Origin of the sequence: Dendronalium phyllosphericum CENA369 (assembly GCF_016056275.1) — a bacterium.
In the GTDB taxonomy this organism is placed as follows: domain Bacteria; phylum Cyanobacteriota; class Cyanobacteriia; order Cyanobacteriales; family Nostocaceae; genus Dendronalium; species Dendronalium phyllosphericum.
In genome coordinates this window covers 52,346-96,069 of record NZ_JAECZA010000007.1, presented here as the reverse complement: position 1 = coordinate 96,069, position 43,724 = coordinate 52,346, and the positions used below count along the sequence as shown (strand labels likewise).

The 43,724-nt window shown below is 43.7% G+C and carries 33 protein-coding genes and 1 pseudogene; 25 read left to right on the top strand and 9 right to left on the bottom strand.

The window, feature by feature from the left end; genetic code table 11:
- From I8752_RS03515 to I8752_RS03495, 4 genes are all read right to left on the bottom strand, one after another.
- Positions 1–201, bottom strand: a 201-nt coding sequence (locus tag I8752_RS03515; protein WP_214430943.1) for a helix-turn-helix domain-containing protein, incomplete at its 3' end; no start/stop codon positions are given.
- A 129-nt stretch (positions 202–330) separates the two neighbouring features.
- Positions 331–978, bottom strand: coding sequence for a response regulator transcription factor (locus tag I8752_RS03510; protein WP_214430942.1), 648 nt, complete (start codon positions 976–978; stop codon positions 331–333).
- Between the two features lie 238 nt (positions 979–1,216).
- Positions 1,217–2,413: a sensor histidine kinase gene (locus tag I8752_RS03505; protein ID WP_214430941.1), complete on the bottom strand. Its 1,197-nt coding sequence runs from the start codon at positions 2,411–2,413 to the stop codon at positions 1,217–1,219.
- A 784-nt stretch (positions 2,414–3,197) separates the two neighbouring features.
- The gene (locus tag I8752_RS03495) at positions 3,198–3,350 is read right to left on the bottom strand and encodes a DDE-type integrase/transposase/recombinase (RefSeq protein ID WP_214430939.1); all 153 of its coding nucleotides are present in this window, start codon (positions 3,348–3,350) and stop codon (positions 3,198–3,200) included.
- Between the two features lie 106 nt (positions 3,351–3,456).
- On the opposite strand from I8752_RS03495, the gene I8752_RS03490 reads away from it, so the two are divergent.
- From I8752_RS03490 to I8752_RS03475, 4 genes are read left to right on the top strand one after another with little or no spacing between them, the layout of a single operon-like run.
- Complete coding sequence (locus tag I8752_RS03490; RefSeq protein WP_214430938.1) at positions 3,457–4,638, top strand: sensor histidine kinase; 1,182 nt, start codon at positions 3,457–3,459, stop codon at positions 4,636–4,638.
- Positions 4,632–5,321: a LuxR C-terminal-related transcriptional regulator gene (locus tag I8752_RS03485; protein WP_214430937.1), complete on the top strand. Its 690-nt coding sequence runs from the start codon at positions 4,632–4,634 to the stop codon at positions 5,319–5,321. The genes I8752_RS03490 and I8752_RS03485 overlap by 7 nt, the downstream gene beginning before the upstream one ends.
- 46 nt (positions 5,322–5,367) lie before the next feature.
- Positions 5,368–7,494: a substrate-binding domain-containing protein gene (locus I8752_RS03480; protein ID WP_214430936.1), complete on the top strand. Its 2,127-nt coding sequence runs from the start codon at positions 5,368–5,370 to the stop codon at positions 7,492–7,494.
- Positions 7,495–7,508: 14 nt separating this feature from the next.
- Positions 7,509–8,045: an FHA domain-containing protein gene (locus I8752_RS03475; protein WP_214430935.1), complete on the top strand. Its 537-nt coding sequence runs from the start codon at positions 7,509–7,511 to the stop codon at positions 8,043–8,045.
- Positions 8,046–8,481: 436 nt separating this feature from the next.
- Here I8752_RS03475 and I8752_RS03470 read toward each other — a convergent pair whose 3' ends face one another.
- On the bottom strand, positions 8,482–8,676 hold the full coding sequence (locus I8752_RS03470) for a hypothetical protein (RefSeq protein ID WP_214430934.1): 195 nt from the start codon (positions 8,674–8,676) through the stop codon (positions 8,482–8,484).
- Positions 8,677–9,097: 421 nt separating this feature from the next.
- Positions 9,098–10,081, bottom strand: a complete 984-nt coding sequence (locus tag I8752_RS03465) for a Rossmann-like fold-containing protein (protein WP_214430933.1) — start codon at positions 10,079–10,081, stop codon at positions 9,098–9,100.
- A gap of 335 nt (positions 10,082–10,416) precedes the next feature.
- Here I8752_RS03465 and I8752_RS03460 point away from each other — a divergent pair, with 335 nt between their 5' ends.
- The 4 genes from I8752_RS03460 to I8752_RS03445 all read left to right on the top strand — a co-directional run bounded on the left by I8752_RS03460 (position 10,417) and on the right by I8752_RS03445 (position 15,428).
- Positions 10,417–10,839, top strand: a complete 423-nt coding sequence (locus I8752_RS03460) for a GPW/gp25 family protein (protein WP_214430932.1) — start codon at positions 10,417–10,419, stop codon at positions 10,837–10,839.
- Positions 10,829–13,039: a putative baseplate assembly protein gene (locus tag I8752_RS03455; protein WP_214430931.1), complete on the top strand. Its 2,211-nt coding sequence runs from the start codon at positions 10,829–10,831 to the stop codon at positions 13,037–13,039. The genes I8752_RS03460 and I8752_RS03455 overlap by 11 nt, the downstream gene beginning before the upstream one ends.
- Before the next feature lie 3 nt (positions 13,040–13,042).
- Entirely contained in the window at positions 13,043–14,152 is a 1,110-nt protein-coding gene (locus I8752_RS03450; protein WP_214430930.1) for a phage tail protein, read from the top strand.
- Between the two features lie 76 nt (positions 14,153–14,228).
- A complete protein-coding gene (locus I8752_RS03445) occupies positions 14,229–15,428 on the top strand; it encodes a DUF4159 domain-containing protein (RefSeq protein ID WP_214430929.1) in 1,200 nt (399 codons plus the stop codon).
- A 276-nt stretch (positions 15,429–15,704) separates the two neighbouring features.
- Here I8752_RS03445 and tnpC read toward each other — a convergent pair.
- Positions 15,705–17,137, bottom strand: a pseudogene (gene tnpC / locus I8752_RS03440) (IS66 family transposase).
- Positions 17,138–17,363: 226 nt separating this feature from the next.
- Positions 17,364–17,615: a gas vesicle protein GvpG gene (locus I8752_RS03435; protein ID WP_099068605.1), complete on the bottom strand. Its 252-nt coding sequence runs from the start codon at positions 17,613–17,615 to the stop codon at positions 17,364–17,366.
- A 212-nt stretch (positions 17,616–17,827) separates the two neighbouring features.
- Between I8752_RS03435 and gvpN the strand changes: the two genes are divergently transcribed.
- From gvpN to I8752_RS03355, 16 genes are all read left to right on the top strand, one after another.
- Positions 17,828–19,000 (top strand): gas vesicle protein GvpN, encoded by a 1,173-nt coding sequence (gvpN, locus tag I8752_RS03430; protein ID WP_214430928.1) that lies wholly within the window; start codon positions 17,828–17,830, stop codon positions 18,998–19,000.
- Positions 18,997–19,344, top strand: a complete 348-nt coding sequence (locus tag I8752_RS03425) for a gas vesicle protein (protein WP_214430927.1) — start codon at positions 18,997–18,999, stop codon at positions 19,342–19,344. Before gvpN ends, I8752_RS03425 begins: the two co-directional genes overlap by 4 nt.
- On the top strand, positions 19,331–19,765 hold the full coding sequence (locus I8752_RS03420) for a gas vesicle protein K (RefSeq protein ID WP_214430926.1): 435 nt from the start codon (positions 19,331–19,333) through the stop codon (positions 19,763–19,765). The genes I8752_RS03425 and I8752_RS03420 overlap by 14 nt, the downstream gene beginning before the upstream one ends.
- A 137-nt stretch (positions 19,766–19,902) precedes the next feature.
- Complete coding sequence (gvpF, locus tag I8752_RS03415; protein WP_214430925.1) at positions 19,903–20,673, top strand: gas vesicle protein GvpF; 771 nt, start codon at positions 19,903–19,905, stop codon at positions 20,671–20,673.
- 314 nt (positions 20,674–20,987) lie between these two features.
- A complete protein-coding gene (locus tag I8752_RS03410; protein WP_214430924.1) occupies positions 20,988–22,811 on the top strand; it encodes an AAA family ATPase in 1,824 nt (607 codons plus the stop codon).
- Positions 22,812–23,004: 193 nt separating this feature from the next.
- Positions 23,005–23,694: a GvpL/GvpF family gas vesicle protein gene (locus I8752_RS03405; protein WP_214430923.1), complete on the top strand. Its 690-nt coding sequence runs from the start codon at positions 23,005–23,007 to the stop codon at positions 23,692–23,694.
- A 238-nt stretch (positions 23,695–23,932) separates the two neighbouring features.
- Positions 23,933–24,154, top strand: coding sequence for a gas vesicle structural protein GvpA (gvpA, locus tag I8752_RS03400; protein WP_086756007.1), 222 nt, complete (start codon positions 23,933–23,935; stop codon positions 24,152–24,154).
- 231 nt (positions 24,155–24,385) lie between these two features.
- Positions 24,386–25,126, top strand: coding sequence for a gas vesicle protein GvpC (locus I8752_RS03395; protein WP_214430922.1), 741 nt, complete (start codon positions 24,386–24,388; stop codon positions 25,124–25,126).
- 428 nt (positions 25,127–25,554) lie between these two features.
- Entirely contained in the window at positions 25,555–26,964 is a 1,410-nt protein-coding gene (locus I8752_RS03390; protein ID WP_214430921.1) for a response regulator, read from the top strand.
- A gap of 221 nt (positions 26,965–27,185) precedes the next feature.
- Entirely contained in the window at positions 27,186–27,548 is a 363-nt protein-coding gene (locus tag I8752_RS03385; RefSeq protein ID WP_214430920.1) for a response regulator transcription factor, read from the top strand.
- Positions 27,549–27,561: 13 nt separating this feature from the next.
- Entirely contained in the window at positions 27,562–28,095 is a 534-nt protein-coding gene (locus I8752_RS03380; protein ID WP_214430919.1) for a chemotaxis protein CheW, read from the top strand.
- Between the two features lie 265 nt (positions 28,096–28,360).
- On the top strand, positions 28,361–33,598 hold the full coding sequence (locus I8752_RS03375; RefSeq protein ID WP_214430918.1) for a GAF domain-containing protein: 5,238 nt from the start codon (positions 28,361–28,363) through the stop codon (positions 33,596–33,598).
- A gap of 163 nt (positions 33,599–33,761) precedes the next feature.
- Positions 33,762–36,899 carry a hybrid sensor histidine kinase/response regulator gene (locus I8752_RS03370; RefSeq protein ID WP_214430917.1) on the top strand — a complete coding sequence of 1,046 codons (3,138 nt, stop codon included), beginning with the start codon at positions 33,762–33,764 and terminating at the stop codon, positions 36,897–36,899.
- 283 nt (positions 36,900–37,182) lie between these two features.
- Positions 37,183–38,208, top strand: coding sequence for a chemotaxis protein CheW (locus tag I8752_RS03365; protein WP_214430916.1), 1,026 nt, complete (start codon positions 37,183–37,185; stop codon positions 38,206–38,208).
- A 29-nt stretch (positions 38,209–38,237) separates the two neighbouring features.
- Positions 38,238–39,470 (top strand): GAF domain-containing protein, encoded by a 1,233-nt coding sequence (locus I8752_RS03360; protein ID WP_214430915.1) that lies wholly within the window; start codon positions 38,238–38,240, stop codon positions 39,468–39,470.
- Between the two features lie 244 nt (positions 39,471–39,714).
- Positions 39,715–41,931, top strand: a complete 2,217-nt coding sequence (locus tag I8752_RS03355) for a chemotaxis protein CheW (RefSeq protein ID WP_214430914.1) — start codon at positions 39,715–39,717, stop codon at positions 41,929–41,931.
- 505 nt (positions 41,932–42,436) lie between these two features.
- Here the strand turns inward: I8752_RS03355 and I8752_RS37150 are convergent.
- Positions 42,437–42,799 carry a four-helix bundle copper-binding protein gene (locus tag I8752_RS37150; RefSeq protein WP_225895417.1) on the bottom strand — a complete coding sequence of 121 codons (363 nt, stop codon included), beginning with the start codon at positions 42,797–42,799 and terminating at the stop codon, positions 42,437–42,439.
- 642 nt (positions 42,800–43,441) lie between these two features.
- Between I8752_RS37150 and I8752_RS03345 the strand changes: the two genes are divergently transcribed.
- Positions 43,442–43,724 (top strand): DUF3011 domain-containing protein (locus I8752_RS03345; protein ID WP_214430912.1); only part of this gene is annotated, 283 nt, incomplete at its 3' end.

The window sequence follows — 43,724 nt, the reverse complement described above, 5'->3', positions numbered from 1 at the left end:
CTTGTTGTACCGTTTAACCAATGCGTATATCCATGTTCTGCTGTAGCCTGTTATTTCTTCTACTTCTTCCGTCTTTTTTCCTTGTGCTAGTAACCATATAATCTGGTATTGGTGACTTTCTACTGGGTCTTTCCCCTGACGGTAAAGCTGTTCTAACTCAGCAATATCTAAATGCCTGGCTATACTAATTCGTTTCGGCATAGTTCATCGTTTTTATTCCTACTTTTATCATAAGTAATTATCCGAACATGATATGAGTTTTTTATTCGCCAATGACCCCGAACACAATTAGCAAATTCTTCAACATTTTCGATAAGACTACAAAAAAATTTAAGAAGTACAAACAGAGTTAGCATAAATCGCCATTTGCGATCTATTACGCAAATTGAGGCGGTTTAAAAGGTGAGTTACGTGGGTTTTCACCGTCCCTTCAGTAATGTAAAGTTGTTTAGCGATTTCACGGTTAGTTAAGCCTTGGCCAATTAAGCTCAACACATCTTGTTCGCGTGGAGTTAATTCAGTTAATTCTTTTTGGACTGGCTTTGATGTAACAGTCTCTGGGTCTGGGACATTAGCCATGAGCTTTTCCATTAGTCCTGGAGCTAGTTGAGTATATCCCGAATGCACAAACCGAATCGCCTGTGCCAACTCTTGCGAAGGCATATCTTTGAGTAAATAGCCCTTCGCTCCCGCACGGATGGACTGGGCGACATACCTATCATCATCAAATGTACTTAAGACTAAGACTTTGGTCTGTGGATATTGCTGACAGATAATCCGTGTGGCTTCTCTGCCATCCATCACAGGCATACGCACATCCATCAACACTACATCCGGTTGTAAAGCAGCTACCTGCTCAATGGCTGTTTCACCATTATCAGCAGTTCCTACCACTTGCAAATCTGGTTCCAGCGTTAGCATAGCTTTCAGACCTTGGCAGATTAAACTTTGATCGTCCACCAGTAACAAGCGAATCATGTCAGGTGCGATTTTACTTAGGTCAACATTATTTAATCTACCAATATGAGGAATAGAATTTCGGATTATTTTTTTAGATATATTTACTTATCTTAAACACTCCTCATATCATGTCTGCTCAATCGCTTGTTCAAAAAATTCCCTGCGCTATTAGCGTCTTCCTGTCCCCTGAAGTTCTGTTCGTCGTTAGCGAAGCCATCGGCAAAAACCCCCGCTCAAACTTCTGTTTGCGTCAGTCTCAACTGTCTGGCCGCAATGGCAATTTAACTATTATCCTACAACCACAATCAGGCTCGGTTTCCAGATGAAAGTCACCTTCTAAGGCAGCGACTCGTTCTCGCATCCCTTGAATGCCAAATCCAGTAATTTTTTCGTTGAAATTGAATCCCTTACCGTTATCCTCAACTCGCAGGTTTATACTGTCGTTGGTTGCAACGATCTCAATTTTGACTTCTGTAGCTTCTGCATATTTGAAAATATTAGTCAAGGCTTCCTGAACAATTCGATATAAAGTCCTGACTACAGCCAGTGGTACAATTACTTCTAACTTGATTTTAGTAGTGGGAAACAAACCAGTACTTTGACGAAAATCTTCCACCAAAGATGCGATCGCATCTTCTAAAGGTTGCTCGTCTGGCACATCTTCTCGCAACGCCCTCACAGATTGGCGCACCTCCTTCATTGCTATTTCTGCTAGCCGTTGAGCTTGAGTCAGAAATGACTCGGCCGAAGCTGGGTTAACAGACCAAAGTCTGATTGCTGTTTGGATCTGCACGTTGAGAGCTGTCAGCGCGTGACCTAAAGAATCGTGAATTTCGCGGGCGATGCGGTTACGTTCTTGGACAGCCGCCAAGTCTTCTATTTGCAAAGCATACTGTTGCAGTTGCTCGTGGGCAACACTGAGTTGTTTGCGCGTCTTTTGCTCGATGAGCAATATATTTACTAATTGCAAAACTAAGAATAATCCCAATGCAAACATCAACATTTCTGCCAATTGATGCATCCAAAATCGCTGTTGTTGTTCCGGTGGCACTGCCAGGATAACGCTTTGAAGATACTGTTCTTGATGTACCAAAAACAGAATAAAGCACAAACCTGCCACAATTAAGCGCCCGCACGATCCAAACAAAAAGCAACTGCGAATCATCACAATTAGATACAGCGTTGGCAATATATGGAGATATCCCAATGCTGTGCCGCTAAAAATCAAAGTAATTGCGATCGCAGTATATAACACTTTGACCCAGAGACGACCGCTTGGTAATCTCAAACCCATTAAACCAAGCAAGACCAAGATCAGCACATGTTGAATTGGTATACCTCGGTTTTCTAGACCTTCAATTACAGCGAGTGAAGCACAGCAGATGAGCATCACCCATTCGGTGTAAAGCAAAAAGCGAAAAGGATTAGGGCGGATGGAAAGTAACAGGTTCATAGAAGTACCTGGATGCAAAGCTTTCTTTCATTAAATACTCTTAACTTAATCTCACTAAAATAAGCTGGGGGAGATGGGGAGGCTTGGAGAGTAAAGCGCAATTACTAGTAACTCTTACTACTATACTTCTAAATAAGTAGCTTGATTTTATTGTCTCCCCCAGTACCCCCGCTCACCTAGCTTGCCTCAACAAATAACTAAACTTAGCGTCATTCTACTCTTAACTTTATCTTTAGCACCATAGCAATTCAGATGTTTATAACTTTCGTTGTAATAGATGTTTTGACCCACAACGAAAGATATAGAGATATTTACTTAGCACAAAACTAAAGTCATAAATAATTTATCTAATTAGTTGTGGTGGAATGCGAGACGTTTTTCAGATGTTTATCTTTGGCTGAATCTCTACGATAAATGCAGTTCGCACAAGATTAATTTGCAATTCTCAAGGAGAACTATGTCGAAGATGATTGGAAACGACGGCAATAATATCGCTTTTGGTACAGCCTACAACGACTTTATTGATGGCAAGGAAGAAAATGACTTTATCTTTGGATTTGGGGGTAGGAATGGAGTTTTTTCGAGGACATCCTTTAAACGTACGTATGTACTTACTCCACCGCTAAGTCATAGGCTCAGATGGTGTTTTGCGTGAATAAGCGTTGTCTATTAAGCTTTTAGACAATTTTTGCGTCAGCCGATCTCAAAGAATGCATATTCTGATTTTAGTTATCCCAATGAGTAATACAGAAGTGTAAATTCGGCTTTAGCTTTAAGTCGTTAATTATGCTTGCTCGTAAACAAAGAGTCGATGAGTTTTTTCAATGATGTTCTTTTGCCGCAACTGGGTTGTCTGTTCTAGTGTTTCATCGCCTTTCAATGTCTTGATAGCTTTTAAGTAAGCTGCATTTTTATCCACTGTAATGACGTGCGGCAATTAGGTGTGAAATGCTTTCAAGACTCTGCGGAAAAACCATTCTGCTGCCTTACCATCTCATTCACTTTTTGTCACAGAGAAGTACAGCATATAATCTGGAGGAAGTATGGATAGTCTCATAGATAACCCAGGCATAGGTCTCAAACTCTTAAAAAACTTGAGTCCTCAGTCAGAAAAAGGGACTCCCCAGTATTACACCCAAAAACTAAAGCATTTCTTACAGCTACAGATCGATCAACTAGCAGCTCAACCGCAGATTCAATGGACGAGAGTGGTTTATCAAGATCCGCAGATGTCCAGTCAACAAGTTCTTGAAGCCTCTCAAATGCCTTTTGCTTTTGCGAAAGAGACCCTAGCTTACTTACAGAGAGAAGGTTGGTTAACTAGTGTTTCATCCGCTCTCGCACTAAAGCCGATTGATTCAGAAACAATAGAAAAAGGCTTTTATTATTGTCATTTTGGTGAATCAAGTCAATCTAATCAATACTTATTATTATTTGCTAACGGGCCTTTATCACATACTCATCGGCAATTCATCAAGCGAACGGCTGCCAGTATCGGTGAATATTTAGACGAACATCAACAAAACTGGCAACACCGCCAGAAGATTCAAATTTTAGAACATCTTATTCAACGAGTGGGGCATCAATTACGTCATCCTTTGGGTTTAATTAATCTCTACGCTCATAATCTCAGTCGTCTTTTGCCTACGAGTAAAGAGCAAGAACAAGCTTCAGTTATTTGCCAGACTGCTCGTGGCTTAAATCAAACTCTCACTGAGATTATGCAGTCTGCAAGCAGTAAAAAGTTGCAGATTGTACCGCAGGATCTCCGTAGTCTCGTTTATAAAACGCTAGAAGATTTTCAAGGCTGGATTTCAGAGAAAGATATTCAGGTTTGTTGCACAGATCGCTCGCTGACTTTGAAAGTCGATCCACTTCAAATCAAACAAGCGATCGCTAATTTATTGAGTAATGCTATTCATTTTAGTCCCCAAGGGGCAACAATTTTCATTGATTGGCAAGAGCAGCAGGGCGATGTTTTGCTCACCTTGAGAGATGAAGGCCCCGGTCTTTCCTCAGAGGATTTACAGAAGCTATTTGAGCCTTTCTATACTCGTCGTTCAGAGGGAACAGGTTTAGGATTAGCCATTGCTCAAAAAATTGTACTCGACCACGGAGGAAAACTATGGGCAAGAAATGCACCCCAAAAAGGTGCAGAATTTTCCATCAGCCTACCTCGATTGATTTCATCCATTGACTTATCAAAGGAGAATGCCGCATGTTAAGCCAAGTCGAACAAAGCAAAACCCTATCGACACTTTTAGTCGATGACGATCGCCAATTTCGGACTGGAATCAGAACTTTCCTCAGCCTTTCTCAGATTCAGGATAGAGCCATTAACGTGATTGGAGAAGCGGATCATCCCGCTCTGGCTTTATCCCTTACCAAGGAACATACTCCCGACTTAATTCTAATTGACATGGAATTAATTGAGGGAGATGGTCTCTCCCTTTTACAGCAGCTGCGAGACAGCAATGCATCGAGTAAAACCCTTGTTCTATCGGGTCATCAAGAAGACTACTGGATTTATCAAGCTATGCAATTGGGGGCGAATGGCTATGTATTTAAAGGTCAGGTTGCACAGCAGTTGCTAGATGCGATCGCCACTGTTATGCAGAACCAAATCTATTTACCACCTGAAGTTGCCACTGGCTTCTTTAGAAAATTCCAAAAAACCCAAGCCTCATTACCCTCACAGCTCGGTCAGCCCTGCAACCTGTCCGAGAGAGAAAACGATGTTTTATATTGGCTCGTTCAAGGAGCCTCAAACGATGAAATTGCCAAGCAACTCTACATTTCAGTGGCTACTGTTAAGGTTCATCTTACTAATATTTTTTTAAAGCTACAAGTAACAAGTCGGACACAAGCCATTGTGGTAGCCATCAAGATGAATCTGATTCAATCGTAATTGCGTTCAATCATTTTGGTTTAGCCCTAAATACTGAGAATATTTTATGCCTATTGTTAATTCTAATACGCTAGCTAAATTCTACCAATGTACCGAAAATGCGCCTCTGGGCTGTCGAAAGCCGATAGAAACTACTGAGAAGATACCGGGTGCTAAGTTTTGTCTGGAATGCGGATTCCCCACGACATTGCCAGTTCCAACTCAACTCCGGGGCAGCTTAGGCATTTATCGCATTTCTGAAATACTTAGGTCTCAGGGAATGGGACGGCTTTACAAAGCAACTCAGACTAGCAATGGTCAATCCGTTGTAGTGAAGGAGTATTTACTGCCTAAGCAATATTTTAATGCTGTAGAAGCACAACAGCGCAGAACAGCCTTAGATCGAGTCACCAAGGGCAATTTAACTACCCCAAAGGCTCGGGAGTTTCGCTTGGTCAGTCCATCAGATATCATTGCCGATTCATCTAGCGATCGCGTCTATCTGATTTTTTCCGGCGAAATCGCCGCACTTCCTACCTTGAAGCAGGCTTTAACAGAGACAGGAGCCTTTTGGGCATCGCGAGTGCGACAAGTCCTAAATCAAACGCTACAATCGCTACATTTCCTCCATAGTCAGCCATCGAGTTTTGCCTCCCAAGCAACAGGAATTGCCCACGGCAACTTGGGGCTTGACAGCTTGGTTATCAGCGATAACGGCTATGTCTATATCTGCGATCTGGCATCCTGGGAGCAGCTTTTTGTCCCCGCCCCGCCCCAAGTGTTGTTACCGCAACAAGACTTAATCGATCTGGGAGCGATCGCGTTTGCTCTCTGGACGGCTGAAGGGATTCACTCTGGCTCTGACACACCCCTAAATCCCCGCGAGGCTCAACACTGGCCCCAAGACGATCCGCCCCTGAAAGATTTTTTGCTTCGTTTGCTAGGGTTAGAAACTCCGTTCAACTCTGCGGCAGAGGCACGTCAAGCTTTGATTAAACTGCCTCAACCGGAAACGGTTGCTGGTTTTCAAGGAAATCTTAACCCATCGCCAGCGAAATCGAAATCTCGCAAGTATTGGCTTTTGAGTTTACTTGCTTTGCCTCTATTGGGAGGGCTATTGTGGTTGCTATTGCCCCGATTGATGTCAAATTCTTATGCAGAGATGACTAGCTTTAAGCAGCTTTTGCCATCGTTTGCAGATGTTAATGGTATTGTGCCAGGACAGTATCCCTATACAGGAGAAGCGCTGGGAACTTGGACAATAGTCTTGGACAAGAAGCCCGCAAGCGATCGCAAAATTAGAGAGTTCCTAACCCAGCCCAAGTTAGATACGGCAGCTATTTTTAGCTACCGAACTTATGCCCCTCAACAGTTTCCACTCGATGAAGTTCTCGCAGCAAACGCCAAGGCAAATTTTGCGATCGTCAGTTTATCAACCCAACTGCCTGAAGGGTTAATTCAAGAAACCATTGCCTACGATGGTCTTTTAGTCTATGTACCTGCCTATAAAAGTCAAAATCTACCAAGTGCGTTGCAAGGCAAGATTAGTCTTGTCCAATTGCAGCAAATTTTTACAGGGCGACTTACCAACTGGAAACAGCTAGGTGCAAATTTTCCTGACCTGCCGATTAAACCCTATCGACCGAAGGAACCTGAAGCATTACACCTGTTCCAACAAAAAGTTTTAGGCAACGATCCGAGTCTGATTGCCCAATTTAATCAGATTGAGCAACGTTCAACCTTTGATACCTTGCGCTCCATCGCAGTTGGAGAAAAGCAGGCGCAAAAAACTGAAGCTGGCTCAATTAGTTTCGGACTGTTGACCCAAACCTGGGATCAATGCAAGATTTACCCCCTAGCTATTGCCCAAGAAAATGCAGACCCAGTACAACCCCTGCTGAGAGAAACCACCAACGGCACAATGCAACCTATTTCTCCGTCAGACAATCTCTGTCTAGAGAAAAAGCCCTTGCCTAATATATCGGCTTTTCATACGGCAACCTATCCACTCAGCACGTCGTTAATTATTGCCTATCCTAGAGATAATAATTTGCCTGGGCATGTATCGGGGCCGCTCTTCGCTAATTTTCTTAAAACTCAAGATGGGCAGTATCTCCTTCAGCAAGCAGGTCTTGTGCCACTGCAAGCTGCACCTAAAAACTACACTTTATCGTCATCTATTCGCAATCGTTAGGAAGCGCAATTACTATGGCCCAAACTCATCGTTGTCCGGAACCAAGCTGCTCTTTCTTTAATCAGGTACTACCGCACAACGCTAAGATTTGCCCAATGTGCGGTACTTCCTTAGCACAGGCAGTACAAGCCCCTGCTATGGTAGCCTCGGCAGCCCACCATGCTCAAATTTCGGCTCCTTCGCCTCAGTTATCATCAAAAATCAATAACCAAGAACGTCCTCAGTTGAAGTTGCTTCATCCCAACAAACAAAGTTTTGTATTGCTTAGGGAGTCTGGCACCATCGGTCGTCAAAGTCTAGCTAACGGTATGCGACCTGACATAGATTTAACAGGACTGCCCCATGCAGGTATCATCTCTCGCACCCATGCTCATCTGTACTGGGATCTTGCTCAACAAGCTTACATGATTGTTGATGATAGCCGCAATGGTAGCTACCTTAATGATAAATTATTACCTCGTGGAGCGCCCCATCCATTGAATCATGGAGATAAATTACAGCTAGGTCAAGAGCAGTTGATTTGCTTACAAGTTGAGTTAAGCGATAATTAAATTTAAATTGCAATGTATGAAACTCATCTTTGTTTAGTTAGCAAGTGAATCTAGAGTTAGAATATTAGTTTTGCAACTTTCTTCTGAGATAAAACATAAACCAGGGCGCTTAAAATATTATTAGATAGCAAAAAAGAAAGCGATCGCTTTCTTTTTTGCTACAATTTCATAATCTAAAAAGCCGTTAGCAAAACCAGTGGTAAAACTAACAGCATTGAGAGATTTAACTGTACTTTATGTCACAGAGTTTCACGTTTGGTTGGATAAACCTTGTCATTCTCCGAAAAGTTAGAAAACCATATTAGAACTATCTGGTATTTCATCCATCACTTTAATGAGTTGCTACAGATTTCTGGCTATCTATCCTTACTTATTTAGGACTAATAGACAGTTTTCATTGCTCTAGTTTTCTTTCAATGAAGTGACATACTCTCAATTAATATTTGGTGTTTTTATCTTGGCGCTCGGTTGTTGTTTGCTGGTTGTTTGTTGTACTTTGATTAAATGGTTTATCAACTGCTTCTCTGATTTTAGATTCAGCAATATCGGTTATTTTGTATCTCATTTGATCTGATAGCCTATCAAGAAATCCGCCGAAAACTCTAGCAAAAAAGTATCCAATTGACTCCATGATTTTCACCTCATAGTTGAAACGATATTAGAGAGTAGCCTCAATTAAGTTGATACTAGTTCAGTAGACTATGAAATGTGAATAGACTTATGTCTATTTTAGAAATAGTTGAAAAGAGTTTTTTGTCAACAATATCTAGATAGACCTCTTGCACGAATATTTAATGAATTGAATTGGTGGCTGTATAAACTAGATTTTTCAACTTCAATCATACATTTAGCCTACGTGGTGCGCGAAGCACAGTGCAAGCGCGATAGGCAGGCTTTGTTTGTGTAGCCCCAGACTTGCAATCTGAGGGGATAATCGTATTCATGCAACAGGTCTATTAACCTAACATACGGATTTTTAACCGTAGATTAGACTTGTTATCAGTTATTCGATTTTTTTCTACAAAACTCGCTTTTTTCCTTTCACTCTTACTTTATTGTTCCATTTCTTCCTTTCTTTTTTCCTCCGATCCGGTAGATTCAGTTCCAGAACCTGTATCTATTTCTGAATATTCTTTTGGACTTTTTTCTCCTTTGTTATCACTTCTCTGGAATACATATTCATTAGATACGAGATTATCATGACTTTCTGCCTTACCAGTTATTGTATGTGAGAATCCTTGCGATCCATATCTCTCCTTTATACCTTTACGCTTCTCCTGTAACTTGTAGCCTAAATCCTGAGTGTCCCTGACAAATTTGCCTCCATATCGGCTGTTCCTTGTATGCGCTGCTGTTTGTACTTTTCCTTGCTCATTTCCTTGCTCATTTCCTTGCTCATAGGTTTTACTGGAGGGTATCGATAAATGGATTTTTCCTTCATCTGTTAATACGTCAAGCGCTGATTTTGCAAAACTGTGTGAAAGTTTCTTTGCTGATTTTCCTTTTCTCTTCCCACGAGGATGATGGAAGTAGGCTTTATCAAACTTCTCAGTACCAAGTTTACTTTCCTCACCATGATACTGTTTCAGCTTGGTCGCATCAATGCCATGGCTGATTTTTGCTCCCATCTTCCGTAATTCTTGTATATTTGCCGCTGCTTCGCTACCTTCTTTAAAAAGTTCGTGGTTTTCTGGTTCATAGCTTGTCGCATGAATTCCTTGTGCCGTATCTGGATGCTTTTTCGCCATAGCTAAACTGGCACTGAAGTTTCCTTCTCCTACAAACAACCTCTGTTTGACACGTTGGCCAGAGCTTTCTGCTGCTACGCCACTTGGGGCATCTGGTATCTCTTCTTGCGCTGGTTGTTGCGCAGGACGATGAGGTATATTGCCCAAGTTAAACTGTGGCGAACTTCCTGACCCATGCTGCCTATCCGTATTCCGTTGTCCTGGATTCTGCCTCGCAGCCTCTTCGCCGCTATCGGAACCGGGAGAGGGCCTTTGTTTTCTTTTTCTCGATTCTTCTTCACGATCCATTTTATGTATCCTTATACTGATTAATTACTAAGGTTGTATGATACAAAAAAGCTTTTCTATTACTAGTACACAGTGATGACTGAGAATATCTTGTTGCCTACTGCTCACATAACAGTCCATAAGAGCGTAGCTCTTGAGCAAACAATTTCATTGCGACTTTAAGTTAGTTTCTTTTAATTCATATTATTGTTTAGCTTGAGCATTTAGATTTTAGTTTTAGGGTACATTTATAGGGTAATTTCAGCCCTTTTCTAAGCATATAGACCTTCGGCTGATAAAATTTGTGCGATCGCCAGATATCCTAAACTTATACCTGAATTTTAGGGACAATAAGCATGGTAAACCTAACAGACGAGCAGCCAAAGTATTTAGGTACAGGCTTATCTTTCCCATTGCAAAGCAATGTGCAGGGAGGACTAAAGCTAAGTGCTGAAGCTCAGAAAGTCAAAGAGGCAATCTGGTTAATTTTGCGTACTGATTTAGGCGAACGTGTCTACCGTCCTGATTTTGGTTGTCGCCTATCAGAACTAGCTTTTGCCCCCTTAAATAACGATACTTTACTCAGAATTCGCATTTACGTACTGGAAGCATTACAAAAATGGGAGCCTCGAATTGACGTTGATGAAGTTCGTGCAGATCCCGACACTGCTGGACGCGTTAATATCAGCATTGACTATCGTCTCAAATCTTATCCCGACCCCTACAGTTTTGTTTATCCGTTCTATTTAGTTTCAGAGGTGGAGAATAGTGAACTTTGACTTTTTACCTCGGCTTCCCAGTTCTCGACTGGACGATCGCAACTTTGACGATTTAGTAGAAGAATGCCTATTACGTATTCCCCGCTATTGTCCGGAGTGGACTGACCATAATATTAGCGATCCTGGGATTACCCTGGTCGAGCTATTTGCTTGGCTGACTGACCAGATGCTGATGCGATTCAATCAGATTCCCCGCAAAAACTATGTAGCTTTTCTAGAACTATTGGGAATCCGTTTACAGCCGCCGACTCCGGCTCAAGTCAGGCTGACTTTCTACCTCAGCACTCATTTTTTGGAAAACTATACCATCCCACGCGGAACAGAGGTGGCAACAGAGCGCACTGAAACTCAAGAAGCTATCATTTTTACTACCGATCGAGACCTGATAATCGCTCAACCGACTATAAAACATATATTGTCCGCACCAGATGCAGGTAATACTCCTCAATCGCTCCACGATCGCACCGAACAATGGCATCGTCAACATGACGGTCTTACAGTAACTCACGAATTTGAACTATTTCCGCAAAAGCCGCAGTCTGGCAATAGCTTTTATCTCGTAATTGAACCTGATACCAGCTTAGAAGGAAATGTGTTGGCGATCGCCTTCACAGGAGCGCAAGGTACGCCTACAGGCATCAATCCAAAGCATCCTCCCCGTAGTTGGGAAGCCTGGGACGGCGAATCATGGGTAAAGGTACTCTTGCGGGAAGCAGACGACACCACCAATGGCTTTAGCTTTGATGAGAATGCGGGAGATGACGATAGCTTCGAGCAGAGTGGTGATGTAATTCTACATCTGCCCGAACGCTGGCCTACAGCCAGTTTTGCTGCCTATCGAGGTCGTTGGCTTCGCTGCACCCTCAGCGAATTTAGCAATCGCCAGCCAGGATATGCAAATTCTCCTCGGATTAAAACAATTGCCATGCGTTCCATTGGCGGATCGGTGCAGGCTAATCAGTGCGTTCTGGTAGAGGAGGAAATATTAGGTATCAGCAACGGCAAGCCAGGGCAGAGCTTTGAAATTGAGACTGCACCCATTCTAGAGCGTCGGGGAGGGGAGCAACTGCTTATTCTTCCCCTAGGGAAGCCTCCCGAAATTTGGCAGGAGGTGGAAGACTTTGCTGACTCAACCCCCCAAGATCGGCATTATGTCGTTGATGCCTTGGCAGGTACTATTCAGTTTGGCCCGTTGATCCGCGAACCTCAAACGCTGAAAAAGCAAACCCAAACTCGTGCTTATCAACAGCAAGTACTACCAGCAGAGCGATCGCCCAGTCGAGACCTGCACGAGCAAATGATTGAGCAACAGTATGGGGCAATTCCTCCCCGTGGTGCTGAGATTATGTTTACCTATCGTACTGGGGGCGGTAAACAAGGAAACGTGCAGGCGAACAAGCTAAGTTTTATGAAGACGGCAATTCCTTATATAGACCGCGTGACCAATCATCATGCTGCCGTCAATGGTGCTGATGCCGAGTCTTTAGAACGAGCCGTCTTGAGAGCGCCGCAGATGCTGCGATCGCACGACCGAGCCATCACGGCTGCTGATTTTGAAGCCTTAACTCTCAAAGGCAGCGGCGGGGCTTTAGCCCGTGCCTTGACCTTACCGATGTCCGCAAATCAAACCGCTGGGAGCGTCAGCGTGTGCGTTGTACCTCAAGCCAATACCGATTTGATTGACTTAGGACGCGGGATTGCTCCAGAAAACTTTAATTTAAATTCGGCTCTGCGCGATCGGGTCTTGCACTATTTAGACGAAAGACGTTTGCTAGGGATTCAGGTACAGCTAGAGCAGCCTAACTATGTGGGCATATCGGTTCAAGCCGAAGTCACCTTAGAGCCTGCCTATAAGAACCCAAGCGCTCAGGCCGAGATTATCCAAAAACTCAAAATCGCGCTCTATCGCTACCTCAATCCTTTAACTGGCGGCCCAGAGATGACGGGCTGGCCCTTTGGTCGCCCCCTTTATCCGTCAGACATAATGGCTCTCCTTCAGCAAATAGCAGGAATTCAATATTTGGGCGCTATTTTACTGTTTCCTATTCAAAAAAATGGAGAATCTTGGGAGCGGCAAACAACGCCTGTAAACTATATAGATCCCGGCTCCTTGGGTTTATTCTGCTCCTGGGCAGATCCGCAGGCGCGCACAGGACATGTTGTGAATGTTCTGACAGACCAATCTGCGGTGAGGATTTAGGGTATGATGCCAGCACTGACCTCCAAATCAATTAGTCTTCAGATTTCTCCGATGCAGATTTCTGCAACCACCTCCCAAGGGGGTAGTCGGATGCTGGGAACTGAAGCCACAGAAGGCTCACAACTCCAATCTGAAATTGTGGTTCATCCAGGAGAACTCTGTCGGGTTGCCCTTGAGATTAAAAACTGGGAGTCTCAACCTCAACACCTCACCTTAAAGCTAGATGGGACGTTTCCTTTGGAATGGTGTCAGGTGCAAACGGATGTTAAAACCGCGCCTCAATTCGGGACGGCCCCAGAGCAGAACTCAGTGGCGCAAACGTCAAACACTGCAATGGGGGCTGCCATCGACTTGGTAACGCTAGAAGTAGCTGCTAAGAAAAGCAGACATGCTGACTTATGGTTTCTGATTCCTGACGATTTTTTTGAGGGGCAAGATGCCCTTGAGGGGAGTAAGGAAAAGCAACTCAACTTTCGAGGTTGTCTGAGCCTGAGTCAAGGGTCAAGTCTAAATCCGATACAAGAATCCAACTTTGAGCTAAATGTTCGACCGCAGAGTACTTATACTACTTTTTTGCCGATAGTTTATCAAGAAGTTGACTACATTCATCGCTTCATCAAAATTTTCGAGCAAGCGTTCGATCCGGTAGTGAATAGCTTCACTTCAATGTGGGCGCATCTAGACCCTTTGACTGCACCTCAAGCGCTCCTGCCGTTTTTAGCTCACTGGGTAGACTGGCCAATTGATGCACAGCTAGATTTAATCCATCAAAGGCGGCTGATTCGACGCGCCGTAGAAATTTATCGCTGTCGCGGAACCCGTAAGGGACTTCGATTCTATCTACATTTATATACGGGTTTACCGCTCGACGAACAAATTGACCGAGAAGAAGATAAATCAATCAGCATCACCGAACCCTTTGGTCAAGGATGTGTATTTGGATTAGCCCATGTGGGAGAAGATGCGATTATTGGCGGTGGTAAGCCCTATCACTTTGATGTACGCTTGCGCGCCCAGCCGAACAGCCCAATCGACGAGCAGCTTGTCCGGCGAATAATCGAGCAAGAGAAACCTGCATTCTGCTCTTACAGCCTGCGGATAGAAACAGACTAGATAAAAACAGCTCGTTGTTAAGCATTCACCTAAAACTTATTCAACCTAATTATTGTATTGAATTGCAAATATCTTTATGACTCATCCTTTTCCCAACCCAGCGATCGCTCCTATGCAACGCCAACAAGTTAGAGATGGTTTGCTCTTAACTGCCGAGCGTTGGCAACGCGCCCATGACTATCAGCGCAAACGCCAAAATCTTCACTATCAGTCAATCAATCAGCCAGGGATTGTTTGCGGGTTAGGAGTACGGGTAATTCCAGCCCCAGAAGAAGTTGCCGCTCAATATCGAGACAATCGCTGGGTGCAAATTCAGCCAGGAATTGCCATCGATTTAGAAGGAAATCCGATTGTCGTGCCCCATCAAATCAATTTTCGGATCGCAACCGAGTTAAAGGAGTCGGAACCTGTCACTGTTTATTTGGTTGCTCAGTATCGAGATCCCGATCGGTTGGGGGTAAGTCCCGATCGCGAAGTCGTACAGGAAACCTTCAGAATTGACGAGAGAAGCCGTCCCCCTGAGCGGTCAGAAGTGGAGCTTTGTCGCATCCTGTTGCGATCGTCCCAGCAGGAATTGCTCCGCACACCTGCCGATGTCTTTTTTCCGGGATACGGCGATTTAGACTTGCGTTATCGCCGTCAAGCGCAGGCAAGACCCCAAGGCTTAGTTCAAATTGCTGAAATCAACACCGATGATGAAGACTGTAGCCGAAATTTTTTCAATCTCACCTACTTACTGCGCGCAGTTGAAGATATTTATCCATCCTTAAAAGGTGCAGAAACCGTTGAGCGAGCCACTTTGGATGGAGATCTCCATCCTTACGAACTGCTATATCTAACTGGGCATCAGGGTTTATCGCTAAATAACCTTCAATTCTCGAAGCTTTCAAGCTACCTGAAATCAGGAGGCACTTTGCTGGTCGATGCCCCCGCCCAGAGTACAGAACTGATTCAATCAGTCCAGACAATAGCTCAACATTTACAAACACCACTGAAGTCTTTACAAGAAGCTCGGCGCGACCATCCCTTGCGGATAAAGCCGTTTCTATTTTCTGCGTTGCCAATAATGGATGGAACTAGAATTCAACTGTTATCTGGCGGCGGAATTATTCTAGCGATCGGCAATCTGGGCGGATTATGGGGTTTGGACGAACAATTGCAGCGATCGCGAACTGACATCAGAACTGCTCAAGAGTTAGGCATAAATATCCTACATTTTGCTTGGAAACGCAAACAGACGATAAATTTACAGTCTGAAGGGGGCACTGTTGCATAAACTCAGTCAGATTAAGGGTTTCAAGTGGAATGTCATTCTTGTTAAGCTGAGGGAGTAAACAATAATTACTAGTAACTATCCCTTTTCTGTCACTTTCCGGGTATTCTGAATAAAAGAAGAAAAAAGAAAACCCTGAAAGGTAAGTGGGGCAATGGATGTAGAGTTCCAAATCCTGAAACACTTAGCAAGAGATGCTCACCCAACAGTTGCCCTCATAGATGAATATTGTGCAGAGTACAAAGTACCTGTTCAAAGAAGTAAGGTAAGGATTCAGGTCTAATATTGCGGAAGCAAAGAAGGGCGAGACAGACAATTATTAGAGTCAGCTAGTAATGCTTGTACAAAAAAATCAATTACAGACCTGCCTTGACGACGACAGGTTTGCACCACCGTCAACAAATTAGCAGTGTGTTGAAACCTCTGCATCGAACGGGAGCCACCACTAACTTTACGTTTTGTCACAGCCAAACGAAGCGATCGTTCGGCCTGATTGTTATCAGGAGGAATCTCAGGGTAGTCAAGAAAATACCACCACTGATGTGCTTTATCGCGTAAAGAGCGCAAAAGGTTTCCTGCTGTAGCCCCTGCCAAGTTAATCCACTGATTGAGCGTTAGTTGTAATTTAGGTTTGAATTGATTGACCCAATCGTTGTAACTAGTGGAGTCAAGAGTTTCAACCCATTGGGCGTAATTTTTAAAGGCTTCATCAATTAAATCAATAAAAGCTTCACCGATAGCTTGGTTGTGAAGACCTGGAATTTGAATTAATTGTTTGAAGTGACGACGTAGATGAGCCAAACATTTCTGCTGGGCAAAAACTGGATAGCCATTGTAAACACGCTCAATCGTCGCTGATAATTACGCCTTGATATTGAGTTCCTAAAATTGCTGATAATTCTGCTCGCTTTGCGAGTATCAGCCGCTGTAAATAAACAGAACTCAGAATTAGCCACTACCCACAACCATTCTTTGACTCCTTTAACTGACCAAGGCGTTTCGTCCACATGAATATTAGGTTGTGTCTGTTTTACCCAACTACTTAATTCGCTAACACTCGGTTCAATTGCTTGTTGTATTCGTTCATTGGTTGCTACTAAAGTTCCTAACCCAATATCAATCTGCCCAAGTTCCCAAAGCATTTCTTGTTGTTTCTCATAGGGCATATGTGCATAATTATTTGCCCATCCTAAAAACGCCTGTAATCTCATCCCTAAATCTTGTCCGGGGATGATGTCTTGTGGCCATTGCGCTGTTTGTAAATTTCCACAGCACTCACACACATCGGTTTGGCGTTGATACTCCACTATTTCGATGGGATTTTCCACTAATTGCGCTACTGAGTGTTTTTCTACTTTTACTGCCACAGATGCAAACCCTTTATTACCACAACAGACACAATTCAATGGTCGTAAGATTTCATAACGATCTACTCTGCCAAAACCTTTACGAGTTTTCCCCTGATGTCCTGGTTGCCCGCCTGGTTTTCTCTTGGGATTATTTGATTCCTCTTGAGGTGGTGCTTTTTTGTTTTCGCTCTTTTTGTAGATGTCCCCAGATGGCGGTTTTGATGAAGTTTTACTGTCAATTTTTAAGCTTTGTTTGAGCCGTGCTACTTCCTCTTGCAACGCCTTGATAATTTCTACCAACTGTTCCTTTGACAATTGGTTTAGTTCTTCTTCTGGAATGGCTTTTACTGTCTTTTGGCTTATGACAGTGATGCTCTCGCACTCCTGTCTCCTTTGTCAACTAGGTTCCACCTGAATCCTTACGCTGGATAGCGAATAAAAAGTCTGGACTTATAAAAAGAAAACGCTTAGTCCACTGGCTACCGCATGATGTGGTATAGCCTTGAGCATTGAGCATACCTTGTCCAGGCTGCTCGCAGGCAATATATTTTGGCGGCTCTATCTGTAGCCGACTTTTAGAGAATTGGTATTACTCTTGTGTCCGATCGCGTTCCTGCTTTTCTGCTTCCAGAATCGCTAATAAAAGGGCTTCTTCCTGAATTTCAAACTCTTCTTCCGGAATTTCTCCCATATCAAAAGCAAGTTGCAGTGCAAGAAGCTGCTTGCTGAGATTTTCTTTATCATCAATTTCAGTACTCGCTTGTTCTAAAATTTTTTCCCCAAGCCACGTTACACCCATTAATGGGCCGGTAATCGGTAATAGTAAAAAGCGCAGAACCATATCAGTTTACACTCATGTGGATTTATTAAAATTGTCCTCGCAAGACCGTAATCATGCTGATGACATAAATATTAAACATTACTTATCTTGTGTTGATGCCAAAATGCGTGGGATTTGAGTCCAGTTAAGGCTTATTGACATCCGTATTTTATATATCCGATGTACAAAAAATTACTTTTTTATAAAATTCATATTGAGGAGGTACTTAGAGCTTGACAACAGTATTAAATGCATCTCCCCAGCGATTTGTCAATACCCCTGCTATTCAACGCATCGCTCAACGTGCTTTGCGCTATTTACAGTCAGGTTTTTCGGTACATTTACGTGGCGCGGCCGGAGTCGGAAAAACTACTCTGGCAATGCATCTAGCTGATTTGCTCAACCAGCCTATCATCCTCTTATTTGGAGATGATGAGTTTAAAACCTCAGACTTGATTGGTAATCAGTTAGGTTACACCCGTAAAAAGGTTGTTGATAACTTCATCCACAGCGTTGTCAAAGTTGAGGATGAACTCCGACAACACTGGGTTGATGCGCGATTAACTCTAGCTTGTAAAGAAGGATTTACGCTGGTTTACGACGAATTCAATCGATCGCACCCGGAGGTAAATAACGTTTTACTTTCGGTACTTGAGGAGAGGTTGTTAGTATTGCCAACAAATCAACAGCGAGCAGAGTATATCCGGGTTCATCCTCAGTTTCGGGCAATCTTAACATCAAATCCTCAAGAGTATTGTGGAGTCCATGCAACTCAGGATGCTTTGATGGATCGTGTTATTACCATCGATATGCCTCCACCTGATGAACTAACTCAGCAGGAGATTGTAATTCAGAAAACAGGCATAGATTCTGAGAAAGCAGACAAAATCGTGCGCTTAGTGCGGATGTTTTGGAGTCGCTCTGGCTCTGGACAAGGCGGTGGCTTACGTTCCTGCCTAATGATCGCTAGAATCTGCCACGAACACGAAATTTCCGTAAACTTTGAAGAGCCTAACTTCCAAGATATTTGTGCCGATATCCTGCTTACTCGCACAAATCAACCTCGTATGGAAGCAACTCGGCTACTGGAAGAGGTTTTGCGTGAATTGTATCATAGTACAAATACTCAATCTCAGTCGGCAGAGATAATACCAGACAGCCAAAATCAGATTGTATTGGAACAACGAGTACCTTACGAGTATGAAGTCTATAACTACTTGTGCAAGTCTCCAGGAAGGCGTTTCTCTGATTTGGCAGCAGAATTAGGGATCGATCGCAGTCAAATTGTAGCTGCACTCAAGTCTCTTAGAGAACAGGGAGTATTAGTACAAATGCAGGGCAATGCCGAGCCGCCAAACGTATCACAAACAGTTGCTTTTGATTCTGGGCATTTAATAAACAAATGAGTACTAATACTAACCGGGGAGTTATTACAGCAACTCAGGGTTCTACCTTGGCAGATATTCTCGAACGGGTTTTAGATAAAGGCATTGTGATCGCAGGAGATATTTCTGTTTCCGTTGGCTCTACAGAACTGCTCAACATTCGGATTCGTTTGTTGATTTCTTCTGTTGATAAAGCCAAAGAGATTGGAATTAACTGGTGGGAGAGCGACCCCTATCTAAATAGTCAAGCTCGTTCCTTATTAACAACTAATCAACAACTTCAAGAGCGTGTTGCCAGTCTAGAAACAGAACTGCGATCGCTCAAAGCACTCAATCCTATTAATCCTCAGAATGCAGGCGATTAGCAAATCAAAAAATTCGGATTCAGGTTTAGCACCGTTGTTACTGACGGTTGTTGAACTGATACGCCAACTCATGGAAGCTCAGGTGATTCGGCGAATGGATGCTGGCAACCTCAGCGACTCTGAGTTAGATCGGGCTGCCGAAAGCCTGCGACAGCTAGAACAACAGGTTGTTAAGCTTTGCGAAGTCTTTGATATTGACCCAGCCGAGCTAAATATTAACTTGGGTGAAATGGGAACTTTACTTCCCCAATCTGGAGGGTATTACCCTGGCGAAACCTCTAGTCAACCCTCTATTCTAGAACTCCTCGATCGCCTATTAAATACGGGTGTAGTAGTTGAAGGTGACTTGGACTTAGGACTGGCTCAGTTGAACTTAGTTCATGCCAAGTTAAGATTAGTACTCACCTCTAAACCCCTGTAATACCGATTTTGGATTTTAGATTTTGGATTTTGGATTAAAAGCCTTTACTAGTAAGGTGTTCCAAGAATTTAAAACAATACTTGCTATCCCATTTTGGTGTAACTTTTTATCCACATTGTTATTGGTAATACATTTCTATGAGTTATGGCTTTTACATTTATGGAATTTTGACCTTGCCTGCTCCAGAAAACTTAAATTTGGAAGGGTTAGATCGGCAACCCGTACAAATTAAAATTTTGGATGGTTTTGCAGTAATCTACTCCGAAGCACAGCAAGAGCGTTATTTGGCAAGCCGTCGTAACTTGCTAAGTCATGAGAAAGTCCTTGAGGAAATCATGCAAGCAGGCGATGTCTACGACGGGCTACGCCAACGCAATTTACTTCCTGTACAATTTGGACTTTTGGTTTCTAGCTGGGAAACGTTTTCACAACAATTAATTCGTCCTCATCAAGAAGAATTGACGCAATTACTTGCCAAGTTATCCGGCCGCCGAGAAGTTAGTGTCAAAGTTTTTTGGGATACCGAGGCAGAAATTCAGGGATTGTTAGCAGAAAATCCAGATATCAAAACCGAAAGGGATAAATTAGTGGGTCAACCTCTGAATATAGAGCAGGTAATCCAAATAGGACAAGCCATCGAACAAGGAATGAGCGATCGCAAACAAGGCATCATAAATTTATTTCAAGGCACGCTCAACTCCATTGCGATCGATGTGGTGGAAAATAATCCCCAAATGGACACAATGATTTACAACGCAGCTTACCTAATTCCTTGGGAAGCAGAATCACAATTTAGCGAACAGGTTGAAGCACTCGATCGCCAATTTGAAGAACGTTTGCGAATTCGCTACAACAATTTCACCGCTCCCTTTAACTTTGCTCGTCTGCGATTATTCAGTTCCAACTAAACAGCAATAAAAATTGAAAATCAAAAATTATTGAAACTTTTAATTTTTTTTGCAAATTAAATTGGAAATTAAATTTTTCTCTGCCTTTTATTTAAGAGGATGTTTGAAAATTCCTCTTATAGGTAGCAAAACGTTTTAGATCCCCCTAAATCCATGCCAGTTGATCATGGGGTAAGCCCCCAAGACCGTACTGGCTCCCCTTATAAAGGGGGACTTTGATTCTAGCTCCCCCCTTTTTAAGGGGGGTTAGGGGGGATCTAAGAGTGCCTAAAATCGCAACGAAACTCTTTTCAAACAACCTCTAAGTAAAATCAATGGACGACATATTTAAAGGATTTGAACAGCTACTAGAAATTGCCAAAGCTTTAGAAGAAAAAGCAGAGAAAGGAGAGTTAAAAACTTCTATTCAAATTCGCTCTCATAATCTCAGTAGTATTCCCCGACAAGGCAATATTCCGAGAACAAATAATTCCAGTCGAGTCCGATCCAATTCCACCGATGCAGCTACACCAATGGATGATGCTGATGTCACCCCCCCATCAGCTAAGACGAACTCAAAAGCTTCTTGGCAAGGTATCGGTGGTTTGGCTGATGTTCTCAAAGAAATCAGAGAGTTAGTTGAAATTCCCCTAAAACGTCCAGATTTATTGGCGAAATTAGGGTTAGAGCCTCCGCGTGGCGTTTTGCTAGTTGGCCCCCCCGGTACGGGAAAAACTTTAACAGCCCGCGTTTTAGCAGAAGAGTTAGAGTTAAACTACATTGCCATCAATGGGCCAGAGGTGATGAGCAAGTATTACGGGGAAGCAGAAGCTCGTTTGCGAAGCATTTTTGAGAAAGCAACTCGTTCTGCTCCCTGTCTGATATTTATTGATGAAATTGACAGTCTCGCCCCAGATCGCAGCCAAGTAGAAGGCGAAGTTGAAAAAAGACTAGTGGCGCAGTTGCTGGGGTTAATGGATGGGTTTGCTAAAACCGAGGGCGTACTCGTACTAGCGGCAACAAATCGTCCCGATCATCTCGATCCGGCCCTGCGTCGTCCGGGACGCTTCGATCGCGAAGTTCATTTTCGCGTTCCCGATCGCAACGGACGATTGGAAATTCTCACGATTTTAACAAATGCCATGCCTTTGGAGACTGCGGTTGATTTAGGAGCGATCGCCGATTTGGCCGTCGGTTTTGTCGGTGCGGATATCAAAGCACTTTGTCAAAAAGCAGCCTACATTGCCCTTCGTCGTCAAGTCCCTTCGCTCAACAGTTCCATTCCTGAAAACATGACTATCATGCAACAGGATTTTCTCGAAGCAATTAAGGAGATAAAACCCTCAGTTCTCAGGTCTGTAGCAGTTGAAGCACCAAGTGTCAGTTGGGATGACATTGGTGGTTTGGATGATGTGAAACAAAAACTTCAAGAATCTGTAGAGGGCGCACTCCTTTACCCTGAACTATACGAACAAACCAGAGCCAAGCCTCCCCGTGGGATTCTGTTGTGGGGACCGCCGGGAACGGGAAAAACATTACTTGCAAAAGCGATCGCTTCCCAAGGTAGAGCTAACTTTATTGCTGTGAATGGCCCGGAATTACTCAGTCGATGGGTAGGAGCCGCAGAACAAGCAGTCAGAGAACTCTTTGGCAAAGCTCGACAAGCAGCACCTTGCGTTGTGTTTGTAGATGAAATTGATACTTTAGCACCAGCACGGGGACGATTTAGTGGTGATTCTGGAGTTAGCGATCGCGTTGTCGGTCAACTGCTCACCGAACTGGATGGGTTGCATGAATGCCCGAAAGTATTGTTAGTAGGAGCAACCAATCGTCCAGAAACCCTCGATCCTGCCTTACTTAGAGCCGGAAGATTAGACTTACAAATCAAAATCGATCTACCAGATAGAGCCAGCCGATTAGCGATTTTACGAGTTCACAATCTAGATCGTCCCCTAGTTGATGTCGATTTAGAAACCTGGGCAACAGTTACCGAAGGTTGGAATGGGGCAGACTTGGCTTTATTAAGCAATCAAGCAGCTTTAAGCGCAATTCGTCGATACCGCGCCCAGGGATTAAGCGACTCCAGCCTGATTCAGATTACAAATGATGATTTTCAAGTTACATATCAGATGCTTGCTAATCAGCATCAATCTGAATAAAAAGGGAATGGGGAAAGAAACCTTTTTGATGTTTGGTTGTGAGATTTTTTCGTGATTAGCTGACTTGAAAAAACGCAGAAGTTCAAAGCGAAAGCTACTTATACCGTTTTTTTTCTTTGTGAAGCTGCGCCAAATTCTTCTCCATACCTCTTTTCTTTGTGTCCTTTGCGGTTCGTTTAAATATCCCAAATTTATGTCAATATACGCCTATGCTCTTTTAGTACCGATCGCATCACCGCTTGTTCTACCTGTAGGGATGGAAAGGAATACCGAACTCGTTTACTCTTCTGGTTTAGCCGCGATCGTAGAGCCGGAAATCTCACTGGAAGCATTACAAGCAAGCGATGAGCATTTACTTCAAGCTGTATTAAACCACGATCGCGTGATTCGAGAACTTTTTCAACAGACTCCCCTTCTTCCCTTACGCTTTGGGAGCGGTTTTACCTCGCAAGAAAAACTGCTGAATCATCTAGAAGAGCAGCAAGAGCAATATCTAGAAACCCTAACTCAGCTAAGAGACAAAGTTGAGTACACTTTAAAAGCTACACCCCGCGATCTGCTTGATGAGTCTGACACTATTGATACTAGAGGAAAAGCCTATTTGTTAGCGAAAAAACAACGCTACCAAACACAGCAAGCATTTCAAGCACAACAATGCGAACAGTGGGAACTCTTGCACCAGTTAATTCTCAAAACATATACAAATGTTATCTGTGAAACTCAAAAGCCAGATGTGCGGCAAATCCACTTTTTGGCACAGCGCAACGATTCAACGCTCAGTACGCAGCAGTTTTCCCTCTGGCAGATACAATGCTCGCACTGGCAATTGGTACTGAGTGAACCTCTACCACCCTATCATTTTCTGAAAAATACTCTCATATAAATTTATAAAAAATGATATTTAAAGTTTTCAAAGAAACCATAAAGATGAGATATTTTTTTATTTAATTATTTCTAGAAAAATATTGTTAACTTTTTAGTATTTTTTTATTTTCTTTTATTTATCTTATATTTTTGGGAACAATAAATCCAGGAAGAACAAAACACATTGTGTAAGTTTTACCTACTGCTCGATCGGAGCAATATGAAACCAATAATTAGAGTTATGTGAGGAAAACAAAATGGCTGTTGAAAAAGTTAACTCATCTTCTAGTCTAGCTGAAGTTATTGACCGCATTTTGGATAAAGGAATTGTAGTTGATGCTTGGGTACGTGTTTCTTTAGTTGGTATTGAATTACTAGCAGTCGAAGCTCGCATTGTAATTGCTTCAGTTGAAACTTACTTAAGATATGCGGAAGCAGTTGGTTTAACATCTCAGGCTGCTGTTCCATCTGCTGCTTAAAACATCACATTAGAAAAAGGGAGTCTTCATCAATACCTTCACCAAGTTTTGAGAACGCCCACAAAATAATGGTTTCGGGGTATGAGTTTAAACCCAGTTCAAAAGCTTGAAACCTTTACTGTCTGAGGAAATTAGTTTTTTTCTCTAGCTCTAATCCTCTAATTTTGGCGAAGGTATTGTTCATGACTCCTATTTAATTTTTCTAGTTAACAAAATAGGAGATTTCAGCTGATGGCTCTCAAGAATTTATGGGAACAAGGGCGACAAGAGCGATTGCAAATAACTGCTGAACGCCGTCAACAAGTTAACCAATGGAAACAGTTAACTCAACAAGAATTGCAGTTGCAAGCAGATTTGCTTCATCAAGAATTGAGCAGTTTTGTTAGCAGTCTTCACAACAACAGAAAGTTACAACAGCAGCAATTTCAGCAAGAGATTGTAGAGCGGCAACTAGAAACATTGCAGATGAAAACAGATGTCTGGCAACACCAGCAAGAATACCGCCAAGAGCGGGCAGCAAAGGCTCAGGCATTATTCCAAGATTTGCAAAATTTTCGGGCAATCTTACATAACAGTGTTTGGGGAGATTACAGTCACGGACAAGCAGTTTCTCCAACTCCTACTAAAAAAGAGAAATTAGTTGCAACAGTTTCCCCAACTCTTGCTAAAAACGAGAAATTAGTTGCAACAGTTCCAAAATGGTCAATTTCCCGTTCTTCAATTAAAGCCACTGGTTTTCGTCCTGCCGTCAATACCATGACTAAGAAAGCGCCTGCTTTGAATGGAGATGCTGTTAAATCTAAAGTACTGCAATACATTCAGCAAGCCCAAGGAGCTACTCTGATAGAAATTGAAGAGGTGATAGGCTTAAGTCGGGTGGAAACGATAAATATCTTGCGCTCCTCGATCAAGCAAGGGGTACTAGAACAACGCGATCGCCAATACTTTATTCGGCAACAAGCAATTTCTTGACAAACTTGATTCAAGCTGACTTTTTGTATTTGCAGACTAGCAGTTGGATCGTCGCTTGTGTTTTGTGCCTGAAGCAGACATAGTACGCAATCGATTAGCATTAAAGCTGGTCTATGCTTTGTCATATTCAATATTTCCATCTTTTTAAGGTCTGTATTGACAAGCAATCGTCCCAGTATATGTAACGTTGCAAAAGTAATATAGATAACTTATTTCTAATTAAAAAAAGAGCTTAATTTTTGTTCTGGCTGACGGCTTTGAACTTGAAAAATGTCTGGATTGGAAAGGGATATAACAAGCTGGGGTAGATAGATCGAGGTTTTGAACTGTGCTATTGGCGATCGCACGATGAGGTTAGCAAGCAGGATTGTTTGAGGAATTTCAATGTAAATGAAAAACTCAAGATATATAAAGAGGTGCGATCCGTTGTGAATCAATTGATCTACCAACTTCAAACTAAATTATTCACAGGCAGGCTAAATCTTGAAGCCAGGGATGGGCCGACTTGGACGCTATATTTTCGTTTAGGACGATTAATTTGGCAGGCTGGCGGTTCTAATACCGATGAGCGATGGCGACGACACTTGTCGCAGTACTGTTCTAATTTGGATGTGACACAGTTGGAGTGGCTTGTCTCTCCCCAGGAAAATTATCGCGAGTATTGCATTCTTGCTAAGTTGCGAGAACAAAAATTAATCGAACAACAACAACTTGTTAACCTGATTACAAGCTTAATAGCTGAAGTCCTGTTTGATATAACGCAGTACATTGAAACCAAAGGAAATAACAATAATTCAGCAGGGCATTTGTCACATAATATCGTTGTAGGTGAAGTTCCTGGGTTTCTCTTAGCTGTAATCTCAACTGAGGAAGTCTTGAAACAGGCTACACAAGCTTGGCAAGAATGGCGAGATGCAGGACTGGCAAATTACTCGCCAAATTTATTTCCTGTCATTCAACAAATTGAGCTACTCCAAGGACAAGTATCTTCTAAACAGATTATTTCTCTAGTTGATGGAACAAAAACTTTACGAGGTCTAGGGCAAAAAATTGGTCGAGATGTCTTAGCTTTGACTCGGTTCTTGATGCCATTCGTAAAAGCAGGGGCGATCGCTTTTTCACCCACTCCAAGCCTCAGAAAGGTTGGGATTAGTCAAGAAAATAGCAACCCGTCAAGTACAGTTAATAATCTCAATTCTTCACTGAAGACAGAAGAGAACACTGTTATACAAGTTGCACCCCCAGCGGCTAGCAAACAAATTGTCAGTCCGTCCAGTGCAGTTAATCATCCCAAATCTTCACTGAAGACAGAAGAGAACACTGTTATACAAGTTGCACCCCCAGGGACTAACAAACAAATTGTCAGTCCGTCCAGTGCAGTTAATAATTCCAATTATTCACTGAAAACAGAAGAGAACACTGTTTTACAAGTTGCACCCCCAGCAGCTAGCAAAGCAATTATAGATGCCTCCAAACCTTTAGTAGCCTGTGTGGATGATAGTCCGACGATCTGTCGTAGTTTGGAAGAAATTATGACCCATCAAGGTTACCGCTTTGTTGGCATTCAAGACTCCTTGACGGCAGTTTTAAAGCTAATTAAAAGCAAGCCAGACTTTATTTTTTTGGATCTATTGATGCCAAAAGTGAATGGCTATGAAATTTGTTCTCAAATCCGTAAAACTCCAAGTCTCAAAGATGTACCGGTTGTCATCTTAACGGGGAAAGATGGAATAGTAGATCGGATGCGAGCAAAATTAGTCGGGGCAACTGACTTTATGGGTAAACCCGTAGAGGCAGAAAAAGTACTCAATATGCTGCACAAGTATTTAAGCGTTTAGGTTGAAGCGATAGTCATACCAGTGGCTCCCCTACATCCTTATTCAAAACAAATTTTGGATGGAAAATTGCTTTTTAAATCTGGCTTAGTGTTAATTCATTTTTCAAATTCTGAATTATAGCCGTCGCCAGTAGTGTTAGGACATCAACAAACGATTGAACCTAGACACAAAAAGACTTTTCACCCAGTCCCCAGTCCCCAGCTATAAATAGTTAGGAAAAAATGAAAAAAGTTCTTTTAGTTGAAGATAGCCTCACAGAATCCGAAAAGATGACACGTTATCTGGAGCAAGGAGGATACTCAGTTTATGAAGTTCGTAGTGGTGAAGAGGCGCAACTGAGGTTGAAACAACAAAAACCTGACTTGATCCTACTGGATTTGATTTTGCCAGGCCAAAGTGGATTTGAGTTCTGCCGCAAGTTGAAAGCCGATCCGACAACAAAAGCAATCCCGGTAGTGATTTGCTCAACTAAAAACACAGATGTTGATAAAACTTGGGGCACTATGAGTGGTGCTGATGCCTATTTAATCAAACCTGTAAATGAAAATACCTTGCTCCAGACTGTTAGTAAATTTATTCGCTAAGGAAACAGGGGCAATGGTACAGGTCAATGATGGCTTTTCTTCCCTACCCATTAATAACCAATTTCGACTTGAAAACTCTCCCCAAGGAAACAAACACAGATTTTTAAGATTTCCTTTGAATGCAAAGGTACATGGGTTACTCCCATTAGCTGATTTGCGGGGAGTAATTCAGGTTGCACTCACCGAGATTTTACCAGTACCGCAGGTAGCAGAATTCTTGTTAGGCATAATGAATTGGCGAGGAGAAGCTATCTGGATTCTTGATTTAGCAGGTTTACTGGGAGCAACACACTGGTGTCGGCGAGAAAATGTACGCAACTCTGGCATGGCGATGCTTGTTCAAGTCCAGAATCAAACTGTCGGGCTATTGGTAGAGCAAGTCAATACTATTGAAGTTTACGATCCCCAAGAGCGGTTAGCGATTTCGGCATCGATGTTACCCGCCCGACTAGGCTCGTTCTTACAGGGTTATTTTGTGGATTCTCAAGGTAGCCCTTTGATGTTACTTGACACCCATGTTGTGATTCAAGCCCTTCGGCCTCTTTAAAGTTCAGAGCTTCCTACCGAAGAAAGGCAGAAGGCAGAAGGCAGAAGGCAGAAGGCAGATAATACAGTTTTGCCCTCTGCCAAAATTTACGAAAAAAGTAAAAAGATTTTTTACTCTTCCAGAAGCCTTACGGTTAAGAGACGCGCAAGTGCAAGAAAAAACTTGTCCTTATCAAATCCTCTAAATTCATTTATGTAAATTACCTTCTGCCCTCTGCCCTCTGCCTCCTTAACTTACTTTGACAACCTTCATAGCAAGAAAGATTATGGTAATGCATACACCCAGCCAACCACACTCAAATTCCAGCAACGGTTATAAGGACACTGATAACGGGCATACCGTTAATGTACCAGCAAAACAGCAAATCATCTCCACTTTAGAAGAATTGCGAACTGAACTGGATCAAGCTGATTGGGCGGAAACAGGGCCATTGCGAGACAGAATCCGCAAATTAAAAGAATTGGTAAGTGTGTTGCCATATCAAGACGGAGGAGATGGATTCGAGGTAGAGCAAGTACAGGCGATCGCCAGCAAAATCCGCCAATTTTCCGATCTAGATACTTTGCTTGCTACTGCTGTCATGGAGGTACAAAACGCCCTGCAAGCCGATCGCGTGGTGGTGTATGAATTTACGAATCCGACGCTGGGGATAGTGGCTGCGGAGGCGATGAGGGATGGCTTTACCCCAATGCTGAAGGAAAAACTACCCGCCGTCACCTTTGGGTTAGGTTCTGCCAAGCTTTATCAACAAGAAAAATTAGCAGCGATCGCGGATACTCATACTGCAAGCTTGTCTCCTTATCAAAAGCAGCTTATGGAGCGGTTTCAGGTCAGAGCTAGTTTGAGCTTGCCAATCTTAACAAAAGATGGGGTTTGGGGTTTGTTGGTAGTGCAGCAATGCACTGCTCCTCGCCAGTGGCAGAATGCGGAAATTCGGTCGCTAAAATTGCTCGCGCAGGAATTAGAAGCGCAACTGCAAGTTGCCGTGATTCAGGCTACGTTGCAACAAGAAGTGGAAAAAGACCAAATCCTGACTGGTGTAGCGAGTAAAATTCTCCAGTCCAAAGATGTGGATACCATCTTTCGCGTTGCCACCCAAGAAGTACGACAGTCACTAAAATGCGATCGCGTGGCAATTTATCGTTTCCAGCCAGATTGGAGTGGGGAATTTGTAGCTGAATCTGCTGGATCTGAGTGGGTTTCTCTGTTAGAAGAACAGCGAAATAATCCAGCAATTGTCAAGAACGTTAACTATTGCAGTGTGAGGAACTTTGCAGAAGAAGGGGGATTAGTTGGGACAACAGGGCGATCGCATAGTGCAGATAGCTACATTCAGCATACCCAAGGCAAAAATTTCCATCGCGGACAGATTTATCGAGTCACTAATGATATCTACAGTGGTGGTTTTTCTGACTGCTATATCAAAGTTTTAGAAACCTATCAAGCCAAAGCATACATTATTGTTGCCATCTTCCAAGGAGAAAAGTTGTGGGGCTTGCTGGCTGCCTATCAAAATTCTCAGCCTCGTCAGTGGAAAGATAGTGAAGTTCGACTAATGGTGCAGGTGGCATCCCTGTCTAGTATTGCTATTCAACAGTTGCAATATCAGCAACAACTTTATCAACGCTCTGAGGAGTCAGCCAAACTTGTTGAACGAGAACGTACTGTTTTCGGCATCATTGAAAAGATTGGGCAAGCAATGGATCTTCGCACCCTTTTCCGCACTACAACCCAAGAATTGCGGCGATTTTTAAAATGCGATCGCGCAGTGGTTTATCAATTTTATCCAGATTGGAGTGGAGAAGTTATTGCTGAATCTGTGGCTGCGGGTTGGTCGTCCCTGTTGGATATTCAGGAACAAGAAAACATTTTAAAAACAGGCATGGTATCTTCAGAGCGTTGCCATGTTAAGGATTATGGCTCCCCGATTAAACCTGATGGCGATACCTATCTGAAGGAAACGCAGGGTGGAATGTACGCCAAAGAAAAGCGCTTCCGCAAAGTCAACGATATTTATGCTGCTGGTTTTTCACCTTGCTATTTAGAAGCATTAGAGAAGTTCCAAGCCAAAGCGTACATCATTGTTCCCATTTTCCGCGCTGGTAGTCTTTGGGGTTTATTAGCAGCCTATCAAAATTCTGATGTCCGCAAATGGACTGATGAAGAGACTGGTGCTTTGTTGCAAATTGGCGAATCGTTGAGCATTGCTCTCCAGCAAGCTGAATATATCGAACAGCTACGGTTAAAAAATATCGAAATGACCCAAGTAGCTGAAGTAGAAAACGCCATCGCCCGAATGACGGATAGAATGCTTCATTCCCAACACCTAGAAACAATTTACCGCACTACCTTGGCAGAATTGCGGCAGTTGTTCAAATGCGATCGCCTAGCAATATATCGCTTCAACTCTGACTGGAGTGGTAAATTTATGGCTGAATCTGTAGGAACTGACTGGGTACCTCTGGTTGGTCCCGATATCAAGACCGTATGGGAAGACGAACACCTACAGCAAACCCAAGGCGGACGCTATCGCAACAATGAAACTTTTGTCGTCAATGATATCTATACTGTTGGTCATGCCCAGTGCCACATCGACTTGTTAGAGCAGTTCCAGGCTAAAGCCTACACCATCGCCCCTATTTTTGCTGGCAACAAACTTTGGGGTTTGCTAGGAGCTTACCAAAATAGCGGCCCGCGCCAGTGGAATTCCGAGGAGGTGCGATTGCTGACCAAATTGGGCATTCAGTTGGGTTTAAGCGTGCAGCAAGCCGAGTACATTGAAGAATTGAAAACGAAAAATACAGAGTTGGCGCAAGCAGCAGAAGAAGAACAGGTGCTAACAGGGATGGTGGAAAAAATTCGCCAAGCTCAAGAGGCAGATACAATTTTCCTGAATGTACTGCCAAGTTTACGCAAACAACTACAGTGCGATCGCCTAGCAGTATTTCGCTTTCATCCCGACTGGAGTGTGGAGTTTGTTGCCGAATCCGTAAAAGATCAATGGCTGTCTTTAGGCGGTTCCGACATCAAAACGATTTGGATGGACGAACACTTACAAGAAACTCAGGGCGGACGCTATCGCAATCATGAAACCTTTGTTGTCAATGATATCTACACTGTCGGTCACGTTCAGTGTTACCTAGAGATATTAGAAAAAATCCAGGCTAAGGCTTACACGATCGCTCCGATCTTTATTGGAAACAAACTCTGGGGCTTTATAGGAGCATATCAAAATATTGGCCCTCGCGAGTGGAAATCCAAGGATGTGCAACTGTTGCGAAAAGTAGCAGTGCAAATGGGTATAGGCTTGCAACAGGTTCAGTATATAGAACAGCTCAAGAAGAAGAATGCAGAGTTAGCCAGAGCCGCAGAAGGGCAACGAGCCTTAACACGGCTCTCAGAAAAAATCCGCCAAGTTCAAGAGCTAGATACGATTTTCCGCAATGCCTTACCAGAATTGCGATCGCACTTGGAATGCGATCGGCTAGCGGTGTATCGCTTCAATCCAGATTGGGGTGGGGAGTTTATTGCCGAATCTGTAAGTCGTGAATGGGTGGCTTTGGTTGGCCCCGATATCAGGACTGTATGGGAAGACGAACACCTACAACAAACCCAAGGTGGACGCTATCGCAACAACGAGACGTTTGTCATCAATGACATTTACACTTCTGGTCATGCCCAATGCCACATAAAAATTCTCGAGCAATTCCAGATGAGAGCTTATATTATCACCCCGATTATTGCCGGAAACAAGCTCTGGGGTTTGTTAGGAGCATATCAGAATAGCGGGCCGCGGCAATGGCAAGATAATGAAGTCAACTTGGTAACGAAAATCGGTACGCAGTTTGGGGTTGCCGTCCAGCAATCGCAATACTTACAACAAACCTTAACCAAGAATGAGGAATTAATCAAACTAGCAGAACGGGAAGTCGCAAACGCCCGATTTTCTTATCGCCTGCCAAGTCGGTTAACAGAGATGGCCCAAAGTCATAGTAATGTTTTGGAATTTGTCCAGTTTGCCACCCACGAACTTCGTCAACTGCTGAAAGTAGATCGAGTTGGAGTTTACCGTTTTGAGCCTGATTGGTCTGGAGAATTTGTAGTTGAGTCTGTCAGTGGGGATTGGCCTAAACTGGTGGGGACTAGCCTTGCCAGAGTTAGAGATACCTATCTCCAGTACAACCAAGGCGGGCGTTATGTCCGCAAAGAAAGTTTGCGGGTTGACAATATATATAGTGTTGGTCATGACGAATGTCACATCCAATTGTTAGAGATGTGGGGAACTAAAGCCTACATGATTTCTCCGATTTTTCAAGAAAATCGGCTCTGGGGGTTGATGGGAGTTTATCAAAATAGCGCACCGCGCCAGTGGGAGCAATCCGAGGAGGATGTTCTCAACCAAGCCAGCGTCCAGATTGGTCTTGCCCTCAATCTTGCAGATTACCTAACACAGGTGCGTACCCAAGAGCAGCAACTAGCAGAAGCAGCAGAGCGCGAACGCACCGCTCGCGAAAAACTTCAACAAGGAGCAATAAGGGTTCTCATGGCTTTGGAACCATCGTTCAGAGGCGATCTTACCGTTCGCGCTCCCCTATCTGAAGATGAAATTGGGACGATCGCTGATGGTTACAACACTACGATCCAAAGTTTGCGAGATTTAGTGCGACAAGTGCAGATTGCTGCCAGCAAGGTGAGTGAAAATTCCAGCAATAACACTACCTCAGTAGTACAACTATCTAACCAAGCTCAACAGCAAGCAGAACGGCTCGAACGCGCTTTGGAACAATTACAAATGATGGTAACTTCCACCCAGGTAGTTGCTGTTGATGCCCAAAGAGTAGGACAGGCGGTTCAACAAGCTAATAAAACCGTCCAAGCTGGCGATTCGCTGATGGAAAGAACCGTAGATGGCATTTTGGAGATTCGCGAAACCGTCTCCGAAACAGCGAAGAAAATTAAGCGCCTCGGTGAAGCTTCTCAGAAAATCTCGAAAGTAGTGAGTTTGATTGAAAACTTTGCCACTCAAACTAATTTGCTGGCGCTCAATGCGGCGATTGAGGCTACCCGTGCCGGAGAGTACGGTAAAGGCTTTGCGGTGGTTGCAGATGAAGTTCGTTCCCTGGCTTATCAGTCAGCGAGTGCCACCACAGAAATTGAGCGACTCGTGCAAGAAATTCAAAGTGGAACCAACGAAGTTACCGAAGCAATGGAAGTCGGGATTACCCAAGTTGTCCAAGGCTCGAACTTGATCGATGAGACTCGTCATTCCCTGAGTGCGATCGTGGCAGCTACCAACGAAATTGGTGGACTGGTGCAAGGAATTACTCAAGCAGTTTCCACTCAAAGTCAGCAATCTCAGATGTTGACAGAAGCGATGATGGATGTTTCGGCGATCGCCCGCAAGACTTCGCAAAGTGCCATGAACATTTCCGAGTCTTTTGAGGAACTACTGACGACTTCACAACAACTGGAAACCAGCGTTAGCCAGTTCAAAGTTGACTAAGTAGGGCGTGGTGAATACTTATTCTCAGGATAAGGCAGGAGGCAGAAGGCAGAAGGCAGGAGGCAGAGAGCACAAGTGAAGACTTATCTTCCTTGTCTCCCTCATCCCCCTCATCCCCTGCTCCCTGCCCTAACAGATAAATCTCCTTGACACCAAGCGTATTATGAACCCCGATCGCAGTAATCAAGAGCAGCTAGAGCAGGCTTTTCTGGCTGAAGCAGCAGATTTGTTGCAAACCATTGAGCAGAATCTTATCGGTCTACTTGATGAAAAAACAATAGAAAAAGTTCATGCCTTGATGCGAAGCGCCCATACTCTCAAAGGGAGTGCAGCTAGTGTTGGGCAGGAAACGATTAAGACAATTGCCCATCATTTGGAAGATGTCTTCCAGGCGTTATATGCTCCAGAATTGGAAATCGATCCCCAATTGGGTGCTTTGCTTCTAGATGCTTATGAGTGCCTGCGAACTCCATTGAGTGCAACCTTGATGGGATTATCCTGCAATGAGGCAGAAATACTCGATAAAACTGCCTCAATCTTCGCCCAACTCCAAAATAAACTAGGCGACTTTTTTGGTCGTGAGGCTTTGCTTCCCAGTTCGGAAGAACTTGGCTTTGATGTGGTAGAGTCAATCTTTTCCGGGAGCGTACTCCAGGATTTGCAACAGCTCTCAGCTGACATCCAAAGCCAAAATCCGCAACAAATTCAAACAACACTCAACTCCCAAGCAGAATTTTTTGCCGAACTAGCAGCATCTTATGGCTTATCGGGATTGGGAGAAATTGCCCAAGCGACCCTAAACGCTCTCAAAGCGCATCCAGACAAAGTACTGCAAATCGCTCAGGAGGCTTTAGAAAATTTCCAAGCGGCTCAAGCAGCAGTACTCGCAGGCGATCGCACTCAAGGGGGAGAGGTATCTCTACAATTGCGAGAATGGGCAGGAATAAATACTTCTGTCCCACGGGTACAAGAACAGCCAGTTTTAATTGCTATCCAACCTCCAGAAACGGCTACAACTGAGAAAGTGGAACCCCCTGTGCCTAGTGCGATCGAATCAGAATCAATTTGGTCGTTTTTCCCGAAGCGAACTGATAACTCCGTGAAAGCACCAGAGGTACTGGAACCAATTTCTCAGAATTCCGTAATAGCCCCCTCTGCCATAGATCGGATTTTACAGTCAATTTGGATCGGAGATCCACAGACATCCTGCCGCTACTCAAACTCAGAACGGCCAGCGTCTCCACCACCAGCGCCAAGCCTCCAAGCTCAGTCATCGCCATCACTTCCCAGTATCCGAGTCGCGATCGAACAGCTCGATCGCCTCAGCCATACAATTGGGGAATTGCTAATCAACGAAAACCAACAAAACCTGCAATCTAACCACATCCACAAAGCAGCGCAAGACACTCTACTACAGTTTTTGTACTGTCAACAACAACTTAGTAAAGTTTCTACTTGGTCGGATCGACAATTGCTGCTTCCCGAACGCGCAAAGCCGCGACACCCACGCTCAGGTGTCCCTACTTCTGCCGAGGCACAATCTAATTTTGATGCCTTAGAAATGGATACCTATAGCGAGTTGCACATTCTCCTGCAAAATCTTACAGAAGACATGGTGCAATTAGGAGAACGGATTGAGGGTTTTAATGCTTTAGTTCAGCAATCTCGCTTCAGTCTCGGCAAGCGCAAGCAATTGCTCTCAGGAGCGCAGTCAGATTTGCTGCAAGCCAGAATGGTTCCACTGGGAACAGTGTTAAATCGCTTTCCCCGTCTGCTGCAACAAATGGTAGCAACTTATCATAAGCCTGTTGAACTCAAGCTTGATGGTACGAAGGTGCTGGTAGATAAAGCCATTTCTGAGCAGTTGTACGATCCCTTGCTGCACATGATTCGCAATGCCTTCGACCACGGTATTGAATCAGTAGAAACCCGTAGACAACAGGGTAAACCAGAAACCGGAACAATTACAATTCAAGCTTATCATCAAGGCAACCGCACTACTATTGAGGTACGCGATGATGGTCGAGGCTTGAACTGGGAATCCATTCGTCAGCGAGGTGTGGAAAAACACCTGCTGACTGCGGAACAAGCCGCCTACGCCTCCGAAGACCAACTGGCAGAGTTATTATTTGAACCAGGCTTTTCTACCGCCAACAAAATTGGTGAGTTATCTGGCCGCGGTATCGGCTTAGATGTCGTTCGTACGCAATTGCAAGCTTTACAAGGTTCGATTGTAGTGCGATCGCTTTCAGGCCAGGGAACCACTTTCATCCTGCAATTGCCCCTGAGCTTGACAACAGCACGCTTGCTCGTTTGCCAATCTCAAGGTATTACTTATGCTTTGCTGTCTGAAGGAATTAGCCAAGTTTTATTACCGCAGCCAGAGCAGATTCAAGCCCAGCAATCTTTACACGGGCAAGGCATCCAAGAATTCTGGCAGTGGGAACAAGGGGAAAGTCAGCAACTAGTTCCCATCCGCCCGCTGGCCAATTTGGTGGATTACAAATATCCTTTATTCACCCAAGACCACAATTTAACCCTAAGTCCTTTTCCAGTTAAACAACGGAACGCCGTCGAACCTCTACTGTTGTTGCACGCAGAGGATCGCTACTTGTGTTTGCGAGTCGAGCAGATTTTAGTCGAGCAGGAATTAGTAATTAAATCCCTCGGCAGTGTCTTGACTTTACCTAGTTACATCCAAGGCTACAGTGTCTTGGGAAATGGTAGCCTCACCTTGGTCGTTGACCCGTTGGAGTTAGTTCGTCAAACCTGGCATACAGATACAATGCCAACTTCCCCGACATCTAGTCTGGCGCTATTACCCGCGCCTGAGCCTGTTCTGGCTCTCAAGGGGCAACAATCCGAGCTAACGATAACGCAACCGCAGCAACAGCCAATGGAAGTGAATACAGCCGTTGCTCAACCCAGCCAATTGACGGTATTAGTGGTAGAAGATTCGGTTGTCCAAAGGCAGAGTTTGGTGCAGACGCTCCAAAAAGCCAGCTATCAAGTGTTGCAAGCAGGCGATGGTCGAGAAGCGATCGCGCAAATCCTGCAACACGGTGATGTCGATCTAGTGATTTGTGACATTGAGATGCCGCAGATGAATGGATTTGAGTTTTTAGAACACCATCGCCAAGACGAGCGTTTGTCGGGGATTCCTGTAGTGATGCTGACTACCCGTAGCGGCCAGAAGCATCGCCAATTAGCTTTAGCTCTAGGTGCAAAAGCTTACCTGACCAAACCCTATTCCGAACAAAACTTCCTAACCACAATCGCCGAACTAGTTAATACCCCTTAGCCGAATGCCACTAAGTTAAGCGCAAACCTTTGATATGGTTGGCTTGGAGGGTGTGGGGTGTAGGGTGTAGGGAATTAAGAAGATGTTGAATTCTTGGGCGCAATCCAAATTCAATTTTCTTAAACACTACACCCTACACCCTGCCAAAAGCGAAATTTCATCTTTTCTTAGTGCCATTCCCCCTTAGCCCAATTCTCTAAAATAAGGCAACATATTCAAACCCCTAAACCCATGCCATATCTAACTTTATTAATTACGAATTACGAATTACGAATTAGTATTTATGCTCAACACTCCCTTTCCGTTTAAGCGATTATCTGGCACTGTGAGCGATCGCGACTCATTACGAGTCGTTGTTTTTGCGATCGCAGATTATTTATTTGCCCTGCCAGTTGGTGCAGTTCTCAAAGTAATTGCTTGTCCCCCGATTAGCAGTACGGTTGAAAGTGGTATTGGCATGGTTGATTTGGGAACGCAAACGATCGCGATTGTGGACTTGCGCCAGAAGTTCATTCCGCAATTACCAGCCCAACAGGCGCACGAAGTTCCCTCTGGGGTTAACACTTTAGGGCGCTTCTTACTTCTGACGCAAACGCGGACTGGAGAAATTTGTGGCATTCCTGCGGACAAACCTCCTGCCTTAATCGATATTCCTTTGTCAGCAGTACGTCCAGTGCCGTGGTCTTATCGGCAAGTAGCAGAGTTAAACTTTATTAGCCACATGGCTGTCTTGTCTTTAGCACCAAACTCAGAACCGCTGAAAGTACTTTTTCTAGGTATGAGCCAGATATTGGCTGATAAGTTGGGCTTGTCTGGAACAACCCCAACCTTAACTCCTGGGCTGGCATCAGGCGAACAACGGCAAAGATTCCTGCGTTTTTCCTTGGGCGATCGAGGCAGTGGATTGCTACCATTCGACTCAGTACTAGACATGATTCATGTCGCTAGCCAAGAAATTTCCCCAGCCCCGGCCTTACCAAGTTGGATTTTAGGTTTCTATAATTGGCAAGGACAAATGCTGAGATTGGTTGACTTAGAACATTTGCTTGGTTATGCCCCGCTGTTGAAGCGGCAGTCACACCAAGAAAAGCCAATGGTTCTGGTTCTCGAACTGCAAAATCAGGTAATCGGGTTTTTGGTTGCTCGTGTCTTAGATGTAGAGTGGCAGAATTTACAGCAAGCACAATCAGCACCAACCGACTTTTCGCCAAACAAACTGCTAAATTTTGTTCGAGGTATTCTGCCAGGCGATCGCTGGATTTTAGACACCAAAGCCATCGCCCAGACATTGCAATGGCAAACCCACTGATTTAACTTGATGCTGCCAAGGAGTTTTCTGTGACGATCGCAACCTTAGACCAAACCCAGCCTGTTGACAATCAAATCCAAATAGAAGAAATTTTGGCTAATGTGGCTGTACTTAAAGCAGTCTTTCAATCTGCTAAGGGGCCAAAGGTCGCTCAATTGCAGCAGAAGGTAAGTCAAATCGAAGCTTTTATCCAAGCTTTGGCTAAGGATTCGCCCAGTGATAATGATGATAATGTGCGAGGAGCTTTTCAACTCCAGCGAGAACAACTTGCGGCAATTGCTCGGCAAATGCAGCAGGCAAAAGGTGAAACGGCTCTTTTGGAAGCTACAGTCACCGCCCTGCGAGATATTCTCAATGCCGATCGCGTCCTGATTTTTCGTTTTGAGGAAGATAATCGCAGTCGGGCGATCGCTGAAGCTATACAACCGGGTTGGACATCTTTGCTCAACCAATCCCTACCGATAAATTTGTTTGTTACTCAACCCGATGTTAGTAACCCAACTGAAGTATTAGAACTAACCCCGCGCCAACAGCAATTTTGGCAACGCTTTCAGGTGCAAGCGAGTCTGTGCTTGCCCTTGATTGTCAAACAACAGCCTTGGGGTTTGTTACTGATTCAGCATTGCCTTGCACCCCGACAATGGCAGGAAGCAGAGCGCAGTTTGCTGCAACAAGTAGGAATGATGTTGACAATTAACTTGTACTCGGCTGAAATAGTAGCTCCATCGGTTCAACATCTGTCACCGCCTCCCCAAAAGGCTGAATCCTGCGATCGCTCACAATTATTAGTGCCATTGCAGCAGGTGAGCCAAGCCGTACAAGAAGGAGTAAGAATCGCCGAGCAAGAGCGCGAGTATTTAATGTCTATTCAAGATACTGTTGCTTTTACAAATAAACAGCTGCAATACCTTGGTGAATTTTGCCAGCAAGCTTCTGGTTTTGTTCGCCTTGTGGAAGGCTTGAGTACCAAAATTCAGGTTTTGTCTTTGAATACAGCTATTGAAGCAACAAAAGCTAGCGAGCAAGAACAAGGTTTGCTAGCTGCTGCCGAACAGGTGGAAATTCTTGCCCGTCAAGCCCGCGAAAGCACCGTAAATATAGAGGAATGCTTTCAAGAACTCCAGGTGGCAGCAGCAGACGTTGTTTCTGCTATCGAACCGTGCGATCGCCAAATCAGTGCGGGGCTGGAGTCAATCGCCCAAATCCACGAGCAATTTAGAGCGATCGCCGATATCGCTGCTTGTACCCTCAAATCAATATGAAGGGGGTGTAGGGGGTAGGGTGTGGGGTGTAGGGAACCCCATAATTAAAAACAGGGGTTTCACTTCCCGGACGCTGTATTTTTCGCACTACGTGCCTCATAATATATCTTTTTTATTTTTCATACTTAAAAGTAGGGGCTTGTACCCAAACTTCGGGGCTTTTTCTTCCCTACACCCCACACCCCACACCCTGCCCTGAAGGGGCTGGTCGAAGCCATAGAATTGTCACAAACCAGGAGTTTCGATGAGTACCGATTTTGTCCCCCAACCGCAGAACGACGATCGCTTCCTAGAAGAAGCGATCGATCTGTTACTGTTCTTGGAGCAGGAGTTGCCTAACTATACAAAAGACAGTAACCCCGGTACAGCTTTGGCTCTCATGGAAGCTGCTCGTTCTCTGCATTCGATTGCTATAGCAGCCGAGCTAGATGCCATTGCCATAGTTGCGGCTGCACTAGAAGAGATTTTTCAACTGCTGTATCATTATCGGGTAACTGTTGACGCTCCAATCGCCTCTTTGTTGTCGGAAGGATTAGATTGCCTACAAATGCTGCTGATGGCATTTTTAACAGCCTCGAAAATTGAGGAAGTAGAAATTCTAGAGCGGATGTCTGCCATTGTTGCTCGTCTGCAAGCAGAGTTTGGCGATTCCCAGGAAACAAACCTTGAAACATCGGTAGAGCGATCGCAGGAACATCAATCAGTTATTCAGTTTGGCGATTTCTTAGCCGAGGTAGAATCTTCTGCGGCTCTACCAGAGCAAGTTATGGCTAAAGACAAGGAAATAATAAGTGAAACTAACCCCAAGCTTAGTAGCTTATATTACGTAGATGCAGAGCCGCTTCCCGCTAAGGTAGGGGAACTAGCAAACCTCAAGGAGTATGAGGAAGAAGATTTTCATGCTTGGTTGGGGGATTTTTTCCCACCTACTGAAACATCCCTAGTTAAATCTTTTGGCGATCGCCATTCACTCTCTTTACAAGAATCCATTCCTACCGTTGTTGCAACCAGTATTCCCGCCGCCACACCGATCAATATTCAACATCTCGAACAACTAAATGCGCTGATTGCAACATTACTAACTAACTATAATCAGCAAGCTTGTCGCGAAGAACAACAGCAACATGCGATCGGGCAGTTGCTTCGACAAGTTAAACGATTACAACGCCTGCTGGATAATCTACAGGAATGGTCAGGACGTTTAGCAGCAATTTCAGATACCCTTTCTCCTTTAGCTGCTTCTCGCTCTCAGCAATTGTACAATACTCTGCAATCTGTTTTGGCTGAAGCGTCTCAGGTAGCATCAACTGTTCATTCCCTAAATAACGATCGTCACCAACTCAAACAAGAATTCATACAGCAGGAAAATTTACTTAATCGTTCTGCTAATTTAGTCAAAAAAGTTACAACTATTCCTTTAAAAGTAGCCTTAGAACCATTACATCGGCTTTGGTCTCAGTTACAAGCTCTACAAGATAAGTCTGCTACACTACATTTACAAATTAGCAATATCCAAGTCGATCGCGCGTTTAGCGATCGCCTCCATGCCCTTCTGTTACATATAAGTTGCTATTTACTAGAGCAAAGTATTGAGTCTTCCCAAACACGCCAACACCTTGGTAAAAATAGCAACGGTATTATTGAAATTCAAATTTATCAGCAGGGAAATCAACTGATTATTGATGGCTGTGATGATGGCGCAGGACTTAACTTATCTCAAATTTCTCAACAAGCTTTAGCCCAAGGACTCGCCCTGACAAAACCAGGGAATATCTTACAAGCGACTGAACTAATACTTGAACCAGAGGTTTCATCTGTTTTATGCGATCGCGCTGCCTTAGAGTTAGGAGCAGGATTCACTGAGGTTTGCAAGCAATTAACAGCTATTCAAGGAAGAATAATATTGAAGTCTCAAGCTGGATATGGTACTGCCTTCTCGCTGCAAATTCCCCTGGAGCAAAAAATTGCTCAACTGATTGTCTGTCAAGCTAACTCCAGAGTCTATGCGTTTGTTGCCGATTCCGTAGAGCAGATTTGCTTATCCCAGTCCGAACAAATTCTGCAAACTCAAGCGGGACGTATGTTATTTTTGCAGTCTTCTGGCAGATCCGGTGGTTTGCTTCGTGGCGATCGCGATCGTCCAACAACAGAAATGCTCGTCCCTATCTACTTATTAACTGATGTGCTGATTTCTCCTAACCAGCTTCCTACCTCAGTTACCACTGAAAGCACAGATACACTAAATGCTTTCAAGCAGGATAAGCCGTTATTAGTATTCCGTTACTTAGACAAACGATGTGCTGTAGAAGTAGATTGCATTATCGGCAAGCAATCCTCTGTTATCCATCCTCTGGGGGAAGCAATCCCGGTTGCTCCTTACATTCAAGGAACTAGCATTCTTGCCAATGGGCAACTTAGCCTAGTTTTGGATGGTTGCCTTCTCACAAAATCTTTAACTTGAATAGCACTAAGAAAAGCTAAAACACTTGTGGTTAACCAGTTTTCAAGTGCTTTCGTAATTTATACTGGGGTTTTGTCACTTTCTGGAAGGTTTTGGAAGATAAAGATATAGCCCTAGCCACATAGGTTATACCATTTCACTTTATAAATGATGCAAATACGGGTGTAAGGGCGAACGTAACAGCGCCCCTACAAGTTCTTGCATGTGTATTAAGATTTTGGTGAATTGGTATTAGGACTGTGTTGATTGCTAAAAGCTTTAAAGCAACCGGGTTTTTACTCAGCAACGCCACTTGCTTCAACGGGGGGAACCCCCCTACTCTTCGAGAACGACTTCGTCGAACGGGTTCGCAGTTCCTTCAAGTCGGCGAAGCCGCCCAACGGACTGCTCACCGCAACGCAGTGGCTCCTCAGCACTTTAATATAACAAAACTTCAAGCGCCCAGACTAAAAGAGCCTGAGCGCTTGAATAATAGGTTGCAGATAAATTTCTGCTAGTAGCAAAATTAAGCAGGCATCATGTGCATCGATCTACAGGATTCTGCACACTTACGGCAAGCAGCAGCACAATCCATCATCATTTTATCGTCGCTCATTTTTTCGCAAGCCATGGCACAGCGATCGCACATTTCAGCACAAAGCATACAAGTGCGTCCCATAAATTCAGAACCGCCCATCATCATATTCGTACACATCATGCACATTTCAGCGCAGTCACGCATCATGCCCATCATGCCCATATCCATGTTCTTGCTACCCTTGCTCATGCAGTAAGCCATGCTTTCCATGCACATTTTGTGACAGTCCATACAAGCGTCTATGCAAGTTTGCATTTCGGGAGTTATGGATTCGGTCATCATCATCATCATCATAGGAAATACCTCTTGATTTTTTGATGTATTGCAAGTGCCCTTAGAAGGACTACTCATAACAGTAATCTTATCTTTTCAAAGAGTCAATAGGGTTTTTTATTACACAATTTATAAATCAACAATTCCGATATAATTACCGGAATTTAATTTAATTACACATAAGTTAGTGTTGTTTTTTTGATAGTTCTTGCTCTGTCAAGGTTGCAATCTCGCGTTGCTCGTGGGAGATTTAGTAACTCAGTAAATATCTAAATTGAATATCAAAATAAAAACTTGATACTTAGCTAAATAATGATGTTAGTTTTTTGGCAAATATCATTTTAAAAGCCTGTATGAAGTTATTTTAATTTTAAATTAGATGCAGATAGATATAGTTTAAGAGGTTTGCACCATCGCTTTTGCGAACTTTAAAGTTCCCAGTTCTGTAAGTGTAGTGGAGAAGGAGCAGGCAAGGTGCGATCGCCAAAACCAGATGGGAAAATACCAGTCTTAGTAAATGGCAAATTACAATCTCTTAATGCTATTCAGAATGCAAAGAATATTTGCATTTAATTTTATTTAAAAATTTGCTCTGAATACAGTTCGCTATAATTAATATAGTTTTTGTTTGGACTTTTTGAAGAAGTCTAATATTTAATTATGGTTATGCGTTTTCCCATAATTGCGGCTACTTTCATGGCTACCAGTGTAAGTATAGGTACGCTTTTGGGCATTGCAACTCCTGCTTCAGCTCAGGAGATCGTAACTTGTTCAAGCCATGATAATCAAAGGAATACTTGTTCAATACCTGCTAGAGGCAGAGTGAGATTTGTTAGGCAATTGTCTGATGCCAGTTGTAGAGGAAATTGGGGCTATGGAAGAAATCGTATCTGGGTGAAAAATGGTTGCCGAGCCGAGTTCTCAGTTGGCAATCGCAGAAACG

Bases quoted from the DNA above. Each gene is read 5' to 3' on its own strand.
- I8752_RS03375 (WP_214430918.1), top strand. From the start codon at position 28,361: ATGGTAATGCATACACCCAGCCAACCACACTCAAATTCCAGCAACGGT.
- gvpF (WP_214430925.1), top strand. From the start codon at position 19,903: ATGAGTTATGGCTTTTACATTTATGGAATTTTGACCTTGCCTGCTCCA.
- I8752_RS03460 (WP_214430932.1), top strand. From the start codon at position 10,417: ATGGTAAACCTAACAGACGAGCAGCCAAAGTATTTAGGTACAGGCTTA.
- I8752_RS03410 (WP_214430924.1), top strand. From the start codon at position 20,988: ATGGACGACATATTTAAAGGATTTGAACAGCTACTAGAAATTGCCAAA.
- I8752_RS03385 (WP_214430920.1), top strand. From the start codon at position 27,186: ATGAAAAAAGTTCTTTTAGTTGAAGATAGCCTCACAGAATCCGAAAAG.
- I8752_RS03490 (WP_214430938.1), top strand. From the start codon at position 3,457: ATGGATAGTCTCATAGATAACCCAGGCATAGGTCTCAAACTCTTAAAA.
- I8752_RS03365 (WP_214430916.1), top strand. From the start codon at position 37,183: ATGCTCAACACTCCCTTTCCGTTTAAGCGATTATCTGGCACTGTGAGC.
- I8752_RS03480 (WP_214430936.1), top strand. From the start codon at position 5,368: ATGCCTATTGTTAATTCTAATACGCTAGCTAAATTCTACCAATGTACC.
- I8752_RS03395 (WP_214430922.1), top strand. From the start codon at position 24,386: ATGGCTCTCAAGAATTTATGGGAACAAGGGCGACAAGAGCGATTGCAA.
- I8752_RS03355 (WP_214430914.1), top strand. From the start codon at position 39,715: ATGAGTACCGATTTTGTCCCCCAACCGCAGAACGACGATCGCTTCCTA.
- I8752_RS03465 (WP_214430933.1), bottom strand. From the start codon at position 10,081: ATGGATCGTGAAGAAGAATCGAGAAAAAGAAAACAAAGGCCCTCTCCC.
- I8752_RS03445 (WP_214430929.1), top strand. From the start codon at position 14,229: ATGACTCATCCTTTTCCCAACCCAGCGATCGCTCCTATGCAACGCCAA.
- I8752_RS37150 (WP_225895417.1), bottom strand. From the start codon at position 42,799: ATGATGATGATGATGACCGAATCCATAACTCCCGAAATGCAAACTTGC.
- I8752_RS03420 (WP_214430926.1), top strand. From the start codon at position 19,331: ATGCAGGCGATTAGCAAATCAAAAAATTCGGATTCAGGTTTAGCACCG.
- I8752_RS03370 (WP_214430917.1), top strand. From the start codon at position 33,762: ATGAACCCCGATCGCAGTAATCAAGAGCAGCTAGAGCAGGCTTTTCTG.
- I8752_RS03425 (WP_214430927.1), top strand. From the start codon at position 18,997: ATGAGTACTAATACTAACCGGGGAGTTATTACAGCAACTCAGGGTTCT.
- I8752_RS03450 (WP_214430930.1), top strand. From the start codon at position 13,043: ATGATGCCAGCACTGACCTCCAAATCAATTAGTCTTCAGATTTCTCCG.
- I8752_RS03435 (WP_099068605.1), bottom strand. From the start codon at position 17,615: ATGGTTCTGCGCTTTTTACTATTACCGATTACCGGCCCATTAATGGGT.
- I8752_RS03405 (WP_214430923.1), top strand. From the start codon at position 23,005: ATGTCAATATACGCCTATGCTCTTTTAGTACCGATCGCATCACCGCTT.
- gvpA (WP_086756007.1), top strand. From the start codon at position 23,933: ATGGCTGTTGAAAAAGTTAACTCATCTTCTAGTCTAGCTGAAGTTATT.
- I8752_RS03380 (WP_214430919.1), top strand. From the start codon at position 27,562: ATGGTACAGGTCAATGATGGCTTTTCTTCCCTACCCATTAATAACCAA.
- I8752_RS03505 (WP_214430941.1), bottom strand. From the start codon at position 2,413: ATGAACCTGTTACTTTCCATCCGCCCTAATCCTTTTCGCTTTTTGCTT.
- I8752_RS03485 (WP_214430937.1), top strand. From the start codon at position 4,632: ATGTTAAGCCAAGTCGAACAAAGCAAAACCCTATCGACACTTTTAGTC.
- I8752_RS03510 (WP_214430942.1), bottom strand. From the start codon at position 978: ATGATTCGCTTGTTACTGGTGGACGATCAAAGTTTAATCTGCCAAGGT.
- I8752_RS03475 (WP_214430935.1), top strand. From the start codon at position 7,509: ATGGCCCAAACTCATCGTTGTCCGGAACCAAGCTGCTCTTTCTTTAAT.
- I8752_RS03470 (WP_214430934.1), bottom strand. From the start codon at position 8,676: ATGGAGTCAATTGGATACTTTTTTGCTAGAGTTTTCGGCGGATTTCTT.